The organism is Acinetobacter sp. B-6 (genome assembly GCF_056930735.1).
In genome coordinates this window covers 57,672-114,849 of the sequence record NZ_JBXPBY010000011.1, presented here as the reverse complement: position 1 = coordinate 114,849, position 57,178 = coordinate 57,672, and the positions used below count along the sequence as shown (strand labels likewise).

The 57,178-nt window shown below is 39.6% G+C and carries 57 protein-coding genes, 1 pseudogene and 1 riboswitch (2 of these 59 only partly in view); of the genes and pseudogenes, 41 read left to right on the top strand and 17 right to left on the bottom strand.

Going from position 1 to position 57,178, the window contains the following annotated elements:
* Window positions 1–258: the end of a hypothetical protein gene (locus AC1Z3T_RS14535; protein WP_228153642.1), read on the top strand. The gene continues 258 nt to the left of window position 1, outside the view; 258 of the gene's 516 nt are visible here — the last part of the coding sequence; its start codon lies beyond the left edge, outside the window; the stop codon is at window positions 256–258.
* A 53-nt stretch (window positions 259–311) separates the two neighbouring features.
* Here the strand turns inward: AC1Z3T_RS14535 and AC1Z3T_RS14530 are convergent, their stop codons facing one another.
* Window positions 312–1,643, bottom strand: coding sequence for a PGAP1-like alpha/beta domain-containing protein (locus AC1Z3T_RS14530; protein WP_004826023.1), 1,332 nt, complete (start codon window positions 1,641–1,643; stop codon window positions 312–314).
* Window positions 1,644–1,886: 243 nt separating this feature from the next.
* Between AC1Z3T_RS14530 and AC1Z3T_RS14525 the strand changes: the two genes are divergently transcribed.
* The 7 genes from AC1Z3T_RS14525 to urtE all read left to right on the top strand — a co-directional run bounded on the left by AC1Z3T_RS14525 (window position 1,887) and on the right by urtE (window position 10,635).
* Window positions 1,887–2,471 (top strand): YqiA/YcfP family alpha/beta fold hydrolase, encoded by a 585-nt coding sequence (locus tag AC1Z3T_RS14525; RefSeq protein ID WP_100886166.1) that lies wholly within the window; start codon window positions 1,887–1,889, stop codon window positions 2,469–2,471.
* Between the two features lie 16 nt (window positions 2,472–2,487).
* The gene (gene parE / locus AC1Z3T_RS14520; RefSeq protein WP_004826028.1) at window positions 2,488–4,368 is read left to right on the top strand and encodes a DNA topoisomerase IV subunit B; all 1,881 of its coding nucleotides are present in this window, start codon (window positions 2,488–2,490) and stop codon (window positions 4,366–4,368) included.
* A gap of 607 nt (window positions 4,369–4,975) precedes the next feature.
* Window positions 4,976–6,265 carry an urea ABC transporter substrate-binding protein gene (urtA, locus tag AC1Z3T_RS14515; RefSeq protein ID WP_419320224.1) on the top strand — a complete coding sequence of 430 codons (1,290 nt, stop codon included), beginning with the start codon at window positions 4,976–4,978 and terminating at the stop codon, window positions 6,263–6,265.
* A 97-nt stretch (window positions 6,266–6,362) separates the two neighbouring features.
* The gene (gene urtB / locus AC1Z3T_RS14510; protein WP_483396715.1) at window positions 6,363–8,012 is read left to right on the top strand and encodes an urea ABC transporter permease subunit UrtB; all 1,650 of its coding nucleotides are present in this window, start codon (window positions 6,363–6,365) and stop codon (window positions 8,010–8,012) included.
* 4 nt (window positions 8,013–8,016) lie between these two features.
* A complete protein-coding gene (gene urtC / locus AC1Z3T_RS14505; protein ID WP_005035138.1) occupies window positions 8,017–9,087 on the top strand; it encodes an urea ABC transporter permease subunit UrtC in 1,071 nt (356 codons plus the stop codon).
* Complete coding sequence (gene urtD, locus AC1Z3T_RS14500; RefSeq protein WP_004826035.1) at window positions 9,087–9,923, top strand: urea ABC transporter ATP-binding protein UrtD; 837 nt, start codon at window positions 9,087–9,089, stop codon at window positions 9,921–9,923. The genes urtC and urtD overlap by 1 nt, the downstream gene beginning before the upstream one ends.
* A gap of 13 nt (window positions 9,924–9,936) precedes the next feature.
* Entirely contained in the window at window positions 9,937–10,635 is a 699-nt protein-coding gene (urtE, locus tag AC1Z3T_RS14495; protein WP_005035141.1) for an urea ABC transporter ATP-binding subunit UrtE, read from the top strand.
* Between the two features lie 63 nt (window positions 10,636–10,698).
* Here the strand turns inward: urtE and AC1Z3T_RS14490 are convergent, their stop codons facing one another.
* The 3 genes from AC1Z3T_RS14490 to AC1Z3T_RS14480 all read right to left on the bottom strand — a co-directional run bounded on the left by AC1Z3T_RS14490 (window position 10,699) and on the right by AC1Z3T_RS14480 (window position 12,954).
* Window positions 10,699–11,439 (bottom strand): hypothetical protein, encoded by a 741-nt coding sequence (locus AC1Z3T_RS14490; protein WP_100886164.1) that lies wholly within the window; start codon window positions 11,437–11,439, stop codon window positions 10,699–10,701.
* A 162-nt stretch (window positions 11,440–11,601) separates the two neighbouring features.
* Window positions 11,602–12,120: a GNAT family N-acetyltransferase gene (locus tag AC1Z3T_RS14485; RefSeq protein ID WP_005035146.1), complete on the bottom strand. Its 519-nt coding sequence runs from the start codon at window positions 12,118–12,120 to the stop codon at window positions 11,602–11,604.
* Between the two features lie 111 nt (window positions 12,121–12,231).
* Window positions 12,232–12,954, bottom strand: coding sequence for an outer membrane protein OmpK (locus AC1Z3T_RS14480; RefSeq protein ID WP_004826043.1), 723 nt, complete (start codon window positions 12,952–12,954; stop codon window positions 12,232–12,234).
* A 499-nt stretch (window positions 12,955–13,453) separates the two neighbouring features.
* Between AC1Z3T_RS14480 and AC1Z3T_RS14475 the strand changes: the two genes are divergently transcribed.
* The 4 genes from AC1Z3T_RS14475 to AC1Z3T_RS14460 all read left to right on the top strand — a co-directional run bounded on the left by AC1Z3T_RS14475 (window position 13,454) and on the right by AC1Z3T_RS14460 (window position 16,122).
* The gene (locus AC1Z3T_RS14475; protein ID WP_004826046.1) at window positions 13,454–13,807 is read left to right on the top strand and encodes an HPF/RaiA family ribosome-associated protein; all 354 of its coding nucleotides are present in this window, start codon (window positions 13,454–13,456) and stop codon (window positions 13,805–13,807) included.
* 176 nt (window positions 13,808–13,983) lie between these two features.
* Window positions 13,984–14,526: an ankyrin repeat domain-containing protein gene (locus tag AC1Z3T_RS14470; protein WP_005035149.1), complete on the top strand. Its 543-nt coding sequence runs from the start codon at window positions 13,984–13,986 to the stop codon at window positions 14,524–14,526.
* 15 nt (window positions 14,527–14,541) lie between these two features.
* A complete protein-coding gene (locus AC1Z3T_RS14465; RefSeq protein ID WP_100886163.1) occupies window positions 14,542–15,309 on the top strand; it encodes a transporter in 768 nt (255 codons plus the stop codon).
* A 129-nt stretch (window positions 15,310–15,438) separates the two neighbouring features.
* Window positions 15,439–16,122 (top strand): glutathione S-transferase family protein, encoded by a 684-nt coding sequence (locus tag AC1Z3T_RS14460; RefSeq protein ID WP_100886162.1) that lies wholly within the window; start codon window positions 15,439–15,441, stop codon window positions 16,120–16,122.
* A gap of 9 nt (window positions 16,123–16,131) precedes the next feature.
* Here the strand turns inward: AC1Z3T_RS14460 and AC1Z3T_RS14455 are convergent, their stop codons facing one another.
* From AC1Z3T_RS14455 to AC1Z3T_RS14445, 3 genes are all read right to left on the bottom strand, one after another.
* Window positions 16,132–17,319 carry a GGDEF domain-containing protein gene (locus tag AC1Z3T_RS14455; RefSeq protein ID WP_100886161.1) on the bottom strand — a complete coding sequence of 396 codons (1,188 nt, stop codon included), beginning with the start codon at window positions 17,317–17,319 and terminating at the stop codon, window positions 16,132–16,134.
* A gap of 174 nt (window positions 17,320–17,493) precedes the next feature.
* Window positions 17,494–18,099, bottom strand: coding sequence for a GGDEF domain-containing protein (locus AC1Z3T_RS14450; RefSeq protein ID WP_483396713.1), 606 nt, complete (start codon window positions 18,097–18,099; stop codon window positions 17,494–17,496).
* Window positions 18,100–18,771: 672 nt separating this feature from the next.
* A complete protein-coding gene (locus AC1Z3T_RS14445; RefSeq protein ID WP_100886160.1) occupies window positions 18,772–19,680 on the bottom strand; it encodes an alpha/beta hydrolase in 909 nt (302 codons plus the stop codon).
* Window positions 19,681–19,839: 159 nt separating this feature from the next.
* Here AC1Z3T_RS14445 and AC1Z3T_RS14440 point away from each other — a divergent pair, with 159 nt between their 5' ends.
* The gene (locus AC1Z3T_RS14440; RefSeq protein ID WP_004826060.1) at window positions 19,840–20,271 is read left to right on the top strand and encodes a DUF2147 domain-containing protein; all 432 of its coding nucleotides are present in this window, start codon (window positions 19,840–19,842) and stop codon (window positions 20,269–20,271) included.
* Between the two features lie 71 nt (window positions 20,272–20,342).
* On the opposite strand, the gene AC1Z3T_RS14435 is transcribed toward AC1Z3T_RS14440, so the two are convergent.
* Window positions 20,343–20,699, bottom strand: a complete 357-nt coding sequence (locus AC1Z3T_RS14435; RefSeq protein WP_004826062.1) for a Spx/MgsR family RNA polymerase-binding regulatory protein — start codon at window positions 20,697–20,699, stop codon at window positions 20,343–20,345.
* 502 nt (window positions 20,700–21,201) lie between these two features.
* On the bottom strand, window positions 21,202–22,020 hold the full coding sequence (locus tag AC1Z3T_RS14430; protein ID WP_004826064.1) for an exodeoxyribonuclease III: 819 nt from the start codon (window positions 22,018–22,020) through the stop codon (window positions 21,202–21,204).
* 40 nt (window positions 22,021–22,060) lie between these two features.
* Here AC1Z3T_RS14430 and pyrE point away from each other — a divergent pair, with 40 nt between their 5' ends.
* Window positions 22,061–22,711 carry an orotate phosphoribosyltransferase gene (gene pyrE, locus AC1Z3T_RS14425; RefSeq protein WP_004826066.1) on the top strand — a complete coding sequence of 217 codons (651 nt, stop codon included), beginning with the start codon at window positions 22,061–22,063 and terminating at the stop codon, window positions 22,709–22,711.
* A gap of 75 nt (window positions 22,712–22,786) precedes the next feature.
* A complete protein-coding gene (locus tag AC1Z3T_RS14420) occupies window positions 22,787–23,320 on the top strand; it encodes a hypothetical protein (protein ID WP_042087835.1) in 534 nt (177 codons plus the stop codon).
* Between the two features lie 191 nt (window positions 23,321–23,511).
* On the opposite strand, the gene AC1Z3T_RS14415 is transcribed toward AC1Z3T_RS14420, so the two are convergent.
* The 3 genes from AC1Z3T_RS14415 to AC1Z3T_RS14405 are packed head-to-tail and all read right to left on the bottom strand — an operon-like array spanning window position 23,512 to window position 25,185.
* On the bottom strand, window positions 23,512–24,231 hold the full coding sequence (locus AC1Z3T_RS14415; protein ID WP_419320217.1) for a VanW family protein: 720 nt from the start codon (window positions 24,229–24,231) through the stop codon (window positions 23,512–23,514).
* A 24-nt stretch (window positions 24,232–24,255) separates the two neighbouring features.
* Complete coding sequence (locus AC1Z3T_RS14410; protein ID WP_100886158.1) at window positions 24,256–24,951, bottom strand: class I SAM-dependent methyltransferase; 696 nt, start codon at window positions 24,949–24,951, stop codon at window positions 24,256–24,258.
* A 33-nt stretch (window positions 24,952–24,984) separates the two neighbouring features.
* Window positions 24,985–25,185 carry a DUF3565 domain-containing protein gene (locus AC1Z3T_RS14405; protein ID WP_167387376.1) on the bottom strand — a complete coding sequence of 67 codons (201 nt, stop codon included), beginning with the start codon at window positions 25,183–25,185 and terminating at the stop codon, window positions 24,985–24,987.
* A 110-nt stretch (window positions 25,186–25,295) separates the two neighbouring features.
* Between AC1Z3T_RS14405 and gshB the strand changes: the two genes are divergently transcribed.
* From gshB to lpxC, 8 genes are all read left to right on the top strand, one after another.
* Window positions 25,296–26,240 (top strand): glutathione synthase, encoded by a 945-nt coding sequence (gene gshB, locus AC1Z3T_RS14400; protein ID WP_100886156.1) that lies wholly within the window; start codon window positions 25,296–25,298, stop codon window positions 26,238–26,240.
* 322 nt (window positions 26,241–26,562) lie between these two features.
* On the top strand, window positions 26,563–27,660 hold the full coding sequence (gene murG / locus AC1Z3T_RS14395) for an undecaprenyldiphospho-muramoylpentapeptide beta-N-acetylglucosaminyltransferase (RefSeq protein ID WP_009585475.1): 1,098 nt from the start codon (window positions 26,563–26,565) through the stop codon (window positions 27,658–27,660).
* 13 nt (window positions 27,661–27,673) lie between these two features.
* Complete coding sequence (gene murC / locus AC1Z3T_RS14390) at window positions 27,674–29,122, top strand: UDP-N-acetylmuramate--L-alanine ligase (protein ID WP_004826079.1); 1,449 nt, start codon at window positions 27,674–27,676, stop codon at window positions 29,120–29,122.
* Window positions 29,123–29,205: 83 nt separating this feature from the next.
* On the top strand, window positions 29,206–30,135 hold the full coding sequence (locus tag AC1Z3T_RS14385; protein ID WP_004826080.1) for a D-alanine--D-alanine ligase: 930 nt from the start codon (window positions 29,206–29,208) through the stop codon (window positions 30,133–30,135).
* Between the two features lie 3 nt (window positions 30,136–30,138).
* Complete coding sequence (locus AC1Z3T_RS14380) at window positions 30,139–30,993, top strand: cell division protein FtsQ/DivIB (protein WP_004826081.1); 855 nt, start codon at window positions 30,139–30,141, stop codon at window positions 30,991–30,993.
* 63 nt (window positions 30,994–31,056) lie between these two features.
* On the top strand, window positions 31,057–32,319 hold the full coding sequence (ftsA, locus tag AC1Z3T_RS14375; protein ID WP_004826082.1) for a cell division protein FtsA: 1,263 nt from the start codon (window positions 31,057–31,059) through the stop codon (window positions 32,317–32,319).
* Between the two features lie 163 nt (window positions 32,320–32,482).
* Window positions 32,483–33,676: a cell division protein FtsZ gene (gene ftsZ / locus AC1Z3T_RS14370; RefSeq protein WP_004826084.1), complete on the top strand. Its 1,194-nt coding sequence runs from the start codon at window positions 32,483–32,485 to the stop codon at window positions 33,674–33,676.
* Window positions 33,677–33,801: 125 nt separating this feature from the next.
* Window positions 33,802–34,704 (top strand): UDP-3-O-acyl-N-acetylglucosamine deacetylase, encoded by a 903-nt coding sequence (gene lpxC, locus AC1Z3T_RS14365; RefSeq protein ID WP_009585483.1) that lies wholly within the window; start codon window positions 33,802–33,804, stop codon window positions 34,702–34,704.
* A 98-nt stretch (window positions 34,705–34,802) separates the two neighbouring features.
* Here the strand turns inward: lpxC and AC1Z3T_RS14360 are convergent, their stop codons facing one another.
* On the bottom strand, window positions 34,803–35,252 hold the full coding sequence (locus AC1Z3T_RS14360; protein WP_004826088.1) for a hypothetical protein: 450 nt from the start codon (window positions 35,250–35,252) through the stop codon (window positions 34,803–34,805).
* Window positions 35,253–35,357: 105 nt separating this feature from the next.
* Here AC1Z3T_RS14360 and AC1Z3T_RS14355 point away from each other — a divergent pair, with 105 nt between their 5' ends.
* The 16 genes and pseudogenes from AC1Z3T_RS14355 (at window position 35,358) to AC1Z3T_RS14280 (ending at window position 52,742) form a co-directional block, all read left to right on the top strand.
* Window positions 35,358–36,035, top strand: coding sequence for a M23 family metallopeptidase (locus AC1Z3T_RS14355; RefSeq protein ID WP_004826089.1), 678 nt, complete (start codon window positions 35,358–35,360; stop codon window positions 36,033–36,035).
* Between the two features lie 282 nt (window positions 36,036–36,317).
* Window positions 36,318–39,026 (top strand): pyruvate dehydrogenase (acetyl-transferring), homodimeric type, encoded by a 2,709-nt coding sequence (aceE, locus tag AC1Z3T_RS14350; protein ID WP_005035172.1) that lies wholly within the window; start codon window positions 36,318–36,320, stop codon window positions 39,024–39,026.
* Window positions 39,026–41,017, top strand: a complete 1,992-nt coding sequence (locus AC1Z3T_RS14345; protein WP_100886155.1) for a 2-oxo acid dehydrogenase subunit E2 — start codon at window positions 39,026–39,028, stop codon at window positions 41,015–41,017. Before aceE ends, AC1Z3T_RS14345 begins: the two co-directional genes overlap by 1 nt.
* 136 nt (window positions 41,018–41,153) lie before the next feature.
* Window positions 41,154–41,311, top strand: a riboswitch (yybP-ykoY riboswitch).
* Between the two features lie 88 nt (window positions 41,312–41,399).
* Window positions 41,400–41,978, top strand: a complete 579-nt coding sequence (locus AC1Z3T_RS14340) for a TMEM165/GDT1 family protein (RefSeq protein WP_004826097.1) — start codon at window positions 41,400–41,402, stop codon at window positions 41,976–41,978.
* Between the two features lie 216 nt (window positions 41,979–42,194).
* A complete protein-coding gene (locus AC1Z3T_RS14335) occupies window positions 42,195–42,992 on the top strand; it encodes an oxygen-binding di-iron domain-containing protein (RefSeq protein ID WP_100886154.1) in 798 nt (265 codons plus the stop codon).
* A gap of 90 nt (window positions 42,993–43,082) precedes the next feature.
* Complete coding sequence (locus AC1Z3T_RS14330) at window positions 43,083–43,448, top strand: YkgJ family cysteine cluster protein (RefSeq protein ID WP_026040289.1); 366 nt, start codon at window positions 43,083–43,085, stop codon at window positions 43,446–43,448.
* Between the two features lie 300 nt (window positions 43,449–43,748).
* On the top strand, window positions 43,749–45,215 hold the full coding sequence (guaB, locus tag AC1Z3T_RS14325; protein ID WP_004826103.1) for an IMP dehydrogenase: 1,467 nt from the start codon (window positions 43,749–43,751) through the stop codon (window positions 45,213–45,215).
* 117 nt (window positions 45,216–45,332) lie between these two features.
* Entirely contained in the window at window positions 45,333–46,664 is a 1,332-nt protein-coding gene (gene glmM, locus AC1Z3T_RS14320) for a phosphoglucosamine mutase (RefSeq protein WP_004826105.1), read from the top strand.
* Between the two features lie 33 nt (window positions 46,665–46,697).
* Window positions 46,698–47,354 carry a pyridoxamine 5'-phosphate oxidase gene (gene pdxH, locus AC1Z3T_RS14315; protein ID WP_058967359.1) on the top strand — a complete coding sequence of 219 codons (657 nt, stop codon included), beginning with the start codon at window positions 46,698–46,700 and terminating at the stop codon, window positions 47,352–47,354.
* The gene (gene recJ / locus AC1Z3T_RS14310) at window positions 47,355–49,058 is read left to right on the top strand and encodes a single-stranded-DNA-specific exonuclease RecJ (RefSeq protein ID WP_100886153.1); all 1,704 of its coding nucleotides are present in this window, start codon (window positions 47,355–47,357) and stop codon (window positions 49,056–49,058) included.
* Window positions 49,059–49,378: 320 nt separating this feature from the next.
* Complete coding sequence (locus AC1Z3T_RS14305) at window positions 49,379–49,921, top strand: PadR family transcriptional regulator (RefSeq protein WP_100886152.1); 543 nt, start codon at window positions 49,379–49,381, stop codon at window positions 49,919–49,921.
* Between the two features lie 22 nt (window positions 49,922–49,943).
* On the top strand, window positions 49,944–50,339 hold the full coding sequence (locus AC1Z3T_RS14300) for a Fur family transcriptional regulator (RefSeq protein ID WP_100886151.1): 396 nt from the start codon (window positions 49,944–49,946) through the stop codon (window positions 50,337–50,339).
* Between the two features lie 18 nt (window positions 50,340–50,357).
* Window positions 50,358–50,660, top strand: a complete 303-nt coding sequence (locus AC1Z3T_RS14295) for a DUF3861 domain-containing protein (RefSeq protein ID WP_004826114.1) — start codon at window positions 50,358–50,360, stop codon at window positions 50,658–50,660.
* A gap of 34 nt (window positions 50,661–50,694) precedes the next feature.
* Window positions 50,695–50,976, top strand: a pseudogene (locus tag AC1Z3T_RS14290) (DUF2798 domain-containing protein).
* A 264-nt stretch (window positions 50,977–51,240) separates the two neighbouring features.
* Window positions 51,241–52,188: a pirin family protein gene (locus AC1Z3T_RS14285; protein WP_009585489.1), complete on the top strand. Its 948-nt coding sequence runs from the start codon at window positions 51,241–51,243 to the stop codon at window positions 52,186–52,188.
* A gap of 155 nt (window positions 52,189–52,343) precedes the next feature.
* Window positions 52,344–52,742, top strand: a complete 399-nt coding sequence (locus AC1Z3T_RS14280; protein ID WP_004826119.1) for an OsmC family protein — start codon at window positions 52,344–52,346, stop codon at window positions 52,740–52,742.
* Window positions 52,743–52,829: 87 nt separating this feature from the next.
* On the opposite strand, the gene AC1Z3T_RS14275 is transcribed toward AC1Z3T_RS14280, so the two are convergent.
* Window positions 52,830–53,276 (bottom strand): surface-adhesin E family protein, encoded by a 447-nt coding sequence (locus AC1Z3T_RS14275; protein WP_100886150.1) that lies wholly within the window; start codon window positions 53,274–53,276, stop codon window positions 52,830–52,832.
* A gap of 149 nt (window positions 53,277–53,425) precedes the next feature.
* On the opposite strand from AC1Z3T_RS14275, the gene AC1Z3T_RS14270 reads away from it, so the two are divergent.
* Together AC1Z3T_RS14270 and AC1Z3T_RS14265 are read left to right on the top strand one after the other, a co-directional pair.
* Complete coding sequence (locus tag AC1Z3T_RS14270) at window positions 53,426–54,067, top strand: glutathione S-transferase family protein (RefSeq protein WP_005035195.1); 642 nt, start codon at window positions 53,426–53,428, stop codon at window positions 54,065–54,067.
* A 28-nt stretch (window positions 54,068–54,095) separates the two neighbouring features.
* Window positions 54,096–54,707 carry an alpha/beta fold hydrolase gene (locus AC1Z3T_RS14265; protein ID WP_005035197.1) on the top strand — a complete coding sequence of 204 codons (612 nt, stop codon included), beginning with the start codon at window positions 54,096–54,098 and terminating at the stop codon, window positions 54,705–54,707.
* Here AC1Z3T_RS14265 and dinB read toward each other — a convergent pair.
* The 3 genes from dinB to AC1Z3T_RS14250 all read right to left on the bottom strand — a co-directional run.
* The gene (gene dinB / locus AC1Z3T_RS14260; protein WP_010590907.1) at window positions 54,699–55,754 is read right to left on the bottom strand and encodes a DNA polymerase IV; all 1,056 of its coding nucleotides are present in this window, start codon (window positions 55,752–55,754) and stop codon (window positions 54,699–54,701) included. The two genes, AC1Z3T_RS14265 and dinB, sit on opposite strands and share 9 nt — an antisense overlap.
* A 116-nt stretch (window positions 55,755–55,870) precedes the next feature.
* Window positions 55,871–56,614, bottom strand: a complete 744-nt coding sequence (locus AC1Z3T_RS14255) for a glycoside hydrolase family 25 protein (RefSeq protein ID WP_009585484.1) — start codon at window positions 56,612–56,614, stop codon at window positions 55,871–55,873.
* 13 nt (window positions 56,615–56,627) lie between these two features.
* A protein-coding gene (locus AC1Z3T_RS14250) for a hypothetical protein (protein WP_100886149.1) crosses the window boundary here: on the bottom strand, window positions 56,628–57,178 show its 3' portion. It continues 418 nt past the right edge of the window; 551 of the gene's 969 nt are visible here — the last part of the coding sequence; the start codon falls outside the window, past its right edge; it ends in the stop codon at window positions 56,628–56,630.

Here is a 57,178-nt window from a genome sequence, read left to right as displayed (position 1 = left end):
TTGTCTGTATCTCAGAGCCATCCAGCAAGAACATTGGCACAGTCTTTGATTGAAGTGACACAATTTGACTTAAACGGTAAAAAAGTTGATCAGAAATTTTATAATCAAGGTTGGACCTGTGAGTTAACACAAGGCTTGATTGCAAAAAATCAAAAATTATTCATTGATACACAATGTACAGAAAAATCAAATTTTGATGAATATGGTGAAATGCGTGATCCTAAGAAAACCAAGTCCTATCGAGTCGAAATCAAATAATCTAAAAAAAGCTGATTAAACATCAGCTTTTTTTAGGGCTAGGCTTTATATCATTAGGTTTCCACAATGCCTTGCATGCTTTCTAATTTAATCAAATATTTACGGATTTGTTCTTCCGCCAATTCATCATGGCGTGGGTAGAACCACTTGGCGATCTGTTCTGAAACCAAAGGGTGATATTGAATATCAAAATGGTTAAGACCATAGAACACCGCTTTGTGCGATTCTGGCAGTTTTAATTGAAAGCGTGGATTAGGGTGTTCGCCTAAAGCACTCTTTACACTGACCAAATAATCGCCAATTACTTTTAAGGTTCGATTTTTTCGATTCTCAAACTCTAAGGTGCCAGCAATTAAAAAGGTATTGATGTGTGAGGGCAGTGGCGCAGGTTTACGGTTATCGTCCATTAAACCGATACGCGCATTATTGTGTTCCCAATCATCATCACGAACACTACCATAGCGCAAGTCCAAAATCCCATTACTGCGAATATTCACAACATGGCTGATGATTTTGACGATGGGGAAATGTCCAATCTTTTCTTGGATTGCAAAACCAAAGCGTTCCAACACCGCGCCATGATGCGGAGAACCAATACATACTAGGTTTTCAACCATATGAAACCATTGGTGCATATTCTGCTTGCCATAGAATAAGGCACTACGACAAACCAAACCTCCCATACTGTGTCCAATCAAATCAATACTGGTAATACGTGGATTACGTTTGATGAGGTCTTCTAACAGATTGGCTAACGAGCGTCCATTGGCTGAAATTCTGCGCCCAGTATTGTAGTGAAAATAGAGCATGGTGTTGTTATCACGTTGTGCCAGTAATTTTTCTCCAATACCGCCATTGCCACGGTTGCTCCAATCCTGATAAGTCATACACAAACCGTGTGCGAAAATCACTACACGACCAGCCAGATCACCTTGTTGTAATGCACCGTAATGATCATAAAGTACAGGTGAAAGTGCCAATGGATTATGTGTCGCCAAAAGGTAATCGCCCAGCACACCATTTAAAGCACTGACTAAAAAAGTCATATGCGCATTAAGTGGTTTATCATGTAGATTCGGGAAACGTTCAATGGTTTTACGAAGTACAGGCGCCAACAGGTGACTACCATAATTTTGTAAAGCGTTATAACCAAATTTATAGAATTTATCGACGATTGGACGTGACTGAAAACGTTTAGCTTTTTGCTTACTTAAACCAAAAATACTCAGTAACATTTCACGCTGAATCGACTGGATGAAGTCCTGAACGACACCACTAAGCGGTGTACTCACTAACTGTGCTAAGCCTTCTAATACGTCTGCCTGACTCGGAGGCGAGCGATCCCACTTACAATAGGTTTCGTGTAAAGGGGTTAAACTTGGCATTGTTATTTCCTCATCCATAGTGATCTGGAACAAAGACTTTATTTTTGCTCTAGATCCATGTATAAATTCTTAGGCAATCATCTTATCTTGTTCATCCTGAACACTATTTAAAATACCGATAATTGCATTAAAGTTTTAATTTTTTGTCGGACAAGATCCCCAAACATACAAATTAAAACAATTCTGTGATTTGAGTCACATTAAAAATTAAAACATTAGTGGTGAAAAAGCAATCTATTTTCAATGAATATTATTTATTTACATGGTTTTAAAAGTAGCTCGTTGTCTATTAAAGGGCAACAACTGAATGATTACTGTCGATGCCATTCATCGCATAATGTGCATTTACCTGATTTAAATCAACATCCAAAAGATGTGTTGACGAAAATTTCAGCATATATTGAACAATGGTCAGATGTAGTCTTAGTTGGGAGCAGTCTAGGTGGTTTTTATGCGACACAGTTGGTCGCAAAATACGGTGTACCCGCTGTTTTAATTAATCCAGCTATGCGACCATGGGAATTGTTTCGTCGTCTTTTTGGAACTGAGCATATGCCTTATCAGGTGACAGAACAATGGACACTGGATCATGCTCAATTGGTGTATTTGGAAGATATTGCTGTACCGTTTGTGCAAGATGCAGACAAAATAATGGTGTTATTGCAACAAGGTGATGAAGTTTTGGATTATCGTGAGGCTGAACGGTATTATAGTACAGCTCCACACACATCCTTGATCATGACAGAAATGCATGGTAATCATGCGATGGAAGATTTTGCAGATAAAATTCCCATGATTGTGGAGTTTTTATCTTACTCCGTAAAATAAAAGGAAAAACTTAAACGTGTCTCAATATACGGCTCAATCACTTGAAGTATTATCTGGCTTAGACCCTGTGCGTCGTCGTCCAGGCATGTATACAGATACCACGCGTCCAAACCATTTGGCGCAAGAAGTTATTGATAATGCGGTCGATGAGGCACTTGCAGGGCATGCCAACAAAATCACTGTCACGGTATATAAAGACGGTTCTTTATCTGTTGAAGACAATGGTCGTGGTATGCCAGTCGATATTCACCCTGAGTATGGACAAAGTGGCATCGAAATTATTCTGACCAAGCTGCACGCAGGTGGTAAGTTCAGTACAGACAATTATCAGTTTTCTGGCGGCTTACATGGGGTCGGGATTTCTGTGGTAAATGCCTTGTCTGATCGTGTTGAGGTTGAGGTTCAGCGCCAAGGCAATCTCTATAAAATGGCTTTTGAGCGAGGTGAACCTGTCGCACCTTTAGAAGTGTTAGAAGGTAAAGTTGCTAAACGTGCAACAGGCACAACAGTACGTTTTTGGCCTGAAGCCAAGTATTTTGATTCGCCTAAATTTGCGCTTAAAGCGTTAAAGCACAATTTAAAAGCTAAAGCTGTTTTGGCTGCAGGTTTGCAGATTAATTATATTGATCAGATCAATGACGAGAAAATCGAATGGCAATTTGAAAATGGTTTAGTCGACTATTTGATGGATGAATTGCAAGACCGTGAAATTATTCCTGAACCTGCTTTTGTTGCAACAGGCGAAGCTGAGCGTGCCAGTGCTGAATTTGCAATTTGCTGGAATATCGAAGGTGGAGAGCAGATTCAAGAAAGTTATGTCAACTTGATTCCAACAGCACAAGGCGGTACACATGTGAACGGTTTACGTTCAGGTGTTACCGATGCGATGCGTGAATTTTGTGAATTGCGTAACTTATTGCCACGTAATATGAAATTGTCAGCAGAAGATGTTTGGGATGGTGTGAATTTCATTCTCTCACTTAAATTCCAAGAACCACAATTCTCAGGTCAAACCAAAGAACGTCTTTCTAGTCGTGAAGCATCCAATATTGTCTTGAATATTGCCAAAGATGCTTTTGCCCTGTGGCTCAATCAGAATGCCGAAGTTGCCATGCAATTGGCTGAAATCGTGATTGCCAAAGCTGGTCGACGTTTAAAAGCAGCAAAGAAAGTTGAACGAAAAAAAATCGTCGCTGGACCTACACTGCCTGGGAAATTATCAGATTGTGTTGGACATACGCTTGAAGAATCAGAACTTTTTATTGTGGAAGGGGATTCAGCTGGCGGTTCTGCCAAACAGGCGCGTGATAAAAACTTCCAAGCCATTATGCCGATCCGTGGCAAAATCTTAAATACATGGGAAGTGTCTTCGGATGAGGTTTTAGCTTCTCAAGAAGTTCACAATATTGCGATCGCGATTGGTGTGGATCCGGGAAGTGACGATCTTTCAGAATTACGTTATGGCAAAATTTGTATTCTTGCCGATGCGGATTCTGATGGTTTACACATCGCAACATTGTTGTGTGCTTTATTCGTGAAACATTTCCCAGCAATGGTGGATGCAGGGCATTTATATGTAGCGATGCCGCCTTTGTATCGAATCGACGATAATAAAGATGTTTATTATGCATTGGATGATGATGAGTTAGAAGCTATCTTAAAGAGAGTAAAGTCTAAGAACCCGCAGATCACCCGATTTAAAGGATTGGGAGAGATGAACGCAAGCCAATTGCGTGAAACGACTTTAGACCCAAATACTCGACGTTTGGTTCAGTTGGATTTAGATGATGCACATCATACCGCAGGCTTATTGGACAAATTACTGGCAAAAAAACGTGCCAGTGATCGCAAAGACTGGTTAGAGCAAAAAGGTAATCTCGCAGATTTAACTGTTTAAACAGCATATGCTTTGATAAAAGCTCTTGTAAAAAGATGAGGTCTAGAAGACCTCATCTTTTTTTATCCGCTTTTAAATCCATATTGCCCAACCTATAGTCAAACTGCTTGATTATTCATAAGCGCTAAAGCGTGGCAATAAAAGCTTTAGATCATTCAACAATAAATTCATCGCATTGATTTTATTGATCAAGAGAGGTTCTATTTTACGGTATGAGTTTTCAACAGATTGACGATATTGACTTTTTAAAAGTATAGGAATTGTCCGTTTTTATCCTAGCTTATCACACTCAATCTGCACTCTCTTTGCTCATTTTTAAGCGGAAAAATCGCACTTAATTTGATCAGTGTGGACTTTAATCTCGCATTTTTAGATTCGCTACCTCTTCTTTTCTATCCTATTGGATAGGTATTTGTAGAGCATAATTCATCCGCTTTAGAGAAAAAAATAGTACTGATAGTCTTATTAATTTTCAATATGTTATTGCTTTAAGAAAGCTATTCAAAAAAATTAAATTTTCCACTTGGCATAGAAATTGAATCCAGCCTGTTAGGTATAAACAAAATCATGCATTTAAAAATGCACCAAAAGGTTTGGAGAAAAAATCATGTTCCAACAAAAAATGTTTTCAAAAACACTGTTAGTTGCTGCAATGATGGGGAGCATGGTATTGACGGGATGTTCAAAGCCTGCTGATAAAACTGACGCGAAACCAACTACCGCTGAAAACAAGGCACCTGCTGCAAGTGGCGACACGATCAAAGTGGGTATTTTACATTCACTGTCAGGAACTATGGCGATCTCAGAAACTTCGCTTAAAGACACGGCATTGATGGCAATCAATGAAATCAATGCAAGCGGTGGTGTGATGGGGAAAAAACTTGAACCTGTCGTGGTTGACCCAGCATCAGATTGGCCACTATTTGCTGAGAAAGCGCGTCAGTTGATTACCCAAGATAAGGTGGCGGTGATCTTTGGATGTTGGACATCTGTTTCACGTAAGTCGGTATTACCTGTTGTTGAAGAGCTCAATGGTTTGTTGTTCTATCCTGTGCAGTATGAGGGTCAAGAGCAATCTAAAAATATTTTCTATACAGGCGCCGCACCGAATCAACAAGCGATTCCAGCGGTTGAGTATTTGATGAGTGATGAAGGTGGAAAGGCGCAACGTTTTGTTCTGTTAGGTACGGACTATGTTTATCCACGCACCACCAACAAAATCTTGCGTGCATTCTTAAAGTCTAAAGGCGTCGCCGATTCAGACATTATGGAAGAATACACACCTTTTGGTCATAGTAACTATCAAACCATTGTTGGAAATATCAAAAAATTTGCTGCGGGTAAAAAAACCGCTGTGATCTCAACCATCAATGGCGATTCCAATGTGCCGTTTTATCGTGAATTGGGCAATCAGGGAATCAAAGCTTCGGATATTCCAGTGATGGCATTCTCAGTCGGAGAAGAGGAATTACGAGGTATTGATACCAAACCTTTGGTCGGGCATCTGGCATCGTGGAACTACTTCATGTCGGTGAAGAATCCAGTAAATGCAGAATTTATCAATAAAATGAAACAGTACGCAGTGGAATACAAACTACCGAATGCAAGCAAATTAGTCACCAATGATCCAATGGAAGCAACTTATGTCGGTATCCATATGTGGAAACAAGCCGTTGAAAAGGCTGGAACAACGGACGTGGATAAAGTGCGTGATGCAATGGCAGGTCAAACTTTCAAAGCCCCTTCTGGTTATACATTAAGCATGGATGCCACCAATCATCACTTACATAAGCCCGTCATGATTGGGCAAATTCGCTCCGATGGGCAGTTTGATGTGGTGTATAAGAGCCCTCAACCGATCAAAGCAGAGCCGTGGAGTCCGTATATTCCTAAATAGGCATTTTAAACCCCGAAGCTTGCTGTGTTTCAGCAAGCTTAACCCATGACCAAGATCTAGCGTCATTGTATTTCAACAAGAATAGGGGGAGTTGCGTATGTCGATCAGACTAAGTTTTGCAACACTTTTTTTTATGATTTCCCAGTTGTTCCTGATTCAAACTATTTCTGCTGAATCCTCACATACAGCGCCAATGGGAGCTGCATTAACCACACAAAAAGCTGCATCTCATGATGATGCAATTCAGCAATTTGTACGCGGAGATTTCGCCAGTCGCCGTGCAATGCTCAATCAATGGCCTGTCAGTATTGAACAACTTGACCAGTTGGTTGCTTATGTTGAAAAAGATCAACTCTACACCGATAGTTCAGGCAATACTTATTTGATGAAAGAGGGGGATAAATTATTCAGTTATCCCGATGAGCAAGCAATAACGGATTGGCCGGGTGATTTAAATCAAGTGACTTTGGTCAATACCCTACACAAAGCCTTGAGCTTTGCTCAAGCAAAAATCAAATTACAGTCTACAGATGTTTCACAGCGTCTTGCCGCGATTGATATTCTAGAAAACAACTTAGATGAGCTGGATATAAAAATGATCAATCAGCTTTATCTAGATGAAAACAATAATAAAGTCAAAGCACGTTTAGCACAGCTAAAGGCCAGAATGGATTTTAATAGCCCTGATACTTTGACCAAAATTCAAGCTGCAAAAACCTTAAAAGATTCTAATCGCCCTGATGTTTTAGCCATCGTTGAACAAGCGCTGACACAACCAAACTTAAACCCAGAATTAAAATCAGTATTGGTCAGTGCACAAAGCAGTATCAAAACACGAATCCAGGTCAGTGAATGGACTGGACATGTTTTTTCAGGTTTAAGTACGGCAAGTATTTTACTGCTTGCTGCTCTTGGGCTTGCGATTACCTATGGCTTACTGGGCGTCATCAACATGGCGCATGGTGAGTTGATCATGATCGGTGCTTACACCACTTATGTGGTGCAAAGCTTTTTTAAAACACATTTAGGTGCATATCTGGATTGGTATTTGATTGCTGCCATTCCTGCGGCTTTCCTTGTTAGTGCCTTGATTGGCATGTTGATAGAACGAACCGTGATTCGCCCTTTATATGGTCGTCAATTGGAAACATTATTGGCAACTTTTGGTGTAAGTCTCATCTTGATGCAATTGGTTCGAATGATCTTTGGTGCTCAGAATGTTGAAGTATCAAATATTTCATGGCTTTCAGGCGGTATTTCAATCACACCAAGTTTAATGCTGCCATACAACCGTATTGCGATTATCGTCTTTACCATTGCTGTACTGCTGTTACTGGTCTATCTACTCAATAAAACTCGGTTTGGCTTATTTGTTCGTGCAGTCACGCAAAATCGTCAAATGGCACGGGCTGTCGGGATTCGCTCGGCACGTATCGACATGATGGCATTTGGCTTAGGTTCAGGGCTTGCAGGACTTGCAGGCTGTGCTTTGGCACAAGTAGGTAATGTCGGTCCAGATTTGGGGCAAAACTACATTATTGATGCTTTCCTTGTCGTTGTGGTTGGTGGCGTCGGGCAGGTTTGGGGAGCAGTTTTGGCGGCGCTGGGACTTGGTGTCAGTGGAACAATTCTCGAAATCGGCATGGGTGCTGTGCTGGCTAAAATTATTCTCTTGGTGCTTGTGATTTTGTTTATTCAAAAACGTCCACAAGGTTTATTTGCCATCAAAGGTCGTTTTGTGGAGTAAATATATGAAAATCACTGCATTACTTTCAGATAAACCCTACAGTGCAATCGCGATCGCAATATGCTTTGCAGTGATGCTGATTTTACCGTGGTTCCATGTACTGCCACAGGATTCAAGTCTACATCTTTCAGCGTATTGGGTCACTTTGATTGGCAAAATCATGTGCTTGGCTTTGGTCGCACTGGCGTTGGATTTGGTGTGGGGTTATGCCGGCATTCTAAGTCTGGGGCATGGGCTTTACTTTGCTTTGGGCGGATATGCTTTTGGTATGTACTTGATGCGAGAGTCGGCAGGGGATCAACTTCCCGATTTTATGCGGTTTCTCAGTTGGACTGAATTGCCTTGGTATTGGGTTGGGACTCAACATTTTGTTTGGGCCTTGGTGTTGGTTGTTTTAGTCCCAGGTGTAATTGCCTTTATTTTCGGATTTTTTGCTTTTCGTTCCAAAATCAAAGGGGTGTATTTTTCAATTATTACCCAAGCCATGACCTTTGCAGCAGCATTGTTATTTTTCCGCAATGAGACAGGGTTTGGTGGCAACAATGGTTTTACTGGTTTCAAAACGATTCTCGGAATGGATATTACCTCCGCTTCTATGCGAGCTAGCTTATGCTTCCTGACGGCTGTGGTATTACTCCTGAGCTTTATAGGTTTACGCAGTTTAATGAATAAACCTTATGGTCGAGTACTGGGTGCGATCCGTGACAGTGAAAACCGTTTGCAATATCTAGGTTATCGAACACTTTGGTATAAGTTATCTGCATGGGTCATTTCAGCAGTTATTGCTGGAATTGCAGGTGCATTGTATGTACCGCAAGCAGGCATTATTAATCCAAGCGAAATGAACCCTGTCAATTCAATTGAAATGGCTGTCTGGGTTGCCGCAGGTGGACGGGGTACTCTGATTGGTCCGATTCTCGGTGCAGGATTAATTAATGGGGTAAAAACCTATTTTACAGTTGCCTATCCAGAAGCATGGTTATTGATTCTAGGTGCATTGTTTATTGTTGTGACTATTTTCCTCCCGAAAGGTGTGATCGGGTTATTTGAACGTTTCAAAAAAGGAGATCACTAATGTCAGCACTGTTATCAGACTTAGGTTTAAATGCTCAACATGGTGGTCAAATTGGTGAAGGTTACGGTCGCCCTAAAGCCGAAGGCGCCGATTTTAGCCATGGTATTGCACTGTATTTAGAAAAAGTCAGTGTGTGGTTTGATTCCTTTCGTGCCTTAAATGATTTGTCTCTTTATATTGAAGAAGGTGAATTACGCTGCATCATTGGTCCAAATGGTGCTGGCAAAACCACCTTGATGGATGTCATCACAGGCAAAACACGTCCAACAGAGGGTTCGGCTTTTTTTGGTCAAAACTATGATTTAGCCAAAATGAGTACCGAGCAAATTGCTGAAGCTGGGATTGGTCGTAAGTTTCAAAAACCGACTGTATTTGAAAATTTTACGGTCATGGAAAATCTGCTCCTTGCTGCACCTAAAGATAAAACGGTGAAAAAAAGTTTCTTCAGCAAATTAAGCCCTGATGCACAGTTGGCATTAGATGAATCTTTGCAGCAAATTCGTTTACAAGAGTTTATTCAAAAGCCAGCAGGTTTATTGTCACATGGGCAAAAGCAGTGGCTTGAAATCGGGATGCTATTAATGCAACGCCCAAAACTGATTCTGCTAGATGAGCCTGTTGCAGGCATGACCGATGCAGAAACCGAGCGTACTGCTGAATTATGTTTGGAGTTAAAAAAGAATCATACTTTGTTGGTGGTTGAACATGATATGAGCTTTATCGATACCATTAGTGAAAAAGTCACCGTGCTTGCACAAGGTGCAATACTCGCCGAAGGCACATTGGCAGAAGTTCAGGCGAATGAAGACGTGATTGAAAAGTATTTAGGGCGCTAAGGGGGGACGTATTATGTTGGAAGTTAAAAACATCAATCAATTTTATGGCGGAAGTCATATTCTCCGTGATGTTAGCCTCAATGCGCCAATCGGTGAATGCTCGGTGGTTTTGGGCAGAAATGGTGTAGGAAAAACCACCTTATTAAAATGTTTGATGGGGATCTTACCCATTAAGTCAGGACAGATTCTTCTAGATGGTCAAGATATTGCCAAAATGAATCCTGAACAACGGGTGAGAGCAGGGTTGGCTTATGTTCCACAAGGGCGGGATATTTTTTCTACGCTGACTGTGGAGGAAAATATTTTGATCGGCATGGCAAAATTTTCTGGCGCAAAAACCCGTAAAGTTCCTGAGCACTTATATGAAATTTTTCCAGTTCTCGATGAAATGAAACATCGCCGTGGAGGCGATTTATCAGGAGGACAGCAACAACAATTAGCCATCGCACGTGCTTTGGCTTCCGAACCTAAAGTGTTGATCTTAGATGAGCCTACGGAAGGTATTCAACCCTCAATTATCAAAGACATTGGACGAGTGATTCGAAAATTAGCGGATCGTGGAGAAATGGCGATTGTATTGGTCGAGCAATTTTATGATTTTGCTGAGGAGTTGGCGGATAATTATACGGTGATGGCGCGTGGTCAGGTGGTGGCACAAGGTATTGGGGAAGAAATGCCTGAAAAGGGGATTCGAGATTTAGTTGCCATTTAACAAAATCTAGAAAACATTTTGCCCACCTCCCTAAGTGAAGAGAGGTGGGGATTAAACCCTATATTATCGAGGTTCAACTTTCTGATAATAGCCCGTTGATGAAACATTCATCCCAAAGCCACAATCGGTCTGTTCAGTTAATTGTTCCACTTCAATAAAATTTCCTAAAGATGGGCTATAAGTAAAATTGATGGCAATTCGACAATTTTTATAACGATAGCTTGCTTTCTTCGCTTGAAGAGGCATTTCTGTTTCAAACTCACCAATATTAGGACCATAAATTAGGCTTCGAGGTCCCATCCATAAACCAGTGAATTCGATGTGATATTTCTGATCACGCTTTTTAACATTAACCCGATTCCACTCACCAAAACCGGCATAACTGACATATTCTCCGGTAAAGTCATTATTTGGTTGAGGGACTGCTAGCTTTTTTAAATTAAATTGACTGGTTTTTGTGGGTTTAATTTGAAACCATGCTCTTGCCCATAACGGTTGATTGAGTTTGCTATAGGTTAAACCCACATTATTATTGGCAATGTCGATGTCATTGTCTGAAACTTGGATGCCAGTTTCTTCTTGACCAACCGACTGACAAAAATCGCTCCAAGATGCTTGCTTTTGAAACTGATCAAGTGCCTTTTTATAGTTTTTCTGGTCGTAAAATTTTTGTCCCAATTTACGATATTGACTAAGTTTGGCACACCCTTGTTTGACATTTGGGTCAACATAGTCAGCAGCGTAACTTGATGTATGAAGGATCAGAGCCAATGGTGCCAGTAGGCTGATTATAATTTTATTCATAGATGCTCAGAAAGTAGGCAATATTATTCATTGTTATACAACAGATTTTGGAAAAGCCAAAAACAAAATGTGTGATTTTTCATCTTGAATTAACATCCAATTCTAATCAAGCGCTTTGGCTATAGAGATATATTTAATTTGCAAGAAACTTATTTTTTAATTTCACATGCTTAATGCTTCATCAAAATTAAGTTGCATCCACACCAAATCACGCCACATGCCAAATTTCTGACCAACCTGAGGCATATAGCCAGTTTGGATGAATCCGAGTTGCTGATGTAGATAGATTGATGCTGCATTCTCGTGATCGATTGCAGCAACCATGACATGTATGCCTTGTTGTTGTGCATGTTCAATGAGTTTGATCATGAGGCGTTTACCCAGTCCTTGCCGTGCATAGCTTGGATCAATATAAACAGAATGCTCTACAGTTTGTTTATAGCCATTGATTGCTCTGAAACTCGCATAATCGGCATAACCTGCAATCGCGTGAGTAGAGGTTTCTTCTGCCACAAACACGGGGAATCGATTTTGTTCCAGTTCTAAAAACCATTGTTGATAATCTTCTAAGGTTTTTAATTGACTATTCCAAGTGGCTAAACCTGTTTTAATTTCTTGATTATAAATATGCATGATCTCAGTCAGGTCTGAGGTTTTCGCAGGGCGGATCTGAAAATTCATGAATGTCGATCAAAAGAAAATTTGTCTGTTTATTTTAAAAAGATTTATTTTTAAGGGCAATAAAAAAGCAAGGTTGAACCCCTGCTTTTTTATCAATACCTAGACGATCAATTAAAAGTGATATTTCACAAGTGCGCTGACGTTATTTTCATCTTTGCCAGGAACGCCATATTTGTTATGCCATACAGAATGTTCAACACCAAGATATAGGCGAGTATCTGGAGAAATGTGTTTACCAGCATTCCATTTCCATTGTGTTGTCCAGTTTAATTCACTTGAGTGAGCAACTTGATCTTTTTCTGCAGTTGACCAATCTAGGAAACCATCTACTAAGAATTCTTCAGAAGCAATTTTGAATGGAATTCCATAAGTGAATGTCAATTGATAGTCATCTTCTTGGATTTCGTTATTGGCACGGTAGAAGTTTAATTGTGCATATTGGAAATATGGAATCGCTAAATCTACGCCAACACCATAGAGGTAGTTGTTCATATCTTTACCACCTTCCCAAGTGGTTGCGATCAATACATCTTTGATTGGACCAAGTTCAAGTTTTTTCCCTGAAACTGCACCTAAACTGAGGCGTGGTGAAACTTCAAAATAAGTGTCTGATTGACCACCACTGTTAGTACGGTCTGCAAATGCAAAAAAATCGCCGTATTTTAGCTTTGCTGCATACTCAAACGTAATTGTAGATTGTTTTTCATCTGGCGTTAATTCATAGTTTTCACCATAAAGACCGGTAATACTAAAATCTTGCCAAACTGGCGCAGCTTGAGCCATAGTTGCAGTTGAAGCGATTGCACAAATCGCAGCGAGATGTGTAAGTTTCATGAAAAATCTTTCCCCCAAGAAAAGCGCTTCAAGGATACAGATTCCGCGATAAAAATAAAGCTAAAAATAGATGGAATGTAAATAAATATGTAAACATCAAGTAGGGAAGTGTGTTGAAAAAGTGAATCTAAAAATAAATTAGAAAATGAACTTTTATATTCACGCAATCATCATCCTTTTATATAGAGTTGATTAATTTACTCAGGATTAATGCTAAAAAATTTAAAAAAATCATTAGATTATAAAGTAAAGTAACAAGATGTCATTTTTCATATTGTTTTCATAAAAAAGTTAAAAATCCGCTTGCATATTTTTCAATATAGCCTGATATTGAAGATATAAGAACACCTATCTGCAGATCATTAAAAGTGTTCATCTTTGCAATAGAGGAGTTAAGGTTCCAATTTATTGAAGGTGAAAAGCTGTTTTAAACAGTAGGCTTTGAATGAGCCAAAAATATAAGTTTTGCACTGTTTTAGATGAAAAAAGAGGTTTTTTTATGAATATTGAAATCCGTACAGATAAAAATATTAGAAATAGTGATCGTTTAATTACTTATGTACGCGACGAGCTAAATCAAGAATTCCAACGTCATAGTGAGCGTATTACCCAATTTTCAGTTCATATCAGTGATGAAAATGGGGACAAAGGTGGGGATGATGATATTCAATGTATGATCGAAGTGAAAGCAGCAGGTCTAAAACCGGTGGTGGTAAAACATCGAGCTAAAAATATAGATCTCTCGTTACATGGTGCGATCGATCGCGTAAAACGTAGCTTAGAGCATGTTTTGGAGAAAACTGAAAATCCACGTGGTGGTAAGTTAGAACTTGCAGATGCGGATGAAGCATGAGTAGAAAAAAGGCCTTAGGGCCTTTTTTTATGAATCAAAACAAAAAATGCGATGCACTTTGTCATAAGTTAACAATAAATGCCATTTAAACCAAAAAAATGAAGTATTAAATTTTTTCAAAGCTATTTTTAAAATATTCGTCATAATGTTGATAGGAATAGAATAGTGAGATCAAAATGTTATCAGCACAACAACAAGTCTTTATACAGGCTTTAGAAGATTTAGACCTTGCTCAAGTGAAACGTTTGCTCGCAGATGGGTTTGACCCTAACTTTATGGAGCCAGAAAAAGGTCCAGCAGTATCTATCTGGTCAGATGGATTATTTAAATGGTGGGAAAAAATCTGTGATGCTTATGAAGCAGGGCAGCCCCTAAGTGCGGAACAAAAAGCTCAAGATTTACAACCACATTTAGACATTTTAAATGCTTTGATTGATGCTAAAGCAAATTTTTATTTATGGGATGCAGAAGAGTGTTATGGTCCTTTATGGGATGCAGCAAGCGCAGCGTGTGTGCCGGTAATTCAAAAGCTGTTAGATCATAAAGTTGATCCTAATACCAAAGATGATGAAGGTAAAACCATTTTGTCATCGATCAGTGATTTGTTTTTTGATTGTGAATTTGATCAAATAGATTGGTCTCAGGCTTTACCTGAAGAGAAAGAATCTTTAGAGTTACTACGTAGTCGCGGTGCGAAAATGTCCAAAGAATTACCTTAAATTTTGAGTCTTCATATGGCAATTTTAAATAGAATCACATTAGCCCTTGCTTCGAGCCTAAGTATAAGCGCAATGGCAGCAGAATTTTCTTTTGATCGTCCTGGATCAGGTTTTGGAACAGGAATTACTCCAGTAGGTCAGTTGGCTTGGGAGCAAGGTCTACCAAGTGCAACCTACACTGAAACCCGAGTAGATGGCGCAAAAGCAAAAACTGTAACCCTCAATGGCGATATGCTACTTCGTACAGGTTTAACCTCAAGTATGGAATTGCAGTTAGGTTGGCAAGGTCCAGCTTGGACACAAACCAAGTATAGAGGCGTGAAAGACGATGACTCTGGTTTGGGTGATGTTTCTATTGGGATTAAAAAAGCCATTGATTTAAAAGATGATAAGTTGTCTATGGCGATCTTGGCAAAAGCATTGATTGCAACTGGCAATGAAGGTTTTTCTGAAGAAGACGATATTTACAGTATTGGAACATCTTTAGCTTACCAGTATAACGATTTGGTTAATACGGGTATCACTATGGACTATGCGGTGCAAGATGGTCATTGGTCAGTCACAGCTATTCCTACAGTGGGCTATAAAATTGCAGGCAATCTTTCGGGTTTTTCTGAATTTGTTTATTCAAAAACTGAAAGCAAAAATTATGAATATAGTCTAGGTTCAGGTTTGATCTATGCTGTGAATGAACGTACTCAGCTTGATGGCAGTGTCGGTGTTGATTTAAACGGTCGCGATCGTAGCTATAAAGCAGGTTTTGGTATTTCCTATTTATTCTAAGATAGGTCGTTCAGAAAAAAAGGAGCAGTTAAACTGCTCCTTTTTTTGTTGCTGAGTTTTTATGCTTTTAGATAGGCGAAAACTTGGTTATGCTCTTTTTAAAATGTAAATAAATAGAGGAGGATAAAAATGTTAGAACTCTTTATTGGTGATAAAAACTATTCAACTTGGTCTATGCGTCCTTGGCTTGTGATTCAACATTTTAACATTCCGTTCAAGGAGCGTTTAATCCCATTTGATCACTTCGACATGGACAGTCAATTTAAACAAAGTATTTTAAAAATTAATCCTACAGGCAAAGTGCCTGCTCTGGTTGATGATGGCTTTTTAATTTGGGACTCCTTGGCGATTTGTGAATATCTTGCTGAGAAGTTTCCTGAAAAACAGTTATGGCCACAAGAGATCAAACAGCGCGCACGGGCTCGGTCGATGTCTGCGGAGATGCACAGCAGCTTTACTGCGCTACGTAGTACATGCGATATGAATATTGATGCGGACTTAAAAGATATTGGTTTAAAACTTTGGCAAGATCATCCGGCGCTACAGCAAGATGTGTATCGTATTGCACAACTGTGGTCGGAGCGTCCACAGTTGGATGGTTTCTTATGTGGGGAGAGTTTTAGCATTGTGGATGCATTTTATGCGCCAGTAGTAATGCGTTTTATGACCTATGGAATTCCTGTAACAGACAACAGCCAGCGCTATATTCAAAAAATATTGACTGTACCGGCGGTGCAACAATGGATTGCTGAAGCACAGGCTGAGTTTAGATTTGTGGCATGCGAAGAGCAATATCGAACATTGTCTGACTAAATACCAAAGTTAAGCGATTTCATTGATCGGCGTGTGATACAAGTGCACTTGATTACGCCCAGATTGTTTTGCGCGATATAATGCTTTGTCTGCCAGATGAATAATTTTACTGATATTGTCATCATCTATAGAGGTGGCAATCCCAAAACTTGCAGTCAGTTGAACGTAATGATGATCAAGTGACTCAATGACTTGATTTTGGATCGCCAATCGACAACGTTCAGCAAATGCTTGAGCGCTTTCCAATGTGGTGTCAGGTAAAGCAATAATAAATTCTTCTCCACCATACCGCGCCACGATATCGGAATGGCGAATTTGTGAAGAGAGCAGTTTGGCAACTTGGCATAATGCTTCATCACCAAAGTGGTGCCCATATAAGTCATTGATATCTTTAAAATGATCAATATCAATTAAAATAATGGCATAGTGGGTTTTTTTGCTTTGCATTGCATCGAGTTTTTCATTAAAAAAACGACGATTATATAAATTGGTGAGTGGATCCGTTTCGCTGAGTTTTTTGATTAAAGACTCTCTATGTCGCCACTGTGACAATAAAATTTCACATAAAATTAAACACACCATTAAAATGGGAATAATAAAATACAACATCGTTCCTACCCAGAACAGATTGTCATGACGATTATTCTCTAATATGCGTATGCTAAAGATGGGTGCATAAGGAATGGTGTGCCAATAGGTAAAGAACATCATTGAAATATAAATCACTAGGGCAGTGATGAGTTGAATATAAATAATTTTTCGATTGAATAAAATGAGCCCCAAACCTGAAATACACACGAATGCAAATACTGTTGCAGGGCTATAAATTCCGACTAAAAAACCATCAGTGAGCATTAACATAATAAAAATACTGATGACGATATGGGGTAAGATGGTGTTCGCCCATGTTTTATGTTGGAAAAAATAACAAAATAGGATCAGAAAAAAAAGCAGTAGTGTTGAACCAAGATTGACCATCAACTGCGATTGAATCAAGCTGATATTGACCCATTGCCAAGTTTCTGGGGTCAAAAGGATAAAAACTTTCCATGCAATCCAGGAGAGATGCAGCGCCATAGTGAGGATGAGAATCAGAATACACTTATGCAAACTGCTCCAATTCATAATGATGTTTGAATCAAATTGTGTTTTCAGTTTTTTAAAAAAAAGATTAATGCCTAAATTTGATTCTGCCATCCATATTTATTCCTCTATTCTGTTAGTCAGTCATCATTGTATATTGATCACATTTTCTAAATTATAATGACTAAAATTTATGTTAACAAAACATTATTATGCATGATTTGTTAAAAATTTTTTATAAAAATACACACATTAAAAACAGTGCTTCGATGATTTAAAAACGTTTTGTTAAGATCGAACTCCTGTACTTGAATAAAATTGATGGCGATTGGTTTTTGCCATGTAGAGTGCTTCATCAGCCTGTTGTAAGACTGTACTGCTCATACTGTCTCGTCCCGAAACGGAAACACCACAACTGGTTTTAAGCGACAGGACTTTGTTGTTAATTTTAAACTCATGATTGTTAATCAAATCTGTTAAACGCAATGCAATTTGTTGCGCCTGCGTTTGATTGACATCACTTAAAATTAAAATAAATTCGGACTCACTATAGCGACCGATCAAGTCTGTTTCACGGATATTTTGTGATAGTTCATTAGCAATCGCAGCCAAAGCTTTATTTGCTGTCTTTAAATTATATTGAGTTTTAATCGTATTTAAATTATCGACGCTCAGCAAAATAATCCCATAATAAGATTCACTTTGTGGGTGCAATTCTTTTAAATAGCTATTAATGGCAAATTGGTTATATATACCTGTTTGTGAGTCAATTTCTAAATCATGATTGACTTGGTTTTTGTGAATAATCTTGGCAATAAAAGAGTGTTTCAATACTTGATTGAATAATGAGTGAATTTTACGCCGTCTTTCAGAATAAATTTTATTACGCATCATTTAATCCATCCGTGCTTGGATTTTTATTGTGTGATTCTGAGAATGTAGCAATTTATTCAGCCAAACTCAAATTTAAGTTGATGTAAATAATTGATGAATATAAACATAATTTATAAAAGGGTGACTAATTTTGCAGTAAAATTTAATAATATAGTCAAACCATCTGATTATTGATACAAGTAATTTGATTTCAATCATGCACATTCAATAAACTTAATGCTTTTATAAAAATTATTAGAAGCGTTTAGAGATTCATTTATTTTTGTATTTTTGAATCATAGATGGTCTTTCTATCGAGAGAAGACATAGATGTCGTGATGTTGAGCGCGGGATATAAGTAAAAACAAAGTACTGCTTTGTTTGCCAAGAATATGGTTAAACAAAAAATGGTTGAGCAATGAGTCTCATTACCTACGCAAATCAATTTAAACTCTAAATATAAAGCATGGTAATGAAAACTTTAAATTATTCAAAAATATATTCATCGCATTGATTGTATTGATCAATAGAAATCATTTTTTTACTGTATACATTTTTAAGCAGATTGACGATAAAAGTAGTGTTGAAGCTATTTGAATAAGGCTTAAATTTCGTGATTGATATAAATAAAAAAACAACAGTGAATTCTGCATATTCTCTGTTGTTTTTGGTCTGAGGCAGTGTTTTTAAGGGTTAATCTTGATCAATTTTATGTGCAAATTCTGCGAGATCTGCTAAAGATTGCTTCGCTTCCTCAAACCATGGGCTAAACATCTGAAAATTGTGCCACATGCCGGTGTAGAGTTTGTAATTAACCTGAACATTTGCTTCTTTGGCTTTTTCTTCAAAACGTTGTGCATCCGAAAGCAAAATTTCTTTGGAACCAATTTGTACAAGTGTTGGAGGAAGACCTTCAAAATCGCCAAAAATTGGGGATAGTGCTGGCAAAGAACGATCTAGATGTTTCGGAACATAAAAATCAATGCCAGATTCAAGCGCTTCTATAGACAGCAGTGCATCATGCTTTTGGTTATAACGCAAAGACTCTCCTGTGAGCGTTAAGTCTAGAAATGGAGACATCAGGATTAATGCGCTTGGAAGTTGTTGTTTATTTTCTGCTTTAATTCTTAACGCTAATGCCAGAGCTAAATTTGCACCACAAGAATCACCTGAAATGATGATGTCTTTGGGTTGAATGCCTTGATCCAAAAGTTGTTGATAAACATCATAAATGGCGTCACCCGCTTCAGGGAACTTATTCTCAGGTGCGAGAGGATAATCCAGATGTAGCACTTGCATTTGCGTTCGTGCTGCAATTTCGGAAAGAAAAGCACGATGCGTTTTAAGCGACCCTACAAAAAAAGCGCCACCATGGATATGTAGAATCATTTGAGTCGATTGTGCTTGAGGTTTGATCTCTTCTGCTCGAATCCCTGCAATCCGCAAAGGACGTATTTGTACATCTTTACGTTGCGGGAAAACGCGTGCAAGTTGTTCTATCGCAAAGCGCGCTGTAGCTGGAGGAAGATTAAAGCGACTTGGAAATTTGAAGCTGGATTTAAGAATAGATTCTGTAAGATATTGTTTCAGGGCTGAGTTCATCTTCACGTTTATTCCATATTGTTAAATTTTCGACTTTATTTTTGTTGATTTACCAACATTTGTTACAAGGGTACACTATATAGTCACATAGAAGAATTGCTTAATTGACGCAAGTTTTTGATACTATAGATTGTCAATTAGACTAGGGAAAACAAAACAATGAAAAAAATTGTACTCGCATTAGGCGTATTATCGGCAACAGTTCTTGCAAACGCTGCAGATCCACTCAATGGAACAGTTTGGAAAACAATTGATGATACGACGAAACAACCAAAGGCAATTGTAAAATTCACTGAACAAAAAAATGGAACATTGACGGCAACGATCCAAAGTGTTTTAACACCAGGTGAGGAAAACTCGTGCAGCAAATGTGAAGGACCTTATCACAATAAATCATTGAAAGGCGTGACCATTGTTCACGGACTACAAAATGTCGGTGGTAAGAGTTATGACAATGGTACGATTCTTGATCCTAAAAATGGCAAAACCTATAAACTGAAAGGCGAACTCGCTGGGAATCAATTAAAGTTACGTGGCTATATGGGCATCTCGGCTTTAGGTCGTAACCAAACATGGGTACGTGCAAACTAAGACGGACGTTTCTATCATCTAAAAAAGCCTGATCAATCGATCAGGCTTTTTTATAGTTTAGCGTAGAACGTTTATACAGCAGTTTTTAAGGCTCTAATTTGGTCTTCATCATAACCCACCACAAATTGACCATTCTGTTCAATCACAGGACGTTTAATTAAACTGGTATGGGTTGTGAGTGCATCAATTAAATTTTGATCACTGGATAAGGCAAGCTGTTGCTCTTGTTCACTGAGTTTTTTCCATGTTGTTCCCTTTTTATTCAGCACCACATCTTTTCCTAACCGATCTAGCCATAATTGAACCGTATCTTTGTCGATACCTTGCTTCTTATAATCATGAAACTCATAACTCAATCCAAGTGTTGTGAGCAAATCAAATGCTTTCTTCATTGAGTTACAATTTTTGATCCCGTAAATTTTCAACATGTCTTAACCTAACTTACAATTGTGTGATTTAACTGAAAGAGTAACAAAATTGTCGATCTAGACTGTATAGAATAGATAAAATATTTTAAAGCAGAGGGTGTTCTGTCATAAAAAATTAATATAGTAGGATTAATCTTTTGATTAAGTTGGCATGAGATCGACTGAGATAAAAGATTTTTAAAATAACTCAAAAACAAAAAAGCAAAAATAAAAAAGAGAAAACCCGCATCTAATCATCCTGATTATGCGGGTCTCATTACAACGTCCAATGTCACATCCTTGCAAAATAAATATTCATCATATTTATTTCTTTTCGTCCTACGGCGTCCTATCCCTTTGCTGTCATCCTGACAATGTCCCTGTGCCGTGGAAGGTATAATGCGCTTATTGCAGTGAAGAAAATATACGATAACACGACAAATTTTGTAGGTTTTTACCGCATATTCAGTGCACACTTGTAAACTTATTGAGTGGATTTTGAATAAAAACCACTCAAATTGGCTTAAATTTTGTAGTCAATGACCACTGGAGCATGGTCGCTATACCATTCATCTTTATACACCCAAGCATTGACGGTACGCTCTTTCCAGTCAGGTGAGCAAGCATGATAATCAATTCGCCACCCGACATTTTTTGCCCGAGCTTGTCCGCGATTGGACCACCAAGAATATAGTTCAGCTTCTTTACGTACTTCTCGGAAGGTGTCGACATAACCTAAATCATCATAAATATGATCAAGCCAAGCACGTTCATGAGGTAAGCAACCCGAAGATTTTTGATTACCCGACCAATTTTTAATGTCGATACGTTTATGCACAATATTGTAATCACCACAAACAATGATTGATCTGTCTTCATCACGCCATTGTTTTAAAATTTTTGCATATTCTTCTAAGAAATGGTCTTTACGCGCCTGAGCTTCATCACCAGATGAACCTGAAGGGAGATACAATGAGCAAATTTGTACTGGTTTATCTAAACCAAGATCAAATTCAGCTTGGATAAAGCGACCTTGACTGTCTGCAAGCTCAAAACCTAGACCATTGCTGATCGATTTAAAAGGCAAACGACTATAGATTGCAGTACCTGCATAACCTGATTTTTGCGCAGGAAACAGATGGGTAAACCAACCCTCTGGTTTAAATTTATCTGTCCATTGCTCGTGTGTAATGCGGCTTTCTTGGATACAGATTACGTCGGCATCCGACTTTTCCATCCATTCGAGTAAGCCTTTGGTGACGGATGAACGTAAGCCATTTACGTTAATTGAGACAACTCTTAAAATTTTTTGATCACTTGGATAGCTACTCTTTGGTATCATGCGCAGTCATAACCTCAATGTATGAATTTTGGAGCACCTCATGTCAACGCCAGCTCAGTTTAACCCACAAGCTTTTATCGAACTCGCATTATCACGTGGTGTGCTTAAATTTGGTGAGTTTACTTTAAAATCAGGTCGTGTGAGCCCTTATTTTTTTAATGCAGGTTTACTCAACGATGGTGAAGCATTATCGCTTTTAGCTCAAGGTTATGCAGATAAATTAACACAATGTAACAACGTCGAAGTAATTTTTGGACCAGCGTATAAGGGGATTCCTTTCGTTGCTGCGACTGCTGTAGCGCTATCTCAAGTTCACAATCAGAGTGTACCTTGGGGGTTCAATCGCAAAGAAGCAAAAGATCATGGTGAAGGTGGTGTTTTGGTGGGTGCTTCAGTTGAAGGCAAAAAAGTTTGGATTATTGATGATGTGATTACCGCAGGTACTGCGATTCGTGAAGTTGTCACGATTCTTAAAAATGCAGGTGCAACAATTGCAGGTGTATTGGTTGCACTTGATCGCCAAGAAAAAGGTCAAGGTCAGTTGTCTGCGATTCAAGAAGTTCAGAAAGAGCTTGAGATCCCAGTTCATGCTTTAATTACCATGAAAGACTTGATGGATTATCTGGATGCGAAAGGCGACAAAGATGCTTTAGCGAAAATGGAAGCTTACCGTGTGAAATATGGCATATAAGCTGAAAAATTAGATAAGATAAGGAGCATCAGCTCCTTATTTTTATGGTCAATGAAGGATTAGGTACCATATTCAATGTTAATTCTTGTGATAATCGTTGTTGTGGCTGTATTAGGCATTATTTTTGCCAAACAGATCGACCAACGACGCTGGCAACGATACCAATTTGAAAGAGATATTTATTTTCGACAATATCCTTTTCAGTGGAAAGGTTTAGAACAGTTTGAACTGGTTCTAAATATCAATGCGCAAGCGCAAAAAAAATTGATCAACCAACTGATGTTAAGACCGTCAAATGACAGCTATATCAGAAAATCATCCATACAGCGTGAACCAGAATATCCAAGACAACATTATACGATCAAAGTGATGGTACAAGATTTCACGATTGGCTATTTAGAAACAAAATACGCTGAATTATTCGGAGCGAGTCTCGAGCAAACGGATTTTGAAATTGGTCGCCCAATTGAATTAAATGCTGAAATTATTGTTTTTGAAAGGGATAATGAAGTTTCCTGTCGTGTAAAACTAGATTTGCCACGTAATCCAAAAACTGCATATCAATATTTAATTGAAAATAACCAACAACAATTTAAAGAAAAAAATTAAAAATAAAAACAGAGGAAAAGAAGCATCGGGCTGTGACCACGACAGTCCTGCATCACGCTCTTTAATTTGAAACAAGATTTTTTTTGATCAACGCAAGGATTTCTATCTGTGTGATTAAGCTCGCACATAGCCTTTCATTGCTTGTAAGGCTCTATTTTGCACAGATAAAGTGTTGGTATGAGCTAGAGGGTTTATCTTTCATCATCCATATGTGAATTTAGCAAATAAATACTTTTAACAATATGTTTCTGATTTTGAAAGGTATGGGCGACACGGTGTGTCTGAAACTCTTCAATGGTGAAGTTTAATGTGTATTCTTGAATAGCGTCTAAACTCACCAAGTGCGTGATCAATTGATTGTGTTGTCTTAAAACTTGGATTTGAAGAGGAATGTTGAGATTGTTTTGAAACTGCAAATCCTTGTATCCATAGACCACAGTGGCATCACTGCCTAAAGGTGTAAAACGTTCATGTTCTTGATAAATATCTATAGAATGTGAATGCCTTTCTACAATCACTAAACCAGCTTTTAATGCACTGATATAGAGTGAAGACGAAATTTGGCAAATTCCACCTCCAAGATCTTCTGAAATGACCCCATTCACTAGATTGCGTCCTGCTTTATAGCCATTTTTTAAGGTGGGTGCTTTCACCAAATGCCAAAATGAAAAAATCTGCTGTGGTTGAATGATCACGCCATTTAAGGTTTGGATGGCAAGATCAATATTGTGGATTTTATTTGCGAAATAAGCATTCGATTTGATTTCCTGCGATGTTGAAATTTGGTATTCCGATAGCCATAAATTTTGTTGTGTCAACGCAAAATTTGCTGAGGAAAATAGATGTTCTCGGCTATACCTTCGCAACTGCTGATAACGTAATTTCCATGATTTAGGTAAATATTTTTTCATGTAGAGTTATGCTATTGGATGAGGTTAAAGAGAGGATTGTTTTTCTAAAACAACAACCAAGTAAGACGCATATTCTTTTAAAAATGAACGGCAGAATAGATTATCCAAGCTTCTGAATAGTGGACGCAAGCGTTTGGGAATACGATGAATGGGGAAGAATAAGAACCCTTGACTGGCAATCAATTTCCACTGGGTGCCTGCAATTTTTTCAATTTCCGACAAAGTCATTTGATGTCCTGCATGCCAGTTTTCTTGTTGATGCTTGACCACTTGTCTACGCTTGGCGGAAGGGAAGTCGAAAATAAGCTGACCTTTTGATTTTAATTTTTGATGTGCCTCGTTTAAGAATTGGATAGTGGTTGCATGATCTTGATGCATGATCACATGAAAGCTATAGATGGCGTTTAAGCTGTGGTTAGCTATAGGTATTTCAGTTAAACGACCTTCGAGCAAGTCTTTGTTTGGATATTTTGCTTTAGCAACTTTAAGCATTTCAGGGCTAAAATCCACGCCATAATGGGCATAATCCAATAAACGACCTGTACCACAACCCAGATCCATACACTGTTCAGGTGGTGTAGTTTTAAGTATTCGATTGAGAAAATCTCGTTCCTGTTGGTCTAAATACTGCCCATAACTGTTGTTAAAACGATTGTTGTCATAGTCTTCAGCGAGTTTGTTGTAGTAGGTTTTTATTTCTAATTCAGAATGATTCGACATGGGTAGCTCTTTTTATTCGGCGAATAAATAAATTTATAAACTATTTTTGGGGAAATCACACTGTTTACAATCTATGGGCGTTGCAATTTTTTCCTGACGACCTTGTGCACTCATCACCCAAGGTCGATTTTGCCAAGGCGGAAGATGGCGCATATGTTGGCGGTGCCCACAAGAAAGCAAAGCAACATAATGATATTCTTCATCTATTTCAAACCCAAGGATAGTTTGCAACATTTTGATGGTCTTATTCACAATTATTGCCAATAGTTTAGCGAAATTTCGAAAAAGAACGGCATAATCTCCGCTATACTGCATGCAATCCAAAAATTTATCAGAGTATCAAAATGCGTGTACTTGTTGTGATGGATCCCATCGAAAGTGTAAACCTCAAAAAAGACTCAACTATGGCGATGCTGTGGGCTGCAGCACGTCGTGGACATGAATTGGGTTATGCATTGCAACAAGATTTATATATTGATCAAGGCAAAGCATTTGGTTTGATTTCACCCCTTAAAGTTTTTGAAGACTACAGTCATTATTATGAGTTGGGTGACAAAACCAAAGAGTCTATTGCTGCTTATGATGTGGTGTTGATGCGTAAAGACCCACCTTTTGACATGAACTTTGTTTATACCACGTATATTTTAGAGCAGGCAGAACGGGAAGGTGCGTGGATCATCAACAAACCACAAAGTTTACGTGACTGCAATGAAAAACTTTTCGCAACACAATTTCCTGATTTACAAGTACCAACCTTAGTCAGCTCACAACAGCGTTTAATTCGTGAATTCTTAAAGGAACATGGTGATGTGATCGTTAAGCCTTTAGATGGTATGGGGGGAATGGGGATTTTTCGTTTATACCAAGATGGGGTAAACATTGGTTCAACCATCGAAATTTTAACTGAAAATGGTACACAACCGATTATGGCGCAACGCTATATTCCTGAAATTGTAGAGGGCGATAAACGCATTTTAATGATCAATGGTGAACCAGTACCTTATTGTTTGGCGCGTATTCCACAAAATGGTGAAGTACGCGGAAATTTAGCTGCTGGCGGTTTAGGTGAAGCGCGTCCATTAACAGAAAATGATAAAGCCATTGCTGCAAAAGTTGGTCCATTTTTAAAAGCAAAAGGTCTAGTCTTTGTTGGCTTGGATGTGATTGGTAATTATGTGACTGAGATCAATGTGACCAGCCCAACCTGTATCCGCGAGATCGATACTCAATTTGGTACTTCAATCGCAGATGATCTGTTTGATGTACTGGAGGCGGGTAAATCTGCTTAAACATCATATTTAGTGGAATGACATTTTATAGTGAGATGATCAATTTATTTTTAAATGATGCTAAAAAATAGAGTCTAGAGAGACTCTATTTTTTTTGGGTTGAACTGGATAAATCATGCAAAAATAAAAAAAATAACATTGAATTCTACTTTTTTTAGCAGATTAATGACAAAAGTAGTTTAAACTTTCAAAACAGTAGAAAAAAACAATGAAAGGCTTGGTGAAAAAAAGTAAATAAACTTTTCCCCATAGCGGATTGTGATTACAATTGGTTGTTTAAAATATTCGTTAAACATTTATTTTTGCATTGAAGAATTAGACCGTGACCAAACCTCAGCAAAGCACACCGAAACACGTCATGATGATGGCGGCGGGTACAGGCGGACATGTATTTCCTGCACTGGCAGTTGCAAAAGAATTGCAGCAACAAGGCAGCCAAGTGTCTTGGTTGGCAACACCAACAGGTATGGAAAACCGACTTTTAAAACAACACGATATTCCAATTTATCAAATTGATATTCAAGGTGTACGCGGCAACGGAATTGTACGTAAACTGGCTGCGCCCTTTAAAATTTTAAAAGCAACCTTAAGCGCGATGCGCTATATGAAACAGCTCAAAGTTGATGCTGTTGCCGGTTTCGGTGGTTATGTGGCAGGTCCAGGCGGTTTAGCTGCACGCTTATTGGGGATTCCAATTCTGATTCACGAACAAAATGCTGTTGCAGGGTTTACCAATACCCAATTATCACGAATTGCTACGACGGTATGTGAAGCTTTCCCAAATACATTCCCCCAGAGTGCGAAGATTGTGACGACTGGAAATCCTGTACGTGCAGAGATTACGGGGATTTACAATCCATCTTTTCGTTATAAAGAACGAGAAAATGCGCATGAACCATTACATATTTTAATTGTAGGTGGCTCTTTGGGAGCGCAGGCATTGAATGAATGTGTGCCTGAAGCTTTGAAACAGCTCAATGTACCATTAAACATATTTCATCAATGTGGTCAAAATAAACAAGATACTACCCAAGCGTTATATGCCAATGCCCCCGATAATATGCAGGTTGAGGTTCAACAATTTATCGAGGATATGGCACAGGCTTACAGCAATGCAGATTTAATTATCTGCCGTGCAGGAGCGCTAACAGTGACTGAGGTAGCAACAGCAGGTGTGGCAGCGATATTTGTTCCATTGCCAAGTGCCGTGGACGATCACCAAACTGCCAATGCCAAATTTTTGGAAAAAACGGGTGCTGCGAAAATTTGTCCGCAAAGTACCATGACACCAGATTCCCTAAAAGATTTACTCACGCCGTTGATGAACCGTCAGTTATTGATGGAAATGGCAGTTAAAGCCCGTCAACAAGCTCAACCAGATGCGACACAACGTGTGGTTGGTTTAATTCAAGATTTGTAAGTTAGAGTTGATTATGTCTCCAACAAGCCCAGCTGATAAAGCAAAGAACCTGATTAAAATTCCAGAAATGCGCCGTATTAAGCATATCCATTTTGTGGGTATTGGGGGTGCAGGTATGTGTGGTATTGCAGAAGTATTAAAAAACCAAGGTTATAAAGTTTCTGGTTCTGACATTAAAGCATCCAAAACGACAGTACAGCTTGAAGAGAATGGTATTAAAGTTTTTATTGGGCATGCAGAAGACAATATCAAAGGTGCAAATGTACTGGTGGTATCCACAGCAATTGATCCTGAAAACCTAGAAGTCAAAGCAGCAATTGAAAATCGCATCCCTGTGGTGCGTCGTGCTGAAATGCTGGGTGAGTTAATGCGCTATCGTCATGGTATTGCTGTTGCTGGTACACATGGTAAAACTACAACGACAAGTTTGGTCACTTGTATGTTGGCAGAAGAAAACATGGACCCAACCTATGTGATTGGTGGTTTGTTAAATCGCACAGGTGTGAATGCTGCATTGGGAGCAAGTCGTTTTATCGTTGCTGAAGCCGATGAATCAGATGCTTCGTTCCTTCATTTAGAACCAATGGCTGCGATTGTCACCAATATCGATGCAGACCATATGGACACTTATGGCGGTAGTTTTGATGTATTGAAAGATACTTTCGTGAAATTCTTACAAAAAATGCCGTTCTATGGTTTGGCTGTGGTGTGTGGCGATGATGCTAATATTCGTGAAATCATGCCACGGATTGGTCGCCCTGTGGTGACCTATGGTTTCAATGAAGATAATGATATCCGTGCGATTGACATTGACCAAACGGGTATGCAGTCAAGCTTCACCGTATTGCGTAAAGGACGTGAACCTTTACGACTAACAATTAACCTTCCTGGTTTACACAATATTCTCAATGCATTGGCTGCGATTGGTATTGCCACTGATGAAGGTGTATCAGATGCGGCGATTGCACGCGCATTAGAAAGCTTCAGTGGGGTAGGTCGCCGTTTTCAAGTTCAAGGCGAATATCCACTTGATGAAGGCACCGTGAAACTGGTAGATGATTATGGTCATCATCCAAAAGAAGTAGAGGCAACGATTAAAGCCGCTCGAGCGAGTCATCCAGATCGTCGTTTAGTCATGATGTTCCAACCGCATCGTTTTAGTCGTACCCGTGATTGTTTTGATGATTTTGTCGATGTGTTGTCACAAGTCGACCAATTGTTATTATTAGAAGTATATCCTGCAGGTGAGAAGCCAATTGTTGGGGCAGATAGTCGCTCTTTGGCACGTAGTATTCGTTTGCGTGGTGAAGTTGAACCGATTTTAATTGACCCTGTAGAAGGTAATTTGCAGAACGTGATACAAAAAGTGTTACAAGCGAATGACTTGTTATTAACACAAGGTGCAGGTAACGTGGGAGCAATTTCTGTAGAATTGGCTCAAAACCAACTGTATTTAAAATAATTGATTTGGCTTTGTTTAAATTTGGATTTGAATAAAGCCTTAAAAATTGAAATTGACTAACTTATAAGTTTAAGGATTTAAACGTGTCAAATGCTTCTAAATTCGGCAAAGTAGCGGTGTTGCTTGGTGGTAAATCTGCTGAGCGTGAGGTGTCATTAGATAGTGGTAAAGCTGTTTTAGAAGCATTATTACGTTCAGGTGTGAATGCAGAGGCTTTCGACCCGCAAGAGCGTAGTGTGACGGAACTTGTGGACTATGATCGTGCATTTATTGTATTGCATGGTCGCGGTGGTGAAGATGGTCAAATCCAAGGTGCCTTGGAATGGATGAATGTACCTTATACAGGGACAGGCGTACAAGGTTCTGCGATTGGTATGGATAAAGTCAAGACCAAACAGATCTGGCAAGGTTCAGACTTGCCGACCGCACCTTATCGTATTATTTCAAAGGATTCTGATCTCAATGAAGTGATTGAGAGTCTTGGATTACCTTTGATCATTAAGCCCGTTCACGAAGGTTCAAGCGTGGGAATGAGTAAGGTTGAAAAAGCAGAAGACCTTATTGCCGCAATTGAAAAAGCCACTGTACATGACGCAGTCGTGATGGCTGAAAAATGGATTACAGGGCGTGAATATACCATTTCATTTCTAAATGGTTTGCCATTACCAGTGATTCGTTTACAACCTCCAGCAGATGTAGCATTCTATGATTACGAAGCCAAATACAATCGTAATGACGTGGAATATGGTATTCCATGTGGTTTAAGCGAAGCTGAAGAAAAGAATCTTCAAGCGCTCTGTTTGCGTGCTTTCCAAGCTGTAGGTGCTAGCGGATGGGGGCGTATTGATGCGATGTTGGATGAGCAGGGTAATTTTTGGTTATTAGAGGTGAATACTGTTCCAGGGATGACCAGCCACTCTCTTGTACCTAAAGCGGCAAAAGCAGTTGGTTATAGTTTTGATGAATTGTGTGTTGCGATCTTAGCGCAAACACTCACGGAACAAGCTCACTAATTTATGGCTCAACTTCCTGCTTCGATGCGTCGCAAACGTGCGGCGATTACATCAATACACGATAAGCCACCGACACGTCAGGATAAGCTTCTGAACGTGGGTAGCTGGTTGCTTATGGTTGTTGCTATAGCTGTATTATTTGCAGGAATCTATGGTCTTTATAAAGTGATCACCGATGCGCGAGTTGCAACACTTGAAGTGGTGGGGACGAGTTCATCGGTCGAATCGCAAGCGATTACACAACACCTAAAACCTGTTGTGAAAGATAATTATTTCACCTCGGATTTGGAGCAAATTCGAGATAAAGCACTGGAAGTATCATGGGTAGACCGTGTTGTGGTATCACGCGCATGGCCAAATGGTATTCGAGTGCGCGTTATGCCGCGTCATGCAATCGCACGTTGGGGAACAGGGCGATTACTCAGTGATGCTGGAGATGTCTACAGTGAAGCAGTGGTGACCAATCATTCCAATTTGCCATTGCTTCATGGACCACTCAGCCAATCCAAAGTCATGATGCGTCGCTATAATGAAATTAACCAATTATTTCACCCAGTCAATTTACGTTTAAAAGAGCTTTATCTCACTGAACGGATGACTTGGTTTATGCAGTTTGATTCAGGTCTACGTGTGATTGTCGACCAAGATCAAACGATGAGTAAGCTACAACGTCTCAGTCACTTGGCACAAACAGACTTAAAACCCGTGTGGTCGAATATTTCTGCAATTGATTTGCGTTACCGAAATGGTCTGGCAATTCAGTGGAAAAATTCAGTTTCACCCAAAATTACCAACGGTCAGTTTGTTGTAACCAGTAATGACATAGGCGTTGCAGGTGGGATGGTTGCACAGCCATAATATGTGGCTTGAAAAAGAGGCGTAGAGCCAAACATAAACAATGAAGATAATGGTAGCAAAGCGATGAATGAAGCTGTTCCCTCAGTTGTTGCAATTGACATTGGGACACATAAAGTTTCAGTACTGATTGGTAAAGTACATGCCCCTGATAATATTCAGGTTATTGGCATGGCAAGCGCACGTAATAAAGGAATGAATAAAGGCAAAATTGTGAGCCTTGATAAAGTCACAAATGCAATTAAACAAGCCGTTCAAGAAGCTGAAGATATGGCTGAATGTCGTATACATTCAGCATGGGTGTCGATTCCAAGTACTGAATTACAAAGCCATTATGCAATTGGACGTACCCCGATTTCAAACGCAGAACGTACGATTACCACAACTGAGGTGGTACGTGCTCTAGAGTTGGCAAAAGCCAGTCATATGGCAGCTGATCACTATTTGGCGAGTGCTGTACCTTTAGGATTTGAGTTGGATGACTCAACTGAATGGGTACAAAATCCGATTAACTTATCTGCCAATAGTATGACTGCACATTATCAATTGATGATGATGCCGATCAGTACCATGCAGAACTTAGATCGCGCTATGAAAGGTGCCAATATTTCTGTTGAGAAAATGGTGGTTTCGTGTTTGGCAACTGCTGAGGGCAGTTTGCTGAAAGATGAAAAAGAATATGGTGTTTGCCTACTCGATATTGGTGCAGGTACCACCAATATTGCTGTTTATATAGAAGGTCATTTGGCTCTAGCCAGCACCATTCAATGTGGTGGTGAAAATGTTACACGTGATATTGCGACAGTGTTGCAGACCACCACTGAAGAAGCTGAACGGATTAAGTTGCTTCATGGCTGTGTCGATATCCATCAAGTCAAACCTGATCACATGATCCAGTTTGAGGCAATTGATGGTCCGCAAACCATCAGTCGCATAGAACTTGCTGAAATCATTATTGCACGTTATGAAGATATTTTAACTAAAGTGCGCTACGAACTAGAGCAGCGTGGTGCCTTGCAAAGCTTGTATCATGGTGTTGTACTGACAGGTGATGTTTGTCAAATTGAAGGCATGGTGACTTTGGCGCGTCGTATGTTGGGCGTTTCTGCACATCTAGGCAATCCACCTTTACAGGTGGTCACTGACGATCAGAACTTACCTTCATTACGTCGTTCAATGTATGCTACAGCGGCAGGCTTACTTTTATTTAGTCAAAGTGACATGCAAGAGGCGATTGAGGAGCCTGAAGTTCAAGGGGGAAGACCATTCTTTGACCGAATTGTGAATGGTTGGAATGCCTTGAATAACAAATTAAAAGGTATTTTTTAGGTGTATTTTTTTTGGGAATATTGTTAGGAAGTTGTAAGTGTTCTATCCAATACTTGACAAGCTCTGTAATGAACAGCATCCTAAAAACAATTTTTATTATTGAAGATCAAGGCAGTATACGGGCTTAAGTGACTGCCACATTATATTAGGAAATCTAAAGGTCATGGCCTCATTTGAATTTTTAGACGATGGACAAACCGATAACAACGGTCAAGCCCGTTTTACTGTGTTTGGTGTTGGCGGCGGCGGTGGTAATGCTGTACAACACATGGTGCAATCTGACATTAAAGGGGTGAAATTTGTCTGTGCAAATACAGATAAACAAGCCCTGGATCGTATGAATGCACCTTTTAAAATGCAACTTGGTGAGCAAAGTACGCGAGGTCTAGGTGCAGGTGCGAATCCAGATGTAGGTCAAATTGCTGCTGAAGAAAGCCGCGAGCAAATTCGTCAGCACCTTGAAGGTGCAGATATGGTGTTTGTCACTGCCGGTATGGGTGGTGGTACGGGCACAGGCGCTGCACCAGTTGTTGCTGAAATTGCTCAGGAAATGGGAATTTTAACTGTAGGTGTTGTGACTACGCCATTCAATTTTGAAGGTCGTCGCCGTCAGCGTTCAGCTGAAAAAGGCATCGAAGCATTAGAGCAGCATGTTGATTCTTTAATTATTATTCCGAACCAACGTCTTCTCAGCGTATATGGTGACATCTCGATGCAAGATGCTTACCGTAAAGCTGATGATGTATTGTTGAATGCGGTTCGTAGTATTTTTGATTTAGTGGTACGTCCAGGTCATATTAACCTTGACTTTGCTGACTTAAAAACTGCAATGAGTACCCGCGGTTATGCCATGATGGGTGAAGGCAAAAGCAGTGGTCCAGATCGTGCTGAAGAAGCTGCACGTTTGGCGATTCGTAGCCCATTGCTTGATAACGTCAACATCATGAACGCTAAAGGTGTGTTGATCAATATCACTGGCGGTGCAGATGTGACATTACGTGAAACAGAAGTGATCACGGATGTTGTCAACCAGATCGTTGACCTTGAAGAAGGTGAAGTGTTCTTTGGTACTGTGTTTGATCCCGATGCGCGTGATGAAATTCGTGTGACAGTGATAGCTACAGGTTTGACGCGTAACGCAAGTGACGCGACTGAAGCGAAACGTAGAACACATGTAAATAGTGCTGCTCAAGCTCATTTACAACAAGCACAACATCATGCTGTAGATGAAGATGATATTCCTGCGATCAATAAACAGCGTCAGGAAGAGGGTGCACCTGTGACGGCACCGAGTTCAAATGGTCGTTCTACGCCAATGAGTATTCAAGATTATTTGAAAAATCAACAGCGTAAGTGATTGATAAATATTAATAATATTTAATATTGTCGAAAAAGGTAGTGAGATTCATTACCTTTTTTGTTTTTTATCAATGGCTAAATGTGCTAACGTATAGCGGATTTGAGAACGAAGACCGAATTAGCATGTTGAAACAACGTACCCTGAAGCGAGTCGTTAAAGCGAGTGGCATCGGACTACATAGTGGACAAAAAGTCATGATTAACTTTTTGCCTCATGTGGCGGATGGGGGTATTGTATTTCGACGCATCGATTTAAATCCACCTGTCGATATCCCTGCGGATGCCATGCTGATCCAAGAAGCATTTATGTGTTCAAACTTGGTCAGTAAAGAAACTAAGGTGGGCACGATTGAGCATGTCACCAGTGCGATTGCGGGATTGGGGATTGATAACCTGATTATCGAAGTCTCAGCGTCTGAAATTCCGATTATGGATGGAAGTGCAGGTCCATTTATTTACTTACTCATGCAAGGTGAGTTGGTTGAACAAGATGCACCAAAGAAATTTATCCGAATTTTAAAACCTGTTGAAGCACTGATAGACGATAAGCGTGCAATTTTTTCTCCTCATGATGGGTTCCAAATCAACTTTACCATCGACTTTGATCATCCAGCCTTTGCTAAAGAATATCAATCCGCAACCATTGATTTTTCAACTGAAACATTTGTATATGAAGTTAGTGGTGCGCGTACCTTTGGGTTTATGAAGGATTTAGATTATTTAAAAGCCAACAATCTAGCATTGGGGGCAAGTTTGGATAATGCTGTGGGTTTAGATGATACTGGCGTCGTCAATGAAGAAGGTTTACGTTTTGCTGACGAGTTCGTGCGTCATAAAATTTTAGATGCCGTTGGTGATTTATATTTGCTTGGACATCAAATTATTGCCAAATTTGATGGTTACAAATCGGGTCATGCACTAAATAATCAACTTTTACGCAATGTGAAAAGTGATCCAAGCAGCTATGAAATTGTAACATTTGATGACGAGAAATTGTGTCCAATTCATTTCGTCAATGTGACATAAGTCATTGTGTTCTCTAGATTGTGTTATAGTGTAACATTAATAAGTGTGAATTGAGTCATATTTTAAACAGTTTCAAATCTTAATTTTATCTATTCTGTTTACTTTTTATTGCTTGCCAAACGTAGTAGAGCTTGGCTAAGCTTAGGGTCGTTCACAAAACTAGCGGCATTTTGTAACATTTCGGATGTTGCGGGTTGCATCGAGCTTACCGTTTTATGGGGTTGTAAGGACGTTTCAGTATTGGTATTTTCAATATGTAATCGGACTTGTAGTTTTTGTAAATCACGTAGTTCATTGATTTGTGATAATTGAGAAATATACTGCTTTTGAAGATAACCGAGTTGACTAATCATGGCTTGATTTTCACCGGTAATCGTCAAAATACCGTATTGATAACAGACAACTCGCCAATTCTCAGGTTGAGGAAGTAGCGGTTGAATTAATTTAGTAAGTTTTTGCCATTCAGCAACTTGCTTTGTAAGAAACGATAAGTTTCCTGTTTTTAAGTGTTGTCTTGTTGGTTGGAAGACGTTTTTGGGTTCAGACATACATTGTTCCTACATATTTATGTCCTATCTTAAGCGCTCGTTTCACCGGATATCAAGGATGAGATCACACAAGAAACTTGACTAAGAACAGTTAAAGAGGTTTTTATGCACACGCGACGTATTTTATTAGCTTTTACACTAGCTGCTTCAGCTGCTACTGCGACATTTGCAGACTTGATTCAAACTCCAGATCGTTTAGAAAAATTATCCAAGACACTTTCTCAAGGTTCTTACAATCCAGATGATTTAGACCTTCCTGCTTCAGCAAAGATGAATGTCACGCTACGCAGTTCAGATGCTCCAATCGAGTTAAACAACGCAAGCATTGCTAAAAAATACGGTTCTAGCTCAAATTCAACTTCTCGTTATTCAGCAAGTTCTCCATATTCATGGTTAGTCACGCATCCTCTTCCAGACATGAAGCGTGTGAGTTCTGATTTCGGTGGTCGTACCATGGGTGGTCGCGCTGAACATCATTCAGGTTTAGACCTTTCTGCACCAAGTGGTACACCAATCTATGCTACAGGTCCTGGTATTGTAACCAAATCAGGTTGGGGTACAGGCTATGGTCAATATGTTGAAATCAACCATGGCAATGGCTATATCACACGTTATGCACATGCCTCACGTCTGATTGCGCGTGTAGGTGATCAAGTCAAAGCAGGTGAGCATATTGCCAATGTAGGCTGTACAGGTCGTTGCACAGGTCCACATTTACATTATGAAGTTGTAAAAGATGGTCAACGCAAGAACCCTTCTTCTTACTTAGCGATGTTGCCATAAAACAATGACGTAATTCATTGAGTGTCTATGTTGGATATTGAGGATGATATTCAGTGTCGCGTTGAATTAAATCCTGTATTCAGACTAGCATTAAATTGAATTTATATTGTATAAAAAACCGCCATTATTGGCGGTTTTTTGTTATTTTAAGTGTCATTTAGTCAACAACTATTTAGTTCCTAAATAATACCTACAATCTGCATTCGTCTGTAACGATAACTTAACAGGGCTAAAACATGATACATATAATATATAGAAAATTATTCAAGGAGTAAGTGGAAAATGGCGTATTACGGTGATAGCGACGCTCAGGAAACACAAGAATGGCAAGATGCCTTTGATTCAGTGCTCCAGCATATGGGGACTGAACGTGCTGCGTTTTTATTAGAAAAATTATATCAGCAAGCCATTTCAAAGCATGTTCCTATTCAGCGTCTAAATACTCCTTACTTAAATACCATTCCTGTAGAAGAGTCTCCAGCAATGCCGGGCGACCAAGATATGGAACGCCGCATTCGTGCATTGATCCGTTGGAACGCCTTGGCAATGGTATTGCGTGCCAATAAAACAGGTGATGACTTAGGTGGTCACTTGGCAAGTTTCGCTTCATCTGCAACTTTATATGATGTTGGTTTTAACCATTTCTTCCGCGCCAATAGTGATAGCTTTGGCGGCGATATGATTTATTACCAAGGGCACTGTGCGCCTGGGATTTATGCGCGTTCATTCTTGGAAGGTCGCTTAACTGAAGATCAATTGAGTAACTTCCGTCGTGAAGTGGGTGGTCAAGGTCTTTCAAGCTATCCGCATCCTTATTTAATGCCTGATTATTGGCAGTTCCCAACGGTTTCGATGGGGCTTGGTCCAATCATGTCGATCTATCAAGCACACATTCAAAAATATTTAATGAATCGTGGTTTGATCAAGGAAGAAAACCGTAAGGTTTGGGCTTATCTTGGCGATGGTGAAATGGATGAGCCAGAAAGCTTGGGTGCGATTTCGCTGGCAGGTCGTGAAAAACTCGATAATTTAATCTGGGTGGTTAACTGTAACTTACAACGCTTAGATGGTCCTGTTCGTGGTAATGGTAAAATTATTCAAGAGCTTGAATCGTTATTCCGTGGCGCTGGCTGGCGTGTGATTAAAGTGGTTTGGGGACGTCATTGGGACCCTCTACTTGATAAAGATACTTCTGGTGCTTTAAAAGCATTAATGGATGAAACTTTAGATGGCGAATATCAACGTTACCAAGTAAAAGGCGGTGCGTATACTCGCGAAAAATTCTTTGGCAGATATCCTGAAGCTGCGGAATTAGTGAAAGGCTTGAGCGATGAAGATATTGATAATCTAAATCGTGGTGGTCATGACCCATATAAAGTTTATGCGGCTTATGCAGCAGCAATGACCAGTAACGGTCAACCTACAGTGATCTTGGCGAAAACTGTAAAAGGTTATGGTTTGTCTGATGAAATCGAAGCAGTCAACAAAACGCACCAAATCAAGAAAATGCAACTTGATTCATTAAAATATGTGCGTGATCGCTTCAATTTACCATTCAATGACGAACAGCTTGAAGAATTACCATTCTATCGTCCTGGTGAAAACTCGCCTGAATTGAAATATATGAAAGCTCGTCGTGAAGCTTTAGGTGGTTATCTACCTGCACGTCGTAAAGAAAGCGAAGCTTTGGCGATTCCTGAACTTTCAGTATTTGATGGTGTATTGAAAGGCAGTGGTGGTAAAGAACAATCTACGACGATGGTGATGGTGCGCTTGATTGCAGCATTGTTAAAAGAAAAAGCCATTAAAGACCGTGTTGTTCCAATTGTACCTGATGAAGCTCGTACTTTCGGTTTAGAAGGGATGTTCCGTCAGTTGGGTATCTACGCTGCACACGGACAAAACTATACGCCTGAAGACCAAGAACAGCTCATGAACTATCGTGAAGCAAAAGATGGTCACATGTTACAAGAAGGGATCAATGAAGCAGGTGCGATGAGTGCTTGGTCAGCATTGGGTACCAGTTATTCCACCAATAACTTGCCAATGATTCCAATGTATATGTACTACTCTATGTTTGGTTTCCAACGTATTGGTGATATTGCATGGGCTGCAGGTGACTCTCAAGCACAAGGTTTCTTGTGTGGTGCAACAGCAGGCCGTACAACTTTGAATGGTGAAGGCTTACAACACCAAGATGGTCATTCACATATCTTGGCAGCAACTATTCCAAACTGCGTGGCTTATGATCCTTGCTTTGGTTATGAGTTGGCTGTGATTGTGCATGATGGTTTACAACGCATGTATGTCAATCAAGAACGTGTGTTCTATTACTTGACACTCATGAATGAGAACTATGATCAACCTGCATTGCCTGAAGGTGCTGAAGAAGGCATCAAGCGTGGTATGTATTTATTCAACCAAGATGAAAAAGCCACAGTTCAGTTGTTGGGCTCAGGTGTAATTTTACGTGAAGTTATCAAAGCGGCACAAATTTTACGTGATGAATACCAAATTCATTCTAATGTGTGGAGCGTAACAAGCTTCAATGAGTTAGCACGTGATGGTATGGCTGTTGAAGAATACAATCGCTTGCACCCACTTGAAGATGGTAAAGAATCTTGGGTATCGCAGCAGTTACGTGATACCGATGGTATTGTCGTATCAGCAACAGATCATATGCGTGCATATAGCGAACAGATCCGTGCTTACCTTCCAGATAGCCGTCCATATGTGACTTTAGGTACAGATGGTTATGGTCGTTCAGATACACGTGGCAACTTGCGTAGTTACTTTGGTGTAGATGCAGCTCATATCGTGGTTGCAACATTGAAAAAACTTGCCGATGAAGGTGAAGTGGACGCACGTTTAGTGAAAGATGCGATTTCTTCGTTTGAACTTGATGTTGACCGTCCAGTTGCATGGTTACCTCAAGCACATCCATCTGTGCAAGAAGTTGCAGCTTATACTGAATCTACTGAGGAGAAATAATGATGCAAATTACAACTCCTGATATTGGTGTAGATAAGGCGACTGTTGCCGAAATCCTCGTCAAGGTCGGCGATACCATTGCTGTAGATGACAGTATCGTTTTGCTGGAATCTGATAAAGCCTCTGTTGAAGTGCCTAGCACTTCAGCAGGTGTAGTAAAACGTATTGCGGTTGCTGAAGGTGATGAAGTTTCAGAAGGTGCAGTATTGATTGAAGTTGAATCTGCTGATGCAACTGTGACAGAAGCCGCTGAAGCACCTGCTCAAGAGCCAGCAAAAGCAGAAGCTGTTGTAGAAGTTAAAACTGAGTCTGCGGCGCCTGTGGCAAATTCAGCATCTACAAATACGACATCACAAACAGTTGAAGTGAAAGTTCCAGATATTGGTGTGGAAAAAGCTTTAGTAGGCGAAGTGTTAGTAAAAGTTGGTGATGAAATTGCTGTGGACGATAGCATTGTTGTTGTCGAATCAGATAAAGCCACAGTTGAAGTTCCAAGTACAGTCGCAGGTACAGTTGAAAGTGTTGTGGTGAAAGAAGGTGACAGTGTTAAAGAGGGTGTAGTACTCATTACAGTGAAAACTGTAGATGGGGCAGCAGCATCAACAGCATCGTCCGTTGAGACAGCGCCACAGCAACCAACGCCAGTACCTCAAGCTGCTGCACAAGAACAGTCCGCTGTGACTCAATCAGGTAAAGTTGAGGTCACTGTGCCAGATTTGGGCGTGGACAAAGCGACTATTTCTGAAATCTTGGTCAATGTGGGTGACCGTGTTGAAAAAGATCAAAGTCTTTGTGTTGCGGAATCTGATAAAGCATCTGTAGAAGTGCCAAGCACAGTTGCAGGTGTGGTCAGCGCTATTCATGTTGAATTGAATCAGTCTGTGGCTCAAGGTACCGCTTTGGTGACGATTGAAGCTGAAGGTCAAGCAGCATCAGCTTCTCAAGCGAAGCCTGCGACTCAATCATCGCAAGAAATAGCACCAGTCGCAGCTCAAGCATCGACTACTGCATCTGCAAAAGTTGAGACGATTACTGCTGTAGACTCGGGTGAGAAATTATCAAAAGCACAGCAAGCTGAAAATGCCAAAGTCTATGCGGGTCCAGCTGTGCGTAAACTTGCACGTGAATTGGGCGTTATACTTTCTCAAGTTCAAGCTTCTGGTCCACATGCACGTGTGATGAAAGACGATGTTTTTGCTTTTGTTAAAGCGAAACTGACTGCACCACAAGCAGCGCCACAAACTACAGTTGCTCAGGTTGCTTCAGGTTTACCGGCTTTACCAGACTTCAGCGCATTTGGTGGTAGTGAAATTGCGCCAATGACACGTTTACAGCAAGTGTCTGTACCGCAGTTGTCATTGAACAATTTTATTCCGCAAGTGACACAATTTGATTTGGCGGATATTACTGAGCTTGAAGCTTGGCGTGGTGAACTCAAAGGTAAGTTTAAGCAAGACGGTATAAGCTTAACCATTCTTGCTTTTATTGCGAAAGCTGTAGCGTTCTTGTTGAAAGAAGAACCTTATTTTGCAGGTCATCTTGCTGACGATCAAAAGTCAGTGGTGTTACGTAAGGAAATTCATATGGGAATCGCAGTGGCGACACCAGATGGATTAACTGTTCCTGTATTGCGCAATCCTGACCAAAAATCAATTAAGCAAATTGCGATTGAATTGGGTGAATTGAGTAAAAAAGCACGTGATAAGAAACTTTCTCCGAAAGATTTGCAAGGTGCCAACTTTACAATTACCAGCTTAGGTTCAATTGGTGGTACAGCATTTACACCTTTGGTCAACTGGCCACAAGTTGCAATCTTGGGAATTTCACCTGCCACCATGCAGCCAGTTTGGAATGGTTCAGGTTTTGATCCGAAATTGATGTTGCCACTGTCATTGTCTTATGACCATCGTGTGATTAATGGTGCGGATGCGGCTCGATTTACCAATAAATTGACCAAGTTGTTATCGGACATTCGTAACATTTTGCTTTAAGTTTTAAAAAAGATGAGGAAACCTCGCTTTATGCGGGGTTTTTTATATTTAAGCCGATCAAATCTTTTGCTTTGATTGGTGTTTAAGATATTGAATAGTAAAAATTGAAAATAAACTGAAAAGCATTGTAGAATAGTTGTACTTCATTGGGGAGTAGCCGCTGTTTGTTATCAATACGATAATAAATGGGTGATGATCAACATAATTACTCAACAGAGTATGGTCATCATAGCAAAGAACCAATTTAGCTGAAGGCATGTACTCAGCTATCTTTTGTTGGCAAGACCTTTGATTTATCACTCCGCGTTGGATAGGTGACTATTCATATTGGCTAGCAGGAGGGGTAAGTCATCGGTAAATATTGCTAGCCAGAGACTTTGACATGTTAAATGCCTTCCTCATCTCTTTGGTGGTTGTTGCTTTATCCGAAATGGGCGATAAAACGCAACTACTCGCATTACTTCTTGCTGCACGTTTCCGTAAACCTATTCCGATTTTATTCGCGATTCTGATTGCGACATTGGTCAATCATGGCGTTTCAGCTGTGCTGGGGCAATGGATTACCACGGTACTCAGTCCAACTGTTCTGTTATGGATTGTTTCACTGGGCTTTATCGCCATGGCGGGTTGGATGCTGATTCCAGACGAACTGGATGATGAATCTGAAAGCATCAATAAATGGCAGAAATATGGGGTCTTTGGTGCAACATTTGTGTTGTTCTTCCTGGCTGAAATCGGTGATAAAACTCAAATTGCGACCGTAGCACTTGCTGCACGTTTTGACAGTATCGGATGGGTCACTCTAGGGACTACACTGGGCATTATGTTGGTCAATGCACCTGCTGTATTTATTGGTAATAAGTTGGCAGATAAATTACCAATTTCTTTAATTCATAAAATTGGTGCAGCGATATTCTTTATCATTGGTGTTGCCGCATTGGTACAACATTACTTTTTTTAAGGCTGTTTTGTCGATGCAGCTTTAAGCTGTGATTGGATCAGCACCTTTTCAAGATAAAAAACTCAACCTAGTGTTGGGTTTTTTATTATTTTGAGAATAATCACACAAATAATCATAAAACTTAGGTTGTATATTTATTGTAACTTTGAAGAAAACCTTATATGTTGTATGGGATAAATAAAGATTTATTTTAAAAAAGGTTTTGGGGTTCTGGGTATGGCTTTAGATCGCACCACATCGCAAGTTTTGTTTGATAATGGCACACATAAATGTATTAGTTTTACCAGTTTGGTGAAAGGCGAAGGTGTACAAGCCAATCAATTTTTGATTCTCAATAATGAACGTGCAGCAGTTTTGGATCCAGGTGGTGATTTAACTTATGTGCCTTTAACTATGGAATTAAATAAATACACACGTTTGCAAAACCTAGACTATGTGATGGCATCTCATCAAGACCCTGACATTATTACCTCAATGCCACGTTGGTTAGTGTATACCGATGCTAAAGTGGTCGCTTCTAAGTTGTGGGCGCGCTTTTTACCTCACTTAAATTCCGCTTTTATGAGTGACCGTATGAAAGGCGGTTGGCTAGAGCGTTTGATTGAGTTACCTGATCAAGGGGGTTCAATTCCTTTGGGTGAAACTCGAATTATTGTCGTTCCTGCACATTTCTTACATTCAGTAGGGAATTTTCAGTTTTACGACCCCATCTCTAAAATTTTATTTACTGGGGATATGGGGGCATCTATTGTTGATGATGCATCTACACCGATAGATGATTTTAATAGTCATATTCCAAGTATGCGTGGTTTTCATCAACGGTATATGTGTACCAATAGAATCATTCGCTTATGGGTGAAAATGGTGCGTCAGATGGATATTGAGATGATCGTACCTCAGCATGGCAAACCTTTTATTGGAAAGGAAATGATCAATCAATTTTTAGATTGGATTGAAAATTTACAGTGTGGTGTTGATTTGATGGATGAGACCGTGTTTACCTGTCCTCAATAAAAAAACTCAAAAAATCTATTGTGTTTGGATACGACTTTTTTTAGGATTTTCTTGCCAAAATCTTAAACTGATAACGAGAATCTTAAAAAAATGTTGTCACAAATCTCAGCACAGGATGCGTGCTTAAACTGTGGGGCGTGTTGCGCCTTTTTCCGAGTCTCATTTTATTGGGCGGAGGGAGAAGCAATGCCTTCAGATTATGTAGAACCGTTAACTGCAGTATATTCATGTATGCAAGGGACCAATCAAAAACAACCCCGTTGTATTGCATTGGATGGTGTTGTTGGACAGCAGGTCAGTTGTACCATGTATGAACAACGCAGTTCATCTTGTAAAGAGGTGCAGGCTGGGGATGCACAATGTGCCAAAGCAAGGCAGGCACATAATTTAATTCCTTTGATTGATATTGATGTCATGACACCCAGTAATGATGAAGATTTTGATCAGGTGTGCTAATGCTGCAATGCAGAAGTTTAGGATACGAGAAGATTTTTTTACAAGAGATACAAGCTCTAATCATATATTGAGTCGTTTTTTGACAGTAGCCTAGAGTTGTTTAAAAAGCAGAGACTGTCAGCTGACAGTTTGCTGTAGTGTTAAATCCACTATAATTTTATATTCAAAGCCCATTTTTATTTCAATAAGATACTGAAAAATAAAGGGTGATCGAGAATAAGATAAATCCGCACAATAAAAAATGAAAATTGAACGGAAATTTGTATATAATAGCTCACGGAAATTACCAGCGAGACTGTTATGTTGACCATCGTTCAAGAAGCGTTAACCTTCGATGATGTCTTATTACTCCCTGCCTATTCTACTATTCTCCCAAAAGATGTCTCTCTAAAGACACGCCTCACACGCGGCATTCAACTGAACATACCTATGGTTTCAGCAGCAATGGATACAGTGACTGAGTCACGTATGGCGATTGCAATGGCGCAAAATGGTGGTATCGGTATTTTACATAAAAACATGGATATTTCTGCGCAAGCTGCAGAAGTTCGCCGTGTGAAAAAATTTGAAGCAGGCATGGTGAAAGATCCTATCACCGTGACTCCTGAAACGACGATTCGTGACTTGATTGCGATTACTCAAGCCAACAATATCAGTGGTGTACCTGTTGTTAAAGACGGCAAGGTTGTTGGAATTGTGACAGGACGAGATACTCGTTTTGTGACCAATTTAGAGCAACCTGTAAGTAACATCATGACCGGGCAAGATCGTCTTGTGACTGTTCGTGAAAATGAGTCTAAAGAAAATATTCAAGCATTGTTACAACAACATCGCATTGAAAAAGTGTTGGTGGTGGATGATAACCATGCCTTAAAAGGTTTGATTACTGTCACTGATTTCCGCAAAGCAGAATCTTATCCAAATAGTTGTAAAGACGAATTAGGTCGTTTACGTGTTGGTGCTGCGGTGGGTACTGGTGCAGAAACGCCAAGCCGTGTTGAAGCTTTAGTAGAGGCAGGTGTCGATGCGATTGTGGTAGATACTGCGCATGGTCACTCTGCAGGCGTGATTGAGCGTGTACGTTGGGTCAAAGCCAATTTCCCACAAGTTCAAGTCATTGGCGGAAATATCGCAACAGGTGATGCGGCATTGGCATTGCTTGACGCGGGTGCAGATGCTGTAAAAGTCGGGATTGGTCCTGGTTCAATCTGTACAACACGTATTGTTGCGGGTATTGGTATGCCGCAAATTTCAGCAATTGATAGTGTTGCAAATGCACTGAAAGATCAAATTCCGTTAATTGCTGATGGTGGTATTCGCTTCTCTGGCGATATGGCGAAAGCGATTGGTGCTGGTGCAAGTACCATTATGGTGGGTTCACTCATGGCAGGTACTGAAGAAGCACCTGGTGAAGTTGAATTCTTCCAAGGTCGTTACTACAAAGCTTACCGTGGTATGGGTTCTTTGGGTGCAATGGCAGGTGCAACAGGTTCTGCAGACCGTTATTTCCAAGACTCTAAAGCAGGTGCTGAAAAGTTAGTTCCAGAAGGTATTGAAGGTCGTGTACCTTACAAAGGACCAATGGGCAACATCGTACATCAAATGATGGGCGGTTTACGTTCATCAATGGGCTATACAGGTTCCGCAACCATTGAAGATCTTCGCCAAAATGCAAAATTTGTGAAAATTACTGCAGCAGGTATGCAAGAGTCGCATGTGCATGATGTCACGATTACTAAAGAAGCACCAAACTATCGAGTGGGTTAATCTTTTGTAATATTTTGATTGAAAAAAGCCGTCAGTTTATGACGGCTTTTTTATTTTGGTGTAAAGTATAAACGTGAAAAATTGATTGTTATACAACGCATAATAAGTGGGTAAAAAATGAGTTATTTCGGTACAGATGGGATTCGTGGAAAATTTGGTGAACTCCCAATTACCCCTGAATTTGCACTTAAATTGGGGTTTGCCGCGGGTAAAGTATTAAAGCAAATTAGCCCAAAAACAAAACCTATTGTGGTTTTAGGTAAAGATACACGTTTATCTGGTTATATTCTTGAAGCAGCATTACAGGCAGGCTTAAATGCAGCAGGTGTTTATGTGCACTTGTTGGGACCGTTACCTACCCCAGCGATTGCCCATTTAACGCGTGCATTGCATGCCAATTTAGGGATCGTCATTTCTGCATCACACAATCCTTATTTTGATAATGGCATTAAATTTTTCTCAGATGAAGGCAAGAAACTACCTGATACGATTCAAGAAGCGATTAACCGTGAATTAGAAAAAGATATAGTCATTGAAGACACCGCCAACTTGGGTAAAAGTGTACGTGTTAAAGATGCCAATGGGCGATATATTGAATTTTGTAAATCGACGTTCCCGTATCATTTCAATTTACGCCATTTAAAAATTGTTGTGGATTGCGCCAATGGTGCAGCTTATAGCGTGGGTCCTGCGGTGTTTCGTGAATTGGGTGCCAAAGTGATTGCACTTTATAATGATCCTGATGGTTTAAATATCAATAAAGATTGTGGGTCAACACATCCTGAAAACTTACAAAAAGCTGTAGTGGAGCATCAAGCAGATTTAGGCATTGCTTTTGATGGCGACGCTGACCGTGTTGTTTTGGTTGATCGTCATGGAAAACTGGTAGATGGTGACCATATTCTTTATATCTTAGCCACACAGTCCTCACAGAAACCAGCAGGTGTAGTGGGTACAGTGATGAGTAACATGGCTTTGGAATTGGCATTGGAAAAGGCAAAAGTACCTTTTGTACGTGCTAAAGTGGGTGACCGCTATGTTTTACAAAATCTAGAAGAAAACAACTGGGTCATTGGCGGTGAGCCATCAGGTCATATTTTGACTTTAGACAAGAGCACCACAGGTGATGCCATTATCGCGGCACTGCAAGTATTGACGGTGTTGGTTGAGCAAAATAAAGCTTTGGATGAATTGGTCGCCGAGTTTAAAACTTTGCCCAATGTGTTGGTCAATGTGCGCCTTGAACAAATGTTTGACCCATATGCAGTGCCTGCCTTGGTTGCTGAATTTGATAAAGCAGAAACATTACTCAAAGGGCGTGGTCGAATTTTAATTCGTAAATCTGGGACTGAACCGATTATCCGTGTTATGGTAGAAGGTGATGATTTGCAAGAAGTCACTGATTTAGCAAATCATTTAGCAGATGCTGTACGCAAAAATGCTGCCTAAAAATAGTATCTAATCTGTAGAAGGTTTGGGTTCATGAGTGATGTGATTAAAGATTTAAGCGAGCTTCGTTTAACCTATCAGAAAGGTGAACTGCATGAGGAACAGGTGGACGCCCATCCACACGAACAGTTTCTCAATTGGTTTAATTTGGCTTTAGAAGCCAAACTTCATGAACCTTATGCAATGTCCCTAGCGACTGCAAATGCACAAGGTCGCCCGCATGTGAGGACAGTGTTATTGCGTGGTGCAACCGAAGCTGGTTATGACTTTTATACCAACTATGACAGTCAAAAAGGTTTGGATTTAGCTGAAAATCCTTTTGCAGAACTTCTCTTTTACTGGCCGGAGTTGGAGCGCCAAGTCCGTGTTAGTGGTCAAGTCGAGAAAATATCTGAGCAAGAGTCTACTGATTATTATCACAAGCGTCCACGCGATAGCCAAATTGCAGCGCATATTAGTACACCTCAAAGTGGGGTGATTGCGAATCGTGAACAACTTCAACAACGCTTTCAAGCACTGTATGATCAAGTTGCGGAGAAAGACCAACTGGTAAAACCTGAGTTTTGGGGAGGCTATCGTTTGCAACCCGACTATTATGAGTTTTGGCAAGGTCGTCCAAACCGTTTACATGATCGTTTAACGTATGAAAAAACAGATGGATTTTGGAAATTACAACGTTTGATGCCATAAATGCAAAAAATACAAATTAAACAACGACCACTGTTGACACGCCCTGATCATTTTCAGGGCGTATCACCGTTTATTGCTGAACTTTTGGCAAGACGTGGAGTGCAGTCGGAACAAGAACTTGATTTAAAACTGAAATATTTACTTGCACCCAAAATGAAAGGTTTGGAGCAGGCGATTCAGATTATCGACCAAGCCATAGATGAACAGAAAAAAATCGTCATTGTGGGGGATTATGATGCCGATGGTGCGACCAGTACAGCACTGATGATATTGGCTTTAAATGAAATGGGAGCAAATGTTCAATATCTAGTGCCTGATCGTTTTAAATATGGTTATGGTCTCACCCCTAAGATTGCCGATTTAGCTTTTAAAAAATTTCAACCCGATTTATTGGTCACTGTAGATAATGGAATTTCCAGTCATGCAGGAGTTGATCAAGCGCATTTACTGGGTATGCAGGTCATTATTACCGACCACCATTTGACTACGAAGCAAACACCTCAAGCTGAAGCTGTGGTGAATCCGAATCAACTGGGATGTGAGTTTCCAAGCAAGGCATTGGCGGGTGTGGGGGTTGCTTTTTATTTATTGGCGAATTTAAGCAGTCATCGTGCAAAACTTGCTAAATCGACTGCAAAAATGCAGCAATATTTAGATTTGGTTGCTTTAGGCACTTATGCCGATGTTGCAAGTCTGGATTATAACAATCGGATTTTGGTCGATGCAGGTGTGAAGCGAATTCAGCAAAATCAGTGTCGTGCTGGAATCAGTGCATTGTTGGATATCGCAGGGCGTGATCCAGCTGAGTTAAAAGCTTCTGATTTAGGGTTTGTCTTAGGTCCTCGAATTAATGCGGCAGGACGTATGGAAACCATGGATATTGGGATTGAATGTCTATTGGCAACTGATATGCAAATTGCCTATGCATTGGCGCGTCAGTTGAACGATTTAAATTTGGAGCGCCGTCAAGTTGAATCACAAATAAAGCAAGAAGCACTGACTGAGCTAGAACAACTTGAATTAGACCAAGACAATTTACCCGCTGCGTTGGTGATGTTTGAAGAGCATTGGCATCAAGGTGTGATTGGTATTGTTGCGGGGCGTTTAAAAGAGCAGTTTCATCGTCCGAGTATTGTATTTGCTGCCGATAAAGATGGCATTCATATCAAAGGATCTGCTCGCTCGATAGAGGGTATCCATATTCGAGATATGATTGAAAAAGTGGCAGAACAGTATCCTGATTTAATTAGCCATTTTGGTGGTCATGCTGCTGCGGCAGGTTTGACCATTCAAAAGCAAGATTTTGAAGCATTTAAGCAGCGTTTTACTGAACTGGTTGCTCAATCAGATGAATCTTTGTTTCAAGCGGTGTTATGGACAGACGGTGAATTACCTGCTCAAGCCTTTCAACTGCAAACGGTTGATACACTTGAACAATTGGGTCCTTGGGGACAAAAGTTTCCTGCCCCTGTGTTCGAAGGGCAGTTTAAGGTGATTGACTACCGCTGGCTGAAAGATGCTCATTTAAAATTGCGTTTGGCTTTAGCAGATGGGCAGGCTGTGGATGCTATTGCATTTAATGTTCGTGATAAATTTAATTTTGATCCAATGCAGGATCGTGTTCGTATCGTCTATGAGTTAGATAAAAATCAATTCAATGGCAATGTGAGTTTGCAATTGCGAATGTTGCATTTGGAACAGTAATTTCAAATAAAAAAGCGCTGATATAGGCGCTTTTTTATTGGCATATCATTAAAAATATAATGAGTAAACTATACGAATAAAAACAAGCCATGTCCTGATTCAATCGGCAAAAGGATTCAAATCTGCTGATATTTCTGAATTGATCATGTCCACTTTAAAAATTGAAAGAATGTCTTTTTCATATCTTAAGCAATATCTCTTTTTAAAATTAATTTATTATAAATCAATTAGTTGTGATTTATAATAAATATTTTATTGAATTAAGATGTATTAAGATATATCTTAATATGTATAAATTAATCAATTTGAGAAAAATAAAGATGAAATCAGCTCAGCATGATCATTCACAGCATGACTTTGAACATCGTGGTCATCATCCAGAAAAAGGCTATGCTGGACGTAGAGGTCGCTTATTTGAATCGGGAAAAATGAAGCTTTTGGTACTTCATCTGATTGAACAGCAAGCCAAACATGGTTATGAAATTATCAAGGACATTAGTGATCTGGTGGGTGGCGGCTATACACCCAGTTCAGGCACTATTTATCCCACACTGACCTATCTTGAAGAAATAGGCTTTGTTCGGGTAGAGAGTACGGCGGATGATCGCAAGCAATATCATCTTACTGACGCTGGAAAGTTACACTTAAAAGAGCAACAACAACACATTCAACATTTATTAGCGCGTTTAGAAACGCGTCGTGAAATTCATGAAAATGACCAATATTTGGATGTGCATCGCGCCATGGAAAATTTAAAAACGGCGTTGCGTTTAAAGCTCAAAGGTAAAGATTTTAATGCAGAACAGGTCAGACAAGTTGCTGAAATCATTGATCAAGCAGCTGTAAAGATTGGGCGTTTATAGCATGACATCCAAAAGGTGAGACATGAATATTGAAATCCAACAGAAATTACGTCACGCAAACTTAAAAATTACTCAGGCACGAGTGATTGTATTCAAAGCCTTATCAGATCAAAAAGTACAACTGACGGCTAAACAAATTTATCAGCAGTTATATCTGAACAATCAGCAAATTAGCTTATCCACCATCTATCGTGTAGTGAGTGACTTAGAAAGGGCGGGTTTGGTGAGTCAAAAATTGAATGGTAGAGATGAAGCACGCTATGCCTTGATTAACAAGTCCGAAGCTGAATTTCTCAACATTCATTGTGCTGATCTGAAACAGATCAATAAATCCTCTTTGATTGAGTCACTGGAAAAGGTTTTCCAACAATTCAATATCGATATTTTAGAAATTGAATTTAACAACACATTACACTAGAAGGTTTAGAGAAAGAGTATGAAACAACATCAATACCACGTGAGTGTACAGCATCTTGCAGATGCCAAAGGTCAACCATCAAACTACAGTGAAAATATCGAATTTAATGTGGGAAACCACGACGATATTTTTGAAATTGTTGAACGTTTAAAAAAAGCTGAGTTTTTTGATGATGAAACAACAAAGGCATTTGCAGTGGGACTTAAATTGTTTTTAGAAGTGATGATTACACATCGTGATCATATTTTATTTAAAGACTTTGAACCCGCAGTAAAACAATTTATGAAAAATTTAAAGCAAAATGTAAAGAAAGAGGCATGATGATTAAAACAGATACATTTAGAGTGTTGGTATAATGCAAGCAAAATCTACAACGATCGTGGGTAAAATTCCCAAATTACCTGCAAAATATGCCACTTGGTTGATGCCATTTTTCCTTTCAGGATTAATGAGTGCCACTATTTCTATGATTAATTTATGGAAAAATGTGGGATGGTTTGATGCATTTTTTACAAAATGGTTCGATGTCTAGTTGTTTTCATGGATGATTGCCTTTCCAACGGTATTGATATTTTTACCGATCGTCCGTCGTTTTACTGGACTGTTTGTAAACCTAACACCGCCGCCAGCACCTTAAACAAAAAGTTCTGAAAATGGATGGTGTTGGATGGAGATTAGGTGTAGAGCATTTTAAGCGCAAGCCTATATCAGAAAATACAACATCACCAGTGGAGCATCACCATCCTCATAACAAAAACCACACTATTATTGTCCTATTCATAGTATTCAGCGTATTAAGATAGCTATAGGTTGATGGATATAAAACCGCTAGGCTAGATATATTGAAATAGCAGATGTTGAAATAACATCCTGAGCTGATGAACAACTTTAGGATAACAAAATGACCAATACCAACTATACCGAGATTTCTAATTCTGACGATTGTGAAAAATACGTGAATCAATTTATTCAAGATTTTCCAATTCGCTCAGCAGAAATAGGCAGAGGCACCGTCATTAAACGTGCATTACCAAGTCGTCAGAAACGTATGATAGGAGCATGGTGCTTTTTAGATCACGCAGGACCAGTGACATTTCCTCAAGGAGATGGATTGGATGTTGGACCACATCCACATATCGGGCTACAGACTTTTACGTGGATGATTGAAGGCACAATGATGCATACAGACAGCATTGGCTCAAAACAATTGATTCGCCCAAAGCAAGTTAATTTGATGACGGCAGGTTACGGAATTTCTCATACAGAAGTTGCACCTGATACCGAAACCCGAATGCATGCGGCACAACTGTGGATCGCCTTGCCTGATGATAAAATCAATATGGCACCTCAATTTGACCATTATCCAGTTTTGCCAATTGTAGAAAAAGACAATATTGAATTCACTGTATTAGTTGGTGAATTTATGGATACCGTGTCTCCAGTCCAAGTTCATACAGAATTATTAGGCATTGATTTTTTTGCCAAAGAACAGACCAAAACCCGTATTCCGCTCAATCCTAAATTTGAGTATGGATTTATGGCTTTAGAGGGGGATGCAATCGTCAATGGTCACGATTTAAATAGTGACAATATGGTGGTGCTGGAACCTGGAATCTCCCAGATTGAAGTGGAACTTCCGAAAGGTTCTCGTTTGTTGTTGATTGGTGGAGAACCCTTTGAGTCGCCTATTTTATTGTGGTGGAATCTTGTGGGACGTACCCAAGAGGAACTGAAAACAGCGACAGAGCAATGGATCAATCAAGATGCCCGTTTTGGAACAATTCCTGATTATGATGGTCCACGTTTAGAAGCACCAGCATTCCCAGATAAGATGCGACCATCGAAGTAATCGGGATCATGATTGATGGCTGATCTTGAGACATGAACTTAAATTAAACAATTTGTGCTAGAGGTACATTGATATCCTTTAGCGCAAATACTGAGCTTACAAAGTTTCATCTAAACGAAGGTTAAATAAAAATTTCAATATTATAGGAAAATAAAATGGCAATTATTGCAAATGCAAAAGTAAAAACTTATCCAGAACCATGGTCTGGCGAAGTGCTCAGTGGTAAACACCAACTGATTACTGATAAACCTGAATCTTTTGGGGGGCAAGACAAAGGTTTAGCACCTTATGATTTTGTTTGTTCGGGGTTGATTTCCTGTACGATGATTACGTTACGGATGTATGCGCAGCATAAAGGTTTTGATTTGGGCGAGTTTACAGTAGAAGCAGATTTTAATGCCAACAAAGAAGGTAAAGAATGGATTGAACGCCGTTTATCATTTGCCAATGCTTTATCAGAAGAGTTGCATCAAAAGGTATTAGACATTTGCCAAAAAACACCTGTCACCAAAACCTTGTTACGTAGTGTAGAAATCAATACCTCGATTCTTTGAGTGATATTGAAAAAATAATTTGATTTGGAAAAGACATTTTGTTGAGCAACAAAGTGTCTTTTTTATCTGGTCAATATTGCTGATGACTTATTTACAACTGATGTTATAAATTTGTGTATAAAACTGACCTTGATCTAAGGGCTTAAAATCTAAATCATCAAAAGAATAAAAAGCAGCACCAGTTTCGCCATCATGACTCAAGGTAATGTCATCAAATTTTTTTACGAGTTTGCTGTTTGAGGTTTGTCCTGCAAAGAAATCAGCACCTCGAAGGGCAATGGTTTTCCCTTTACAGTCGACAATAAGTTGTTTAATCACAGATTGATAAGGCAGATCAGTGTTTTGTTTGAGTGGCTCAGCATATTTTTCGTAGATCACCGCTTGTTTAAATGAATCACGAATCACTTTATTTGCCTTACTGTCAATAAAGGCTTGACCTTGGGGTTCAATAGCTCCCAGCAAAATAAGTTTGGGCTGATAGGAATATGCATTGGCGCATGCCAATAATAGAGTTAAACCGAGTAAATGCTTCATTTTTATTTTTCAGTATGGCTGATATTCAGACAGATTATAAACACAGTCATTCCAGAGCACACTTAAAAAAGTGTTAAAAATATAGCAATTCAATTGTTGAAAAGCCAAGATCAATCTATAGTCAGAACACAATAATTGAGGCAATAAAAATGATTACATTACATCATCTGGATCAATCACGCTCATTACGGATTATTTGGGCTTTGGAGGAGTTGGGGCTTGAATATGAAATTAAGCACTATAAGCGTTTGCCTACCTTTGCTGCACCGCCAGAGTTAAAAGCTGTGCATCCACTTGGAAAATCACCTGTGTTGACGGATGGTGATTTAACAATTGCCGAATCTGCGGTGATTTTGGACTATCTTCAAACGACCTATGATACCCAAAATCAGTTTAAGCCTCAGAAGTCTCAAGATCTGATGCAATATAACTATTGGATGCATTATGCAGAAGGTTCTTTAATGCCTTATTTGGTGATGACTTTGGTGATGACCAATATGCCGAAACATGTACCATTTTTGATTCGACCGATAGCAAAAAAAATCTCCGAAGGGGTACGTGGTGGTTTTATCAATCCACGTTTAAAAGAGCATTCTGCATTTTTGGAAGACTATTTTAGCCAGCATGATTATGCGGCAGGAGAATTCTCTTTTGCTGATATTCAGATGAGCTTCCCTGTGATAGCAATGCAGCAACGTACTCAAAATAAGATGCCTCAAATTGCAGCTTATGCGGAACGCATTCAGCAGCGACCTGCTTATCAACGTGCTAAAGCAAAAAGCGGCGATTAATTATTTGAGAGCTCAAAGTGAAGTCTAAATGAATTTGATCTTTTTACCGGGTGCATCTGGAAGTACTGAATTTTGGCAACCCGTGATGCAAAGCTTGTCGATGAATTATGCAAAAACCGTGATTGCCTATCCAAGCTTTGGGGGATGCCCAGATCATCCTCAAATTCATAGTTTTGAAGATCTACAGACTTATGTTCTTGATCAGATTGAACAACCATCGATATTGATTGCGCAGTCTATGGGAGGCATCTTTGCTGTCCAAGCAGCATTACAAAAACCAGAATGGGTTAAGGGACTGGTATTGGTTGCAACTTCAGGAGGAATCAATTTAGCTCCATTTCATGTGGCGGATTGGCGAGAAGACTATCGTCAAACTTTTGCTGTTCCAAGTTGGTTTATGGATCATCGATCTTATTTGGATGATGTATTAACCCAGATTTCTTGTCCTGTTCTATTAATCTGGGGTGATTCAGATCCAATCAGTCCAGTTAAAGTCGGTGAATATTTACAGGACAAAATCAAAAATTCAATATTACATGTCATTCCACAAGGTGAGCATGATTTAGCTCATGTTTTTGCAGATCAAGTGACAGAATGGGTTGAAGATTTTCTTTCCGAACATGAATGTACTTTACCATAATGACAATTGTGACTCGTCTTGTCGATCTGTGAGTTGATATAGCCCCACGCCAATTAAACGGAATTGAAAATGCTCAGGAATCTGCATTTCATTCAATAAGATTTGAACCACTTGAGTCATTTCTTGTGGTGATTTAAGTGCAGTCTTAAAGCTCTTACTGTGTTGTAGTACCTGAAAATTCTTTAATTTCAGTTTGACGGTCACACCTCGTGCTTGCATCTGTTTCTTTTCTAAACTGAGCCAAACCCGTGAGATTAAATTATCCCAATAGATTGCACATTGTTCGAGATTAAAATCGTCATCAAATGTGGTTTCTTTTGAAATTTGCTGCCGTTGTCGTTCTGCTTGTACAGGTCGATCATCTATGCCTTGAGCATATAAAAACAACTGTTTGCCATATTTACCGAAATGGTGAATTAAGATGTTTTCTTCAATTTTTTGCAAGTCGCCCAATGTTTCTAAATTTAAACTTTTGAGTTTTTCTTGAGTAACTTTACCCACGCCAGGAATTTTTTTCAGGGCTAAATCTTGAATAAAGTTTTGCACTTGGCTGGGTTTAATGATGCAAATCCCATTGGGCTTGTTCCAATCTGAAGCCACTTTGGCAAGAAATTTATTTGGTGCAACGCCTGCAGATGCAGTAAGACCCGTTTGTTGGAAAATATCAGCACGAATTCGTTCAGCGACTTCCGTGGCACTGGGAATATTGAATAAGTTTTCAGTCACATCAAGATAAGCTTCATCTAAAGACAAAGGTTCAATGAGTGATGTATATTTTTGAAAAATTTCATGAATTTGACGAGAAACATCACGGTATTTTTCAAAATTAGGTTCAATCACATAGACTTGTGGGCAACGTTTTTTCGCTTGTGACATCGACATGGCAGAGCGTAAGCCGAACTCACGGGCAGGGTAAGATGCCGCAGCAATCACCGCCCGAGGGTGATGTGAAGAAATCACCACAGGTAAATGCCTCAATTCAGGACGTTCAAGTAGTTCCACAGATGCATAGAATGCATCCATGTCGATATGGATGATTTTTCTCATGAATGACACAGTGTTGCAGCGCTGTGTGTTTATTCTAACCGATCTGGTTTGTTGTAAGTGATGAATTTGGTGTTTGGTAGCGAATCTGCGACAGTCTGTGTCGAGATGAGGGTTGGCTAATTTAACTTATTCTGTTGTAAAAACTGTTTCCACTGTTCAGCATCTCCATAAAAAACATTTAAATCAACATTTTTAGCAATGCCTTGAATTGTTCCCTGATTGGTATTTTGCCAAAAAGTCCATTCACGACCATCTTTTAAATCAGGCTTATCTTTATACTCACGAATCCAAATCGGTGTGTCCTTAAATTCGCCTGTAAGAACCATGTTATAAAATACTTTGGACGTGTAAAAAATGGGTTGTTTAGCATAATGTTGATGCAACTGATCATGTATAATTTTGATTTGTTTCAGTAATTGTTCTTTGGTGTAAGTGTTGATACAGGCACTGTCATATTCCAAGTCGATGACAGGGGGCAAGGCATTACTTTTGTTGGGTACTGTTTTGATAAAGTTTTGTGCTTGAATTGCGCCGTCTCGACACAAACGGAAAAAGTGATATGCACCTACACGCATACCACGTTCACGTGCTTCTAACCAGTAATCCTGAAATTTATCATCTTGATAATCTCCGCCTTCAGTGGCTTTGAGATAAACAAATTGATACTGCTGAGGAGAGATTTTTTTCCAATCGATCTCACCTTGATGATGTGATACATCGAAACCACGAATAACATAATCTTGAGCACCAGCATTTTGTGGATAAAACACAGCCAAGTAACTGGCGATACCCAATAAACTGATACATCCGATACTGGTGAAGATAGAACGATATTTAGGTTGGTGTTTCACAAAAATCATCCTGTTGCCAATGTTATGCAATTTCTAGATTAATCGTCGCGTTGCAGTATTGATCATGTGTTGATTGTACGCGTTTCGCTTTAGGGTGCGTCATTTGACTACCCAATTGTTCAATAAATTTACATGATGCATATTTTTTGGCACGTGCTTGATATTCAGTAATCCATCTGTCTCGGTCAAGCATACGGTTTTCTTGAACTGGCCAAACCCCTAAACGTAAGGCATCTATACCAATTCTCCACGGTTTCGGACTAATCCTTGCTCGGAAACAGTTTTGGTTCTTACACATACGCACATAGTTTGGATCGGCTTGTAGTGCAATAAAAAACTGTTGAGTTTCTTCACTTCGAGGTTCAAAGAGCTGATGCATGACCAAGACCCGATAGCCTTTTGGGGTTTGATAGACACGTAAATGCCAAGTTGGATGTTGCATAGAAAATTGACGAATGGATTTTAAGGCTTGTTGTTCCGGTGAACCCTTCCATTTATTTTGAATACTCAACAATATTTCGGCAGTTTGTTTGCTGAGTACAATGGAAAAAAACACGCCGAATAGCAACACCC

What these genes read in the sequence shown, in the direction of transcription:
- AC1Z3T_RS14450 (WP_483396713.1), bottom strand. Translation starts at nt 18,099, where the DNA reads ATGATGCGTAATAAAATTTATTCTGAAAGACGGCGTAAAATTCACTCA.
- AC1Z3T_RS14300 (WP_100886151.1), top strand. Translation starts at nt 49,944, where the DNA reads ATGAATATTGAAATCCAACAGAAATTACGTCACGCAAACTTAAAAATT.
- ftsZ (WP_004826084.1), top strand. Translation starts at nt 32,483, where the DNA reads ATGGCCTCATTTGAATTTTTAGACGATGGACAAACCGATAACAACGGT.
- AC1Z3T_RS14380 (WP_004826081.1), top strand. Translation starts at nt 30,139, where the DNA reads ATGGCTCAACTTCCTGCTTCGATGCGTCGCAAACGTGCGGCGATTACA.
- AC1Z3T_RS14305 (WP_100886152.1), top strand. Translation starts at nt 49,379, where the DNA reads ATGAAATCAGCTCAGCATGATCATTCACAGCATGACTTTGAACATCGT.
- AC1Z3T_RS14410 (WP_100886158.1), bottom strand. Translation starts at nt 24,951, where the DNA reads ATGTCGAATCATTCTGAATTAGAAATAAAAACCTACTACAACAAACTC.
- AC1Z3T_RS14415 (WP_419320217.1), bottom strand. Translation starts at nt 24,231, where the DNA reads ATGAAAAAATATTTACCTAAATCATGGAAATTACGTTATCAGCAGTTG.
- urtA (WP_419320224.1), top strand. Translation starts at nt 4,976, where the DNA reads ATGTTCCAACAAAAAATGTTTTCAAAAACACTGTTAGTTGCTGCAATG.
- aceE (WP_005035172.1), top strand. Translation starts at nt 36,318, where the DNA reads ATGGCGTATTACGGTGATAGCGACGCTCAGGAAACACAAGAATGGCAA.
- pyrE (WP_004826066.1), top strand. Translation starts at nt 22,061, where the DNA reads ATGTCAACGCCAGCTCAGTTTAACCCACAAGCTTTTATCGAACTCGCA.
- urtC (WP_005035138.1), top strand. Translation starts at nt 8,017, where the DNA reads ATGAAAATCACTGCATTACTTTCAGATAAACCCTACAGTGCAATCGCG.
- AC1Z3T_RS14445 (WP_100886160.1), bottom strand. Translation starts at nt 19,680, where the DNA reads ATGAACTCAGCCCTGAAACAATATCTTACAGAATCTATTCTTAAATCC.
- lpxC (WP_009585483.1), top strand. Translation starts at nt 33,802, where the DNA reads ATGTTGAAACAACGTACCCTGAAGCGAGTCGTTAAAGCGAGTGGCATC.
- AC1Z3T_RS14255 (WP_009585484.1), bottom strand. Translation starts at nt 56,614, where the DNA reads ATGATTTTTGTGAAACACCAACCTAAATATCGTTCTATCTTCACCAGT.
- AC1Z3T_RS14355 (WP_004826089.1), top strand. Translation starts at nt 35,358, where the DNA reads ATGCACACGCGACGTATTTTATTAGCTTTTACACTAGCTGCTTCAGCT.
- glmM (WP_004826105.1), top strand. Translation starts at nt 45,333, where the DNA reads ATGAGTTATTTCGGTACAGATGGGATTCGTGGAAAATTTGGTGAACTC.
- AC1Z3T_RS14270 (WP_005035195.1), top strand. Translation starts at nt 53,426, where the DNA reads ATGATTACATTACATCATCTGGATCAATCACGCTCATTACGGATTATT.
- ftsA (WP_004826082.1), top strand. Translation starts at nt 31,057, where the DNA reads ATGAATGAAGCTGTTCCCTCAGTTGTTGCAATTGACATTGGGACACAT.
- murC (WP_004826079.1), top strand. Translation starts at nt 27,674, where the DNA reads ATGTCTCCAACAAGCCCAGCTGATAAAGCAAAGAACCTGATTAAAATT.
- AC1Z3T_RS14460 (WP_100886162.1), top strand. Translation starts at nt 15,439, where the DNA reads ATGTTAGAACTCTTTATTGGTGATAAAAACTATTCAACTTGGTCTATG.
- AC1Z3T_RS14490 (WP_100886164.1), bottom strand. Translation starts at nt 11,439, where the DNA reads ATGAATAAAATTATAATCAGCCTACTGGCACCATTGGCTCTGATCCTT.
- urtB (WP_483396715.1), top strand. Translation starts at nt 6,363, where the DNA reads ATGTCGATCAGACTAAGTTTTGCAACACTTTTTTTTATGATTTCCCAG.
- AC1Z3T_RS14480 (WP_004826043.1), bottom strand. Translation starts at nt 12,954, where the DNA reads ATGAAACTTACACATCTCGCTGCGATTTGTGCAATCGCTTCAACTGCA.
- AC1Z3T_RS14275 (WP_100886150.1), bottom strand. Translation starts at nt 53,276, where the DNA reads ATGAAGCATTTACTCGGTTTAACTCTATTATTGGCATGCGCCAATGCA.
- AC1Z3T_RS14485 (WP_005035146.1), bottom strand. Translation starts at nt 12,120, where the DNA reads ATGAATTTTCAGATCCGCCCTGCGAAAACCTCAGACCTGACTGAGATC.
- AC1Z3T_RS14345 (WP_100886155.1), top strand. Translation starts at nt 39,026, where the DNA reads ATGATGCAAATTACAACTCCTGATATTGGTGTAGATAAGGCGACTGTT.
- AC1Z3T_RS14525 (WP_100886166.1), top strand. Translation starts at nt 1,887, where the DNA reads ATGAATATTATTTATTTACATGGTTTTAAAAGTAGCTCGTTGTCTATT.
- AC1Z3T_RS14405 (WP_167387376.1), bottom strand. Translation starts at nt 25,185, where the DNA reads ATGTTGCAAACTATCCTTGGGTTTGAAATAGATGAAGAATATCATTAT.
- AC1Z3T_RS14455 (WP_100886161.1), bottom strand. Translation starts at nt 17,319, where the DNA reads ATGGCAGAATCAAATTTAGGCATTAATCTTTTTTTTAAAAAACTGAAA.
- AC1Z3T_RS14530 (WP_004826023.1), bottom strand. Translation starts at nt 1,643, where the DNA reads ATGCCAAGTTTAACCCCTTTACACGAAACCTATTGTAAGTGGGATCGC.
- AC1Z3T_RS14335 (WP_100886154.1), top strand. Translation starts at nt 42,195, where the DNA reads ATGGCTTTAGATCGCACCACATCGCAAGTTTTGTTTGATAATGGCACA.
- urtD (WP_004826035.1), top strand. Translation starts at nt 9,087, where the DNA reads ATGTCAGCACTGTTATCAGACTTAGGTTTAAATGCTCAACATGGTGGT.
- guaB (WP_004826103.1), top strand. Translation starts at nt 43,749, where the DNA reads ATGTTGACCATCGTTCAAGAAGCGTTAACCTTCGATGATGTCTTATTA.
- AC1Z3T_RS14330 (WP_026040289.1), top strand. Translation starts at nt 43,083, where the DNA reads ATGTTGTCACAAATCTCAGCACAGGATGCGTGCTTAAACTGTGGGGCG.
- AC1Z3T_RS14440 (WP_004826060.1), top strand. Translation starts at nt 19,840, where the DNA reads ATGAAAAAAATTGTACTCGCATTAGGCGTATTATCGGCAACAGTTCTT.
- AC1Z3T_RS14360 (WP_004826088.1), bottom strand. Translation starts at nt 35,252, where the DNA reads ATGTCTGAACCCAAAAACGTCTTCCAACCAACAAGACAACACTTAAAA.
- AC1Z3T_RS14340 (WP_004826097.1), top strand. Translation starts at nt 41,400, where the DNA reads ATGTTAAATGCCTTCCTCATCTCTTTGGTGGTTGTTGCTTTATCCGAA.
- AC1Z3T_RS14465 (WP_100886163.1), top strand. Translation starts at nt 14,542, where the DNA reads ATGGCAATTTTAAATAGAATCACATTAGCCCTTGCTTCGAGCCTAAGT.
- AC1Z3T_RS14435 (WP_004826062.1), bottom strand. Translation starts at nt 20,699, where the DNA reads ATGTTGAAAATTTACGGGATCAAAAATTGTAACTCAATGAAGAAAGCA.
- recJ (WP_100886153.1), top strand. Translation starts at nt 47,355, where the DNA reads ATGCAAAAAATACAAATTAAACAACGACCACTGTTGACACGCCCTGAT.
- AC1Z3T_RS14420 (WP_042087835.1), top strand. Translation starts at nt 22,787, where the DNA reads ATGTTAATTCTTGTGATAATCGTTGTTGTGGCTGTATTAGGCATTATT.
- AC1Z3T_RS14295 (WP_004826114.1), top strand. Translation starts at nt 50,358, where the DNA reads ATGAAACAACATCAATACCACGTGAGTGTACAGCATCTTGCAGATGCC.
- AC1Z3T_RS14265 (WP_005035197.1), top strand. Translation starts at nt 54,096, where the DNA reads ATGAATTTGATCTTTTTACCGGGTGCATCTGGAAGTACTGAATTTTGG.
- AC1Z3T_RS14285 (WP_009585489.1), top strand. Translation starts at nt 51,241, where the DNA reads ATGACCAATACCAACTATACCGAGATTTCTAATTCTGACGATTGTGAA.
- pdxH (WP_058967359.1), top strand. Translation starts at nt 46,698, where the DNA reads ATGAGTGATGTGATTAAAGATTTAAGCGAGCTTCGTTTAACCTATCAG.
- AC1Z3T_RS14280 (WP_004826119.1), top strand. Translation starts at nt 52,344, where the DNA reads ATGGCAATTATTGCAAATGCAAAAGTAAAAACTTATCCAGAACCATGG.
- dinB (WP_010590907.1), bottom strand. Translation starts at nt 55,754, where the DNA reads ATGAGAAAAATCATCCATATCGACATGGATGCATTCTATGCATCTGTG.
- urtE (WP_005035141.1), top strand. Translation starts at nt 9,937, where the DNA reads ATGTTGGAAGTTAAAAACATCAATCAATTTTATGGCGGAAGTCATATT.
- AC1Z3T_RS14470 (WP_005035149.1), top strand. Translation starts at nt 13,984, where the DNA reads ATGTTATCAGCACAACAACAAGTCTTTATACAGGCTTTAGAAGATTTA.
- AC1Z3T_RS14475 (WP_004826046.1), top strand. Translation starts at nt 13,454, where the DNA reads ATGAATATTGAAATCCGTACAGATAAAAATATTAGAAATAGTGATCGT.
- gshB (WP_100886156.1), top strand. Translation starts at nt 25,296, where the DNA reads ATGCGTGTACTTGTTGTGATGGATCCCATCGAAAGTGTAAACCTCAAA.
- AC1Z3T_RS14430 (WP_004826064.1), bottom strand. Translation starts at nt 22,020, where the DNA reads ATGATACCAAAGAGTAGCTATCCAAGTGATCAAAAAATTTTAAGAGTT.